Below are 57,671 nucleotides of genomic sequence, written 5' to 3' on the forward strand. Positions count from 1 at the left end.
AATCCTTTTGTTGTAATCGGTACTTATTTTGCTATTATGTCAGTTTTTATTATTGTTATTTATTATATTGAAAAAATATTAGCAGGTGTGAAGAGACGTAAAAAAATAACGGGTCCTGCTGCGGAAATTTAAAATGAAAAAGCTTTCTATTTCACCGTTTTTTCATCGTATAGAAGTAAAATCATTTATGTAAAAGCGAATGCTTTGCAAAATTAAGATGAGAGAACCTTAGGTGGTGGAAATCGTGAAACAACATACACAGCCTGAAACGGAACATAAGAAAAATTGGTTTATTAATGCGCTATTGAATTTTGGTATTTATAAAAAAGGAAATCGGCATCTATACGAACTGACACTTCAAGAGTTAGAAGCTCAATATGTAAAAGTAAAATCATTTATGTATAATCAGGAACCTCTTTCGCAATGATAAAAAAGCACTCAGTATATGAGTGCTTTTTTTGTGTTAGAAAGTCTTATTCTTTGACAGGCAAAACTGTACAGATTAAAATCACAGTATATTTTAAAGTTACAGTTTTAAATGACACATATTATAGGAAAGAAAACAGTCTCTACCTATAATATGCCACTATTTTTGACCGTATCATTTTTGGAGGGAAATAAAATGACAAATAAAAAGTATGAGCCGCTTTTACAGCCATTTACTTTTTCAAATGGCATCAAATTAGATAACCGCGTTATTCTTGCTCCTATGACAAATTTTTCATCAAATGAAGATGGGACAGTATCAAATGCAGAAGTAGACTACTACGTACGACGTTCAAAAGGTGTTAGCATGGTCATTACAGCATGTACATACGGAACGGCGAACGGAAAAGGATTTCACGGAGAGTTTGCTGCAGACAGCGATGAAATGATTCCTAGCCTGCGTCGATTAGCAACAGCTATTAAAGATCAAGGAGCAAAAGCAGTTCTTCAAATTTTTCACGGAGGCCGCATGTGTCCGCCTGAGCTTGTTCCAAATGGAGAGGTTGTTAGCGCAAGTGCTGTTGCTGCAGAACAAGAAGGAGCTCCGGTACCTCGAGAGTTAACAAATGAAGAAATTGAAGGCATTATTCACGATTTTGGTGAAATGACGCGCCGTGCCATTGAAGCAGGATTTGACGGAGTTGAAATTCACGGAGCAAATAACTATTTAATTCAGCAGTTCTTTTCTCCGCATTCTAATCGCCGCGAAGATAAATGGGGCGGCAGCGTAGAAAAACGCTTAACATTCCCACTTGCAATCGTAGACGAAGTAAAGCAAGCCGTTTCTAAGCATGCAAAAGAATCATTTTTAGTAGGCTATCGCTTCTCGCCAGAAGAGCCTGAAACGCCAGGAATTACAATGGCTGATACGTTGAAGTTAGTCGATGCACTAGCAGAAAAAGACCTTGATTACCTTCACGTATCGCTAATGGAATTCTGGTCAAAACCGCGCCGAGGCGTGGAAGATACTCGTTCACGTATTGAAATTATTCAAGAGCGAGTAGGAAGCCGCGTACCTGTGATGGGCGTAGGTTCTATTCATACAGCAGACGAAGCAGCCGCCGCTCTTGAAACGGGCATTCCACTGCTTGCGATTGGCCGCGAATTAATTATGGATCCAGACTGGGTTCAAAAAGTAAAAGAAGGCCGTGAAAATGAAATTGTGACAACATTGAGCAAAAAAGATCAGGAAAAGCTTGTGATTCCTGACCCGCTGTGGCAAGCCGTTATTAACACACCAGGCTGGTTCCCGGTTGAAGATTAAAAGAAAGGCAGAAAAGCGCAAAGACGATGGGACTGATCCCATGTCTTTGCGCTTTTTGCTTTTTCATGGAATAGCGCTTTTGAACCATTAATTTACAAATGGGCTTCTTTGTGTTTGAATAGTAATAGTTTTCTGAAAGTGAGGTGAGAGAATGAAAGCAGGGCCAATGGTGAAAATGATGATTTCAATGAGTATTTTTGGTTCAATTGGCTTTTTCTCCACACAAACTGGACTGCCTTCTTTTGACTTAGTATTCGTTCGCTGTATTTGTGCAACACTTTTTCTCGGAATGTGCTGGTTCGTAACGGGTGAATATAAAAGGGAAAAATGGAATGCCAAAGAAATAAAGCAGATTTTACTGTGTGGGATATTTCTTGTGTTTAACTGGGTGTTTCTATTTAAAGCATTTGAAATGATGTCCGTTACGGTTGCTATTTCTATTTATCATCTTGCACCCGTTTTAGTAGTGCTTCTGGGGAGCTTTATGTTTAAGGAGAAATTAACGGTTCTTGGCGTGATGTCTATCTTCATTTGTTTTGGAGGAACACTTCTAATTATTGGAGTGGAGCAACTTACGATTGACGGCTTCATGTCTTCAGGAATACTCTGGGCGCTTTTAGCCGCTTTGTTTTATGCATGCACGACGCTGCTTGGTAAAGGCATTATTCATACGAGTGCTTATGCTGTTACATTTCTTCAGACTTTTTTAGGAATTTTTCTATTATTGCCGTTTGTTCATTTTACTGATTTTCATTTCCTAACAACGGCCAACTGGACATCTATTTTAGTAACAGGCTTTGTACATACTGGTTTAGTGTATTATTTGTTTTTCGACAGCCTGCGCTATTTAAAAACTCAGGTGATTTCGGTTCTGGTGTTTTTAGATCCAGCCGTTGCCATTTTATTAGATACAGCATTCACGGGATTTCGCCCTACGCTTTTGCAGCTTGCAGGCATTGTTTTGATCTTTTTAGGAATGCTTTTTACTTTGAAGCCAAAGCCTTCATCTGAAAAAAATATTTCCAATAGCAGGATTAAAAAGATCACATAGAATTTCTATTTCATCTGCAGGTGTTCATTTATTAAAAAAGGGGAGCTAGTCATGAAAGTTAGTAAGCAAAACGCAGAACACTACGTGTGGGGAGGAAAATGCGATGGGTGGCACCTAGTGAAAAATAAAGACGTAAGTATTATTCATGAGCGCATGCCCCCTTATACGGAAGAGGTAAGGCATTATCACTTGAAAGCACATCAATTTTTCTTTGTACTAAAAGGAACAGCTGCTCTAGAAATAGACGGAGTTATTTACGATGTAAAAGCACACGAAGGAGTAGAAGTATTTCCTTCGATTCTTCATCAAATGATGAATCGTTCGAGTGAGGAGATTGAGTTTCTTGTGATTTCACAGCCTTTTGCACAAGGAGACCGCATAGCTGTTGATGGAGATAATAAGCATAGATAGGTCTATTTTTACTAGTCCTAACAGTAAGCGAAGAATACCATCCAGTACAATAGTACCTTTTCATTCAGCAAGTGAAATATTATGCCTAATAAAATAAAAATACTTTTATTGCAGAGCAGAAATGTGGTAAATTAATATGTATGCAATATAGGGAGAACAAAATTTACAAATTAACAATTGTGTAATATTAACATCACGATAAAAAATAAGAGATTACAAGTTAAAATGTAAATTTTGTAGATGACTAAAAAAAGAGATGAAGATGATATTGTTTGACAAATTGAATCATTTTCAGGTAATCTTTTGCAGGACGTAACCGTTACGATTTAATGTAGGGGACTTTCCTGAGGTTAGCTGAACATGAAATCTCTACTTTTTAGTGAAAGGAATTTGAAAATGAAAAAACTATTTTCAAAGCCGTTGTTTTACTTTTTTATAGCGGTTTTATTCATGTGGATCAAGTCTTACATGTCTTACAAAGTGGAGTTCAACTTAGATATAAGTGACTCAATGCAAAAAACGTTATTGTTTATTAATCCAATTAGTTCAACTTTGATCTTTTTAGGGTTAGCATTGTTTGCAAAAGGAAAAAGAGCCATCGTTTGGACGCTTATCCTTAGTACAATCATGACGGTCATTTTGTACAGCAATATTTTATATTATCGATTCTTCAATGACTTTGTGACATTGCCTACTTTAACGCAAACAAGCAATGTGGGTCATTTAGGAGGCAGTATCGCTGATTTAGTAAAAGCTCACGATATTTTTTACTTTGTAGATATCATTTTACTGATTGCGCTATTGTTTGTTAGAAAAATCGAATGGCCAAAAGCACGTCTTAAATTCCGCTATACGTTCATGGTGTTAGCGGCAGGAGCTGTCGCATTTGCAATTAACTTGCACTATGCTGAAAAAGATCGCCCTGAATTATTAACAAGAACATTTGATCGCAACTACCTAGTGAAATATTTAGGAGCATACAACTACACGGTGTATGATGCAGTTCAAACGTTTCAAAACTCAAAGCAACGAGCATTCGCAAGCAGTGATGACTTAACAACAGTGAAAAACTTCAGTACAAGTCACTATGCAGCTCCGAATATTGAGTATGCGGGTAAAGCAAAAGGAAAAAATATTATTAAAATTCATCTAGAATCATTTCAGTCATTCCTAATTAATTACAAGTTAAACGGACAAGAAGTAACGCCGTTTTTAAATTCATTAGCAAATGGAAATGAATTTATGTATTTTGATAACTTCTTCCATCAAACAGGACAAGGTAAAACAGCTGATGCAGAGCTTATGATGGATACGTCATTATATGGCTTGCCTCAAGGATCAGCATTTAGCTTAAAAGGCCGCAACACGTACCAAGCAGCACCAGCGATCTTAGATCAAGAGGGCGGCTATACAAGTGCTGTGTTACACGGAGATTATAAAACATTCTGGAACCGTAATGAAATTTACAAACAGTTCGGTGTGGATAAATTCTTTGATGCAAGTTATTACAATATGACTGGTGATAACAAAGTAAACTATGGATTAAAAGATAAGCCATTCTTCAAAGAATCTATGCCAATGCTGCAGTCATTGAAGCAGCCGTTCTATGCGCATATGATTACATTAACAAACCATTTCCCATTCGTTCTTGATAAAGGTGATGCTAGCATTGAACCGGCGAACACAGGAGATGGAACGGTAGACCGTTATTTCCAAACGGCTCGTTATTTGGATGAATCACTGCAAGAATTCTTTACAGAGCTAAAAGCTTCAGGTTTATATGACAACTCAGTTATTATGATTTACGGTGACCACTACGGTATTTCTGAAAATCATAACAAAGCAATGGAAAAAGTTCTTGGCGAGAAAATCACGCCATATAAAAACGCTCAGCTTCAACGCGTACCGTTCTTCCTTCACGTACCAGGTGTAAAAGGTGGAGTGAACCATACGTACGGCGGTGAAATTGACGTAGTGCCTACGCTTCTTCACCTAGTGGGAATTGATAGTAAAGAGTATGTTCAATTTGGTACAGATTTATTATCAAAAGACCATGATCAGGTAGTAGCATTTAGAAACGGTGATTATGTTTCTCCGAAATACACGTCAATTGACGGCAAGTATTACGATACAAACACAGGAGAAAGAATCACAGCAACAGATGAAGCGAAAGCTTATAAAAAGAAAGTTGGAAGAGAGCTAGAACTTTCTGATAAAGTGTTATACGGTGATTTATTACGATTTAATAAATTAGATGACTTTAAACCGGTCGATCCATCAAAATACATGTATGGAAAAGACCAAGAAACAGAAAAATAATGTAAGCTTTCACACCATACAATCCAAACAAGCAAGTAGAGGAGCTTTTTAAAAGCTTAGCTACTTGCTTGTTTTATGAGAACTTCATTGAAAAAGAAAGCTGGTGACAGAAACGTGGAGCGAACAAGACGCAAAAGAAGAAGAAGAGTTCGATGGGGCAGAGTGTTCTTTGCTTTGTTGTTCCTTTTTATTATCGTTGGGGGCATATACAGCTATTTCCAATATAAGCAAGGGCTATCGATAGCAAGCGATGGTAAATTTGCGGATGACGGCACGACATTTGAACAGTTTCAAGGCAGTCTCCCGAATAACGGAGAAGTAAATATGCTGCTGTTAGGAAGTGACTCGCGCGGGGAAAAGCATTCTCGTACAGACTCTATTTTAATTGCTCACTACGATTCTAAAAGCAAACACCCGAAAATTGTTTCTCTTATGAGGGATATGTACGTGGATATTCCAGGACACGGCAAGCAAAAGCTGAATGCTGCTTACGCGTTCGGAGGTCCTGAGCTGCTGCGTCAAACGATCAAACAAAATTTTGATATTGATATTAACTATTATGCAGTTGTGGACTTTGAAGGATTTTCAAAAATTGTAGATACGATTGCGCCTGATGGCATTGAAGTAACCGTGCCTCACGATATGTCTTCGGGAATTGGTATGACGCTTCACAAAGGTACCCAAGTTTTACACGGTGAACAGCTGCTTGGCTACGTACGTTTTCGTCATGATAACATGAGTGATTTTGGACGCGTTCAGCGTCAGCAAGAAGTCGTTTTAAAGCTCAAAGATGAAGTAGCAAGCCTAAACAGCGTGTTTAAAATACCGAAGCTTCTCGGCGTAATGGATCCTTACATCGATACAAATTTAGATACAAAAAGCATGATGCTTCTAGCTAAAGATGTGGTAACAGGAAACATGAAAGACGTTCAAAGCCTGCGACTGCCTTTAGACGGATCATTTGAAAACAAAACGTATAGCGGCGTTGGTATGGTGCTTGATATTGATTTAGATAAAAATAAAGAAGCGCTGCAAGAATTCTTAAATGACAAATAAAGAAAAGCCTCGAGACGTATGTCTCGAGGTTTTTTCTTTATACATAGACGATGATGCGTTTGAATGACGTAATTAAACTGGTCACTATACCAGAGCATACAACAATGAATAATGAATAAATAGCTGTATCGTTTTGAAGCAGTAAAATACCTGAAATAATAATAGATGCGTCAATCACTAAAATGATGATGCCAGGGTTTAACGATAACCATTTCGCAAGTATCAGAGAAAATAAGTCGACCCCGCCTTGACTTGCGTGCTGCCGGAGCATGATGCCAGTCCCAATTCCGTTAAAAACGCCTCCAAGGCAAGCGCTTAAGACAATGGGAAGGTGAAAAATTCCGTGAAGCGGAAACAGCAAATCAATCATAACGGCTGAGAGAACCATGCCATAGATAGCATTTAAAAAATAAGAGCGGTTAAAACCTAGAGCGAGAAGGTAAATGGGAAAGTTTAAGCAAAAAATCATCACGCCTACTTTATAGCCAAGTAAATAATTAATGATTAAGCTAATTCCCGTAATGCCTCCTGTTACAAGCTGAAGCGGAAGAATAAAAACGTTAATTCCAATACTAACAAACACACTGCCAATTCCAATTGCAATTAATTTTTTGTACATGCTGTCTCATCCTTGTCTATGAATCTCTTTATATGTATATGAAGACAAGCAGAGTTTCAGCACAAAGACTGCTTCAGAAACGATAATGCACGGATTAAATATATGCAAAGGAAGCTGTTTCGCAATGCAAATGTGTTGCATAAACATTCTTCACCATAGACAATAAGAATTAACGAAGAAGGTAAATGGAGGAGAAAAAATTGATCGTTCGAAAAGCTAGAGAAGAAGAAACATCATCTATTGAAACAATAACGCTTGCTGCTTATGAGCAATATGCAGCTGTAAAATCGGAAGCACACTGGAAAAGATATCGAAAGGGAATTGTACATACCCTGAGTGAAGAAAAGAAATTTGAATGCATGGTAGCTGAAATCGATGGAGAAATGGCAGGAAGCGTTTTGTTTTATCCGCCGAATACGGATGTATATGGAGGGTTATTAAAACCATTTCCATGGGCTGAAATTCGTCTGCTGGCAGTTGCTCCATCTCATCGCCGAAAAGGAGTCGCCAATGCGCTTCTTGAAGCGTGTGAAAAAAAATCTCGGGAGCTAGGGTGTTCTTATTTAGGTTTACATACAGATCATTCAATGGAACATGCCATTAAGCTGTACACTAAAAGAGGTTACGTCCGCTTTCCTGATAACGATTTTTATCCGGTAAAAGATTTGCACGTTATGGCATTTAGAAAATCAGTTTAATAAAAAAGCCTTTGAAATCATTGATTTCAAAGGCTTTTTTGAGATTCTGAATTTAAAATGACAAAAGCGAGAAAAAGAATAGCAGAAGCTAGCCAAATTGCTTTTGTTCCGAGGGTGAAAGTAGAAATAGAGCCTAACAATGCACCACTTAAAAAAGAGAGGATAATGGCCGTAAAACGAAGGCACTGATAAGCAGCATTTTCGTCGCGTTTGAATATAGCATAGTATGCTGCTTGAGAAGCAGTACGAAGGTTTCCTGTTGTCATGGTTGTATTATATGACCATTTTATCAAAGTTCTAAATGAAGAAACTTGAAGAGCAGCAACAAATGAAATTGTTACTGTAACCAACATATTAGGAACACTAGGTGGTAAAAACCCAACAATAATGAGTACGACAATTTCTAAAAGCAATACAATACGAGAAGTATCAGGGAGTACAGATACAAATCGCGGCTGCTTAAATGTTTCGGTTACAGCAACGCCTAGGATAAAGGCTACAATAGGGGGAATATGAAGAAAAGCTTCTGTCCATTGACCTTGTGCTGCCTTTACACCTAATAAAACGATATTTCCACTTTGTGCATTTGCAAATACTCCGTTTCTGCTTATATACGTATAAGCATCAAGAAAACCTCCCACAATAGCTAACAAAATTCCAAGGATAACTGAATTTGCCGTTGCAGCTTTTTTGAATCGTTTCGTTAATTGTAAAAAGTAAGATGATTTGTTTGTGAGCATGTCTTCCTTTTGCCTCCTGAAAATCTAAGGTGCATTATCTAGTATAAGCAAAAAATCGGCTTTTCTTCAATTGCTGTGACTCCATGTAAAAAAGATAGGGAAGATCCCTATCTTTTTTGTCATTTATATAACGTGACGATTCCAGTGGCGGTGAGCTGAAACAGCTTCAATAAATTCATCTGTAAAGCGTGTAGAATCTCCAGTTACGACACCGGGACTACTATCTAAGCCAGCAGCTTTTAGCCACTTAACACCTTCATCTGTGGAGCCAATTGGTTTAAAATGCTCGAATGCTTCTTGAGCAAACGTCAGTGCTTCTTTACGAAACTTCTCATCAGCTGACGAACTTCCGACAACATAAACCGCATCGAATAAGACAGAATCACTTGTTAAGAACGTGTGCTGTACTTCAAGTTCTGACCCGTCTGTTCCTTTTACGTTTTGGAGGGTTGTGCTTACAATTTCAGGCTGAATGCCCTGTTGTTTTAAACTGTTTAACACTTGTGGTAGATCACCGCTAAAGTCATTAGCTACAATGACAGCTACTTTACGCGTATTCGGCTTTTTAATCGTCTGTTCCTGACTAAGAGCCGGAGACGACTTGGTCACTGGCGCGTCTTCTCCTGATGGAGGCGTTGCACCAATCGCTTGTGCCACTTGTTTAGCTAGCACTGTACTGACGTTGGCAAACATATCAACAACCTGTTGCTGAACAGACTTGCTTTTCACTTTTCCAAGCTCAAAGCTGAAAGCACTGATAATATGCTCTTTTTCAGGGGCGCTCATGCTATTCCAAAATAGCGTTGCCTGTGAAAAGTGGTCTTTAAAACTTTCGCTTCGGCTTCGAACTTTTCTTCCTTCCACTTTTTCCTGATAGTGAGAATAACCGCCCTCTGACTCTGGTACAGGAGCCGGCGTATTGGCTGCAAGAGAGTTTCTGTGATAGCTGACAGGCCCTTTGTTAATCGTTTGACGTCCGTAACCGTCGCGTTGATTGTTATGAAACGGGCACACTGGACGGTTGATTGGAAGTTCGTGAAAATTCGGGCCGCCAAGACGAATAAGCTGGGTATCCGTGTATGAAAACAATCTTCCTTGTAAGAGAGGATCATTGGAAAAATCAATTCCCGGTACTACATGCCCCGGATGGAATGCGACTTGTTCCGTTTCGGCAAATACGTTGTCTACATTTCGATTTAAGGTCATTTTTCCAACCAATTTGACGGGAATGTCTTCTTCTGGCCAAAGCTTAGTTGGATCGAGAATGTCAAAGTCGAATTTAAATTCATCTTCCTCAGCTATGATTTGAAGCCCTAGCTCATATTCAGGATAGTCTCCGTTTTCAATTGACTCCCATAAATCGCGGCGATGAAAATCAGGGTCTTTCCCAGAAATGGTTTGAGCTTCGTCCCAAACAAGGGAATGCGTTCCGAGCACAGGCTTCCAGTGGAATTTGACAAAATGAGCTTTTCCTTCTGCATTAACTAAGCGAAAAGTATGTACGCCGAAGCCTTCCATCATACGTAAGCTGCGAGGAATTGCGCGGTCTGACATTGACCACATGACCATGTGAGCGGACTCTTGGTTATTGGCGACAAAATCCCAAAACGTATCATGTGCTGAAGCCGCCTGCGGCATTTCGTTGTGTGGCTCAGGCTTAACAGCGTGAATTAAATCAGGGAATTTAATCGCATCTTGGATAAAGAACACGGGAATGTTATTTCCAACTAAGTCATAGTTTCCTTCTTCTGTATAAAATTTCGTTGCAAAACCACGTGCGTCGCGAACCGTTTCAGCTGAACCTTTAGAACCTGCTACAGTAGAGAAACGGACAAATACAGGTGTTTTTACAGATGGATTCTGTAAAAAATTAGCTTTTGTATATTCGCTGAGCGAGTCATACAGCTCAAATTCTCCGTGAGCAGCGAAGCCGCGTGCATGAACGATGCGTTCAGGAATGCGCTCGTGGTCAAAATGCGTCATTTTTTCACGGAAATGAAAGTCTTCCATAAGGGTTGGACCACGTTCGCCTGCTTTTAAAGAAAATTCATCTTCGGAAAGCTTTAACCCTTGATTGGTTGTGAGTGCTTGGTTTCGATCGTCTGTTTTAAACTGCTCGAGCTGTTCTTGCTTGCTTTTTTCATTTACAGGGTGCTTTTTTGTCATATTTGTTTTCCTCCTTGACCTTCAATGGATAATCATTACAAAATGTGTACCCTGTCAAAAGTTGACGCAAACAGAAATGTTGGAATTTTTTCGTAGGAAATCCGTTATTTTCTTGTTATGATTATGAATAAGTATTCATAAATACAAAAATAAAAGGAGAGGGGATACATAGATGAAAACACGGGTAACAGATTTATTAGGAATTCAATATCCAATTGTACAAGGAGGTCTTGCGTATCTAGCGTACGCAGAACTTGCGGCTGCTGTCTCAAATGCAGGCGGGCTTGGACAAATTACAGCTATGACGCTCCGAACACCTGAGAAACTTCGAGCTGAAATTAAGAAAGTACGTTCTTTAACTGAGCTTCCTTTTGGCGTTAATTTTGCTGTTGGAGGTCAAACAGAAGGTTCTTATAAAGAACTTCTCGACGCAGCAGTAGAAGAAGGTGTTCCGGTTATTTCCATAACAGGAGCAAATCCCGCACCTATTTTTGAAAGATTAAAAGGAACGGGAATTAAAACGCTCGTACTTGTAGCCAACGTACGTCAAGCTCAAAAAGCTGAGAAGCTAGGAGCAGATGCTGTCATGGCAGTAGGGCAAGAAGCCGGAGGACATATCGGACGTGAGGATCTAGGCACAATGGTATTAATTCCTCGAGTAGCTGCGGCTGTGTCAATTCCGGTCTTGGCAAGCGGAGGGATTGGAAACGGACAAGGATTATTGGCAGCGTTATCATTAGGCGCTGAAGGGATAGAAATGGGAACACGTTTTATCGCGACAAAAGAATGTGTAGATGCCCATGATGCGTATAAACAAGCTATTATAGAAGCAAAAGAAACGGATACTGTGGTTATTAAACGTTCGTTCGGGGCACCTGGACGCGTATTGAAGTCCCACTACACTCTTGACATTATTAAGCGTGAGAAGCAAGGAGAGAGATACGAAGAGTTAAAAGACGTCATTAGCGGAGGGGCAAACTGCCGGTATATTTATGAAAATAAAATCGATGAAGGCTATGGATGGGCAGGCCAAGTCGTTGGACTGATTGACAGTATCCCAACGGTGCAAGAGCTGTTTGACAGTATGATAGAAGAAGTGCACGCCGGTTCTAAACGACTGTTGAGTATAGTAGAAAAGAAGTAGAGATACAAGCCGTCATACTGCAGCAATTGTTTGCATATTTATAATCTATATCTCTAAATGAGGTGAGAGAATGAAAAGAATGCGAGCATTTGCTATTGTGACGTTTCTAGTAGTAGGTTCAGGATATGCAGTTTTTATTAAAAAAGAAGAAGTGTCAAAAACAGAACAAGCACAAGCATACGAAGAGGCAAAACCTGTTATTAAACAAATGGACAAACTGGATATTTGGCATAAAATCAGCGGCGGTTTAACTGAAGCGGGCTATGAATCAAGGGGTGTGAATTCTTCCCTTTACTCAAAAGACAGAGTAGAGCTGGATGTGTATATGGAGCCTTCCGTTTCAGCTGATGCCAAAACGCAAGAAACGATTAAACAAATCGTATATAAAATACTCGAAGAAAATAATTTTCAGCAAAAAGCCTTTCATGTAACAATTAAATTCCTGCCCGAAAAACAAGCAAAATAGACTTGTCTCGGCCAGGAATTTTTTTTATTAAAATGCTTTTTCATTGGCGGCTCGAATACTCTCTGGGAGAGAAATTTCAGCATTTTTGGGCTGATACGCAATTTTTCCGTTCAGCACATCATTTGCTTTTTGTAGGTCTAATAAATTTTCCCATCTTGCGATAACAAAAGCAGCTACCGCATAGCCAATAATATTGACCGTTGTCCGGTAATTACCCATAAAGCGATCAGGAGCGAGCATCAGAGCAACGGCTGCTACCGTAATGGATCCGGTTGCTGCTGCGGTAGCAGAAAGAGCAACAAAGGCTGATCCTGGAATGCCAGCCATTCCTTTAGACGTAAGAAGCAGGACCCCAAGCATTAAAAGCTGATCTGTCAGGCTCAAGTCCACGCCCGTTGCTTGTGCTAAAAAGACAAGAGCAAGAGACAGGTAGATAGAAGCACCGTCTAGATTAAACGAATAGCCGGTAGGCACAACAAGGCCAACGACTGCTTTGTTGCATCCTGCTTGTTCGAATTTATCCATGAGCTGCGGCATAACGGCTTCAGTGGAACCCGTAGCAAATGCCAGCATAATTTCTTCTCGTATATATAGAATGACTTTCCACAAACTTAATTTTAAATAGATTTGTAAAATAACAGCTAAAACAAGAACAAATGCTAGACAAGCAATTGTCATAGCAATAAATAGTTTTCCAAATGCAGCAAGTGTTCCAAGACCGTACTGACTGACTGCAAATGCCATGGCGCTAAACGTGGCAAGAGCCGTTAACTTCATGATGTATCCCATAATTTTAAATAACACATCATTTACTTTTTCTAATACGTGTAGAAGGGTCTCCGCTGTTTTTCCACCTATATGGACAAGAGCGATTCCGAACAAACACGAAATTAAAAGCACTTGAAGCATGGAGTTGTTTGAAAAAGCACCAACTGCACTGTCTGGAATCATATTAAGAAAAAAATCACCTTCGCTCGGAAGTTCGGAGCCGTTTGTCTTTGCGTCCACTTCAGTTGTGCTTAAGCTTGAAGGATCAACATTCATACCGGTGCCGGGGTTCATTACGTTTGCTACTAATAGACCGATAAGTAGAGAGAATGTTGTGACAATTTCGAAGTAAAGAATGGTTTTTCCACCGATACGCCCAACTGTTTTAATGTTTCCAACCTTGGCAATTCCGACAACGACTACCCCAAAGATAAGAGGAGCAATCAGCATTTTGATGAGCTTAATAAAACCGTCCCCAATTGGTTTCACAGCATTTCCAAAGCTTGGCCATAGATATCCTACGGCTACGCCAAGTACAATTGCCATCATAATTTGAAAGAAAAGACCTTTATAAAAAGGTTTTTGCTTACTTTTTGCCGCTGTTTGTGTCATGTGTTCTCCCTTCGTCGTACAATTTTTTTGATGTTACAATAGATGTTATGTTTTTTTACATTTTAACGTAAGGTTATTTGGGGTGTCATTGGTCTCTTTGACTAAAATTCAATAAAAATATTAGTTGAAGTGTATAAGAAGGGAAGGGAGTGGTTTAAAACATTATTATTTTTAATGTAGATCTTTAAAAAAACTAATAAAAAGCACATACAAAGGCATGTGCTTTTTATTTATTAAATTAGTTTAATTCCGCTAATTAAAATGATGGTCGCCATAATGGCTTGAAGCGGTCTTGAAGGCACTTTCGTTGATAAACGGCTTCCGAGTAACACACCCGGAATAGATCCAGTTAATAGGTTAGCAGTCAACATATAATCAACGCTTCCAAAGCTTGCATTTAAAATACCAGCCACCGTAACGAGAAGAAACGCATGTGCAATATCAGTACCAACCAGCTCAGATGTTTTTAACTTAAATAAGTACAGCATTGCAATGGCAAATAATGAGCCAGAACCAATCGATGTTAGTCCGACAATGAACCCAAAGACTACGCCAATTCCGATTGTTAATCCTTTTTTCTGATTTAAGTCCATTTCCTGAAACCGATTTGGGCGAATGAATTTATCAAAAAAGACGCGAAAGATAATTGAGATGGCAACCAGCGTCATGACGTACCCGAGAGCGTGCTTAATAATCGTTTCTTGATGCTCGTGAAAAGATGGGAATGCATGAAGTGTGACAATAGCCAGCACAGCGCTCGGAATACTTCCGAAAGCTAAATATTTTGCTAATTTAAAGTTAATGGTTCGCTGTTTGTAGTGCTGAGCGACTCCGAATAATTTTGTGATAGAATTGTAGACAAGATCTGTTCCTACGGCAATGGAAGGGTTAATGCCGAGTACAATCAGTAAAGGTGTTAATAAAGCGGCACCTCCAACCCCCGTTAAGCCTACAAGGGTTCCAACGAATAATCCCATTAGGGTAATTGATAGTTCCATATTTCGTCCTCCTACTCTCAAAACCAAGTACATTGATCTGATTATAGAGCATTGTAACTCATATGTAAATAAAATTCTGAATATTTTTAGTGGAGTTGAAAAGGTTTTCTTAGCCTTCACTATTTTAGGGAACGGACGATAAAGTCATAGGAAGTTATAAAAAAGTAAATAGAATACGTTTATTTATCTATGATTACGCTCTAATTTGTGTTACAAATGTAAATGCAATAAAAGAGTTTATTTTTATATCATTTGAAAGACCGGTGAATGCATGAGTTTTGTCACGAAAGATTTGTTAATTAATTTTTTATTTATTTTATTGGCGCTGTTTTTAGTGCAGATGTTTTATTTGATCAAGTATGCTAAAAAAGTTCATTGGTGGAAAGATCACTATATCGCGGTATTTCCGATTTTAGCTATTATCTTCTGCCTTTTGTTTCCGGTTAACGGAGCTTATGTCCCGGATGACTATCGAATGGATTTACGAAGAATTCCTTATATTTTAGGAACGTTATATGGAGGCTGGCCGCTAGGAAGCTTACTTTTTGTCTTTATTTTACTGCTGCGCTTGCTAATTGGCGGGTACGATGTAGGGTTTTTATCAACATTAATTGCTCTTCCGATTTTATCCATTCCTTTATTTTTCATAACAAAATACTTTTTACATTTCTCATTAAAAAATAGAATTATCGTGAGCACCTGTCTCAGCGTAGTCGGTTCTTTATTAGCTATGCTTGTATCTATTTTTGTCTTGCACGTAACAAGCATTCCTATTAGCGTGTGGGTTCAGTTTGCTGTTTTAGATGTGGCAGGCATGTTTGTGATCACCATACTGTGGGAAGCGATACGGGCAAATTTACTAGTGCTGCAGCGCCTGATGAAAGCAGAAAAGCTAGAAATTGTCAGTCATTTAGCCGCCAGCATCTCTCATGAGGTGCGAAATCCTCTAACTGCAAGCAGAGGGTTTATGCAAATGCTCCAAGAAGATGAAAAAGAACCCGCTAAAAAACGCTACATTTCCATTGCGATTAATGAACTAGACCGTGCGAAAGAAATCATTGATGATTACTTGCTGTTTGCCAATTCTGCTCCGGAACGAAATGAAAAAATGAATATTTCAGAAGAGATTCATCACGTCACCCATATTATGACGCCTCTTGCCAATATGAACGGGGTCGCTATTGATTTTACATTCGACGAAGAATTGAAGTTCTTTGTAATGGGAGAAAGAAGAAAGCTTCAGCAGTGTCTAATCAACTTATTTAAAAATAGTATTGAAGCCATGCAAAACGGAGGCACGTTAACTATTAAAGTAGGAAAAGAAGGCGGAGCTGTTATCGTTGATATTATTGATACGGGCTGCGGTATGACGCAAGAACAAATCAACCGGTTAGGCGAACCGTATTTTACGACAAAAGAAAAAGGTACGGGGCTTGGAACGATGGTATCTTTCAGTATTATTCATTATATGAAGGGAAAAGTAAGTGTGTCTAGCGTAAAAGGAAAAGAAACGTGCTTTTCACTTCAATTTCCTCTTTGTGAGTAAAGAGCAGCTTTAGGGCTGCTTTTTTTATATGCAAAAATTTTAAAAATAGATAAAAGTAAACTGATTATTAAAAAAGTATTGAATTTAAGAAATGAAAGCGTTACAATCTATTTAAAGTTATCCGAAACGTTTTGGAGGAATTTTGATTGACAACGATTAAAGATATAGCGCGAGTTGCCGGCGTATCTGTAACAACGGTGTCTCGGGCTTTAAATGGTTATTCAGATGTAAATGAAAAAACAAGGCAAAAGATTGCAGCCGTAGCAAGAGAGCTGGACTATAGCCCCAATACGTTAGCTCGAGGATTGGTTATGCAAAAGTCAAAGACAATTGGACTACTAGTTTCAGGCATCAGCAGAGAGAGCGTAAAAGATAATTTCACGTTTGAAGTATTGTGCGGTGTAAATGAGCGTGCATCTACTTTGGGGTATGACTTGATTTTATTTAATACAAACACGATGATGCAGCGAGAAAAAACGTATACTCAGCTTTGTCGAGAGCGAAGAGTGGACGGGGCAATTATTCAGGGCATCAAAAAAGAAGATCCTTATTTAAAAGAAGTAGTAGAAAGCGATATTCCTTGTGTTTTAGTTGATATTCCCGTCCATTCTAGTTCAGTAGGCTATGTCACCACCGATAATGCCTTGGGAGCTAAAAAAGCGGTTGAACATTTAGCGAGTCTTGGCCATCAGCATATTGGGATGATTAACGGACATGAAGACGCATTTGTCAGCCAAGAACGTCTCAATGGATACAGACAAGCCCTCAAAGAATGCGGTTTGTCGTTTCGGTCTGAATGGGTTGTAAGCGGAAAGTTTGAAGAAAAGAAAGCAGAGAAAGCTGCCAGTGAGCTTTTAAATAAGTATGAAGAGCTCACCGCTATTTTTTGTGCAAGTGATTTAATGGCACTGGGAGCATTAAAAGCATGCAAAGAACTTGGCCTTGATGTACCAAAAGACGTTTCGATTGTCGGATATGATAATATTGTTCTTGCTTCTTACTCGTCTCCAAATTTGACGACTGTAGGGCAGGAAGTATATCAGATTGGCTATGAAGCTGCAGATTTACTAATTGAGATGCTAGAAGGAAAAGAAACAAATATGAAGCGTTATCTTGATACACAGCTGATTATTCGAGAATCAACAGCTAAAAACCACGGCTAGTGGTTTTTATATAATGTAAAAACCGAAACGTTTCGGTTTTGTGTTTCATTTTTCCAAAACGTTTCGGTGAAATTTAGGGGGATGGAAATGGATTACCGTGTGATTAAAGAAAATGACTTATTTTTACTAACAGATCAAGCAGGAAATATCACTGAAAACCATCAGTATGGTTTAGGGCTATATATGAAAGATACGCGTTTTTTGAGCAAATTTCATTTGAAAATTAACGGTACAGATCCTGTGTTATTGTCCTCAAGTGCCGACGAAAACCTGTTAGCCACAATTCTTCTTACTAATCCGCATATGGAAAAAGAAGGAGAACTATCGCTGTGGCGAGAGTCTGTAGAAATAGAAAGAAAGCGCTTTATATATGAGGGTATTTTCTATGAAAAAATAAAATTGAAAAGTTATTTTCCTAAAAAAATTGCTTTTACATTAAGTATCCAAGCAGATGTCGATTTTAACGATATGTTTATCGTAAGAGGTTTTCAAACTGGAAATGTCGGAAAACGAACAGGGCAAATAAAAGGGGAAAGCAGTTTAATATATACATACGAAGGATCAGATGATATCAAGCGTTCGACACGGATTTCTTGGGATAAAAAAGCCTTACACGTGTATGAACAAGGAGAGGTTATGTTTTCTTTCGAACTGAACCATCAGGAAGAAGAAGAAATTACATTAATGGTTCAGCCGCAAATGGGCGAAGACATCAATGAAAATATTTTATCAGCTGGTGAAGCATTTAGTTTACTAACGCAGTCATATAAAAAGTGGGAAAAATCTTCTACAAAAGTGACAACCGATCATCCGACAATGCAGCGCCTTATTACAAGAGGACTTAACGACCTGCGCGTACTGCTAACGGATGTAGGATTCGGTGCTTTTCCTGTAGCTGGATTGCCTTGGTTTGGTGTGCCATTTGGAAGGGATAGTCTAATTGCAGCGCTTCAAATGCTGGCTTTTAATCCGGAAGTAGCAAAAGGAACGTTACGTACTATGGCAGCATATCAAGGAACGGCAAATGATCCATGGCGTGATGAACAGCCGGGTAAAATTATGCATGAAATACGTTACGGAGAACTAGCCAACACAAATCAAATACCTTTTACTCCATACTACGGAACAGTTGACGCGACACCATTATTTTTAATTTTGTTAACGGAATATGTGAAGTGGACGGGAGACTTCGAGTTTGTAAAAGAAATGCAAATGACTGTCGATGGAGCTTTGACATGGATCAATGAATATGGAGATCGAGACGGTGATTTATTTCTTGAATACCATCAAGAATCAAGTAAAGGAATTGCTAACCAAGGATGGAAAGACTCAGGGGATTCTGTTGTCCATCGCAGCGGTGAATATGCAAAAACTCCTATTGCTTTAGTGGAAGTACAAGGCTACGTATATCAAGCGAAAATGGGTATTGCTTCTTTATATGATCAGTTAAACAAAACAAATGAAGCAAATAATTTACGTGAAGAAGCTGAGCTGCTACGTAAAAAGTTCAATGAAGCCTTTTGGATGGAAGACGTGTCATTCTATGCCATTGCACTTGATGAACATAAACATCAAGTAGGAACGATTACGTCAAATCCAGGTCATGTACTTTTAACCGAGATGATGGATGAGGAGAAGCTGAACAAAGTAGCGGAAAGGCTAGTATCAGAATCTATGTTTTCGGGATATGGAATTCGTACAATGGCAGAAGGAGAAGCGGGTTATAATCCAATGAGTTATCATGACGGGAGCATTTGGCCGCACGATAATAGTTTAATTGTTCTCGGTTTGAGTAAAGCGAACAAGCAAACAGAAGTCAATAAAGTGATAAAAGGGCTGGTTGATGCAGTTGAGCATTTTGAATACGACCGCCTTCCAGAGCTATTCTGCGGCTATTCAAGTAACCTTGGCAAGCCTGTCAAATATCCCGTTGCCTGCTCACCTCAAGCTTGGGCAGCCGGCACGCCTTTAGCTTTCGTACAGGCGATGCTGAGACTGTTTCCTGATAGTACAGCAGGTACTATACAGATAAATCCTTTGCTCATAGACGATATGAATGAAATCTCTGTAGAAAACCTTGTGATTGGCAGTGGGAAACTTTCATTAACGGTTAAAAAAGAAGAAAGCGAAACTATTATTTACGTGAAAGAAAATACGACAAAATACGAGCTTCTATCTCAATGTAAAGTAAGAAATTATGTAGGTTAATGTTACTTCGACCGCGGCTTATTAAGCGTCAATTAATAAGCCGCAGGTCAATGAAATGAAAGGAGACAGCTAATGAAGAAGTGGATACTCGCTTTAAGTTTGGTTCTGGCAGTGGCTGGAGCAGCTTTAACTGGATGTTCAAATGTACAAGAAGTTTCTGGGGAAAATGGTCAAGTCGAAATTGTATTAGCCGGCTGGGGAGGCAACCCAACAGAGACGAAGCTGCTTAATCAAACTATTCAAGACTTTGAAAAACTCCATCCATCAATTCATGTGAAGCATGAAGTAATCACTGATCAATACATGGATATTTTAAAAACGCGTTTAATAGGTGGAAATGGTCCAGATGTTTTTTATCTTGATGCACTTGAAGCGCCGGGTCTTATTAATACAGGGGTTTTAGAACCTTTAAATTCTTATGTAAAATCTGATTTTGATGTTCAGGATTTTGAGAAACCATTATTGAAAGCGTTTCAAAAAAATGGAGAGACTTATGGTTTTCCAAAAGATTACTCCACATTAGGCTTATTTTACAACAAAAAGCTATTTAAAGAAGCAGGAGTAGAAGTACCAAAAACATGGGATGAGTTTAAAGAAGTTTCAAAAGTATTTAAAAAGAAAGGGATTCAAGCGTTTGGTGTCACGCCGGAATTAGCGCGTATCTTCTACATGGCGCAGGCAAACGGAGGAGACGTTGTAAAGAACAATAAGGCAAACTTTGCTACGAAAGAAGTCGTGGATTCTCTTCAGCCGCTCATCGATCAGCATTTAAAAGATAAAACGTCTGTACAGCCCTCTGATGTAGGCGCAAATTCAGGTACGGATATGTTTGCACAACAAAAAGTAGCTATGGTGATTGAAGGGAATTGGATGATTCCATTTTTACAGGAGTCCTTCCCAAAACTTGATTACGGTACAGCGGAAGTTCCGACAATAAACGGTCACAAAAATACGATGGCATTTACGGTCGCGTATGTAATGAATGCTGACTCAAAAAAGAAAAAAGCATCTTGGGAGCTCATTCAGTACTTAACCGGGAAAGAAGGAATGGAAACTTGGACAAGCAAGGGTTATGCATTGCCAACAAGAAAATCCGTAGCGGATAAGCTTGGTTTTGCTGAAGACGAAAAACGAGGTCCATTAGTAAAAGGAGCTGCTTATGCAACTGTCTGGCAAGATGGTCCGTATTTGCCTATTATCATGAATAACTTTAATAACCAGTTTTTAAGCGCCTTTTTGGGACAAAGTGATTTAGAAACAGCTTTGAAAAAAGCACAAAAGCAGGCAAATCAAGAGATTAGTATTTATGAATAAGGCTCGGCGGGGGAGTGGAGGAAATGAAAGACGGAAAAATACGAACGTACAAACCTCGTGATGTAGGGCAAGGATATGCTTTTATGACACCTACACTGTTTGTACTATTGCTGTTTGTTATTGCACCTATTTTTTATGCCATCTTTTTGTCTTTACATAAAGTTCAATTGCTGGGAGGAACTGAGTTTCATTTTCGAGGGCTTGAGAACTACATGAAGGTTCTTGAAGATGAGAAAGCTAAAATTGCTCTTTGGAATACGGTGAAGTATGTAGTAATTGTTGTACCGGTACAAACCGCATTGGCACTTATACTGGCTGCCACATTAAATGCAGGGCTAAAAGCAGAAAAAGTTTTTCGCATTATTTATTTTTTACCTACACTTACATCATCGGCTGTATTAACGCTTATTTTTATGTGGATGTACAATCAGAATGGGATTGTGAACGAGTTTCTAAAGTTTGTTGGTCTTCCAACTTACAATTGGCTTGGAGATCCTCAGGTCGCTTTGATTGCCATTATGATTATGAACATCTGGGCAACAGCTCCATTTTTTATGGTTATTTATTTGGCAGCTTTGCAAGACGTACCAGATTCGCTTTATGAAGCAGCTCAGTTAGATGGGGCTAATGTATTTCAACGATTTTGGCATATTACAGTTCCGAATCTGCGACCGGTTACATCATTCGTAGTGATCATGGGACTGATTGGTACGTTTCAGTTATTTGATCAATCGTTTATTTTCTCAGGAGGTTCAGGAGGTCCTAATAACTCGACTCTGACTGTTGTTCTGCTTATTTATCAATATGCATTTAAAAATTTAGGTACCATGGGGTATGCTGCAGCACTAGCCTTTATGCTGGCGCTCGTGATTTTGGTGGCAACGGTTATTCAGAGAAAGTTTTCAAAAGAAGAAAGTATGTACTAAGGGGGGGAAGAAAAAGATGAAGAAAAAAACAGGAGTCCTCATTTTATATACGATTTTCAGCATATACGCGCTGATTACTCTGATTCCATTTATCTGGGCGCTGTCAGCTTCTTTTAAAACGCTAGAAGAAATTGTGTCAGGTACGGTGAACTTTATTCCGAAACACTTTACGCTAGACAACTATAAACAAATTTTTGTGGAACAAAAGCTGTTCCCTCGCTGGATGTTTAATAGCTTATTCATTGCCGTAGTAGGAACAGCTCTGAATTTGCTATTTAACTCAATGGCTGGTTATGCCCTTGCACGCCTCAGTTTCCCGGGAAAGAAAAGTTTATTTATTATTATTTTAGCGGTGCTTATGATTCCTGGACAAGTAACGATGATTCCTAATTTTTTAATTTTAAAAGAGTTAGGCTGGTTAAATACCTATCAGGGAATGATTGTACCGGGAATGGTAAATGCGACTTTTATATTTATGATGCGTCAATTTTTTATTAATTTCCCAAAAGAGCTTGAAGAAGCAGCGGAGTTGGATGGGTTATCGAAGTTTGGAACATTCTTCAAAATAGTCCTTCCACTTGCAAAACCTGCCTTAGCAGCACAAACGATTTTTGTATTTATGGGGTTTTGGAATGATTTTATGAAGCCTTTAATTGTGATGTCTGATGAAAATATGTTCACGTTGACTTTAGGTCTTAACACATTTAAAGGTCAGTATATCAGTTATTGGAACTATATTATGGCAGCTTCCATGGTTTTTACACTTCCAATTTTGCTCATTTATGCGTTTTTTAACAAATATTTCATTAAAGGAATTTCGTTTACTGGAGGAAAATAAAAAAGAGGCTGGGATAAAAGTATTTTAGTTGGAATTACAAACGAACGATTAATTAAAAAATCATAATCGTTCGTTTTTTGTTGTTATGGTGAGCGTGAATTTCATATGTTTAGTTGCTTCTAGCTGTTGATTGAAGTTCACTCACATACTGATCAATCATCGTTTGCAGTTCCTCTAGGTTCGTTTTACTGTTGTTAACAGGCAGCTGCTTTAATGAATGCAGGGCACTATCCACAACAAACTTGCGTGGATTCGATTGTTTAAACATCTCTTCTTCAATAAAACTAATAAGCTCTGTGCATTTTTGACGTTCGAATTCATCCGTAAATTGTTTGTGAGCTTGCTTTTTTAAATCGATAAGTGCTGCGGAAATGTCCTGTTCTATTTGATTTTTAGTATTTGGGCAAGATGGAAGCCATTCTTTGATCGTTTGCGGATCGAGCAAAATGTCTCCTGAACTTGCTACTTCGTCTACAAGAGGAAGCAGACGCTTAACGCTGTAAGTTATAATCTCATGGGGATCAGTCTTTGTACCATTGACCATAAAATTATAGTGAAAGTTGCGGTGAAGCATGCCAAGAAACATAATTGCACAATCTAGCAGATAAGGTTTCTTTTCTTGTCCAAATAAATCAATAAACCGTTTGTAGAACCAGTTTACTTCAATGAACTGGGTTTTTTTTATGTATGCTTTTAAATCAGGATCATTAGAAACAAATACTTCTTCAAGTAACGTAAAAAATTTATGTTTGTGATGGTTTTTCATCTGCGCATCGATCTGTTTAATAAATACATCTACATCGGTCAGACTTTTACCAACCAGCAGCTGATTGCGCTCTTGTTCAATTGTTGTATGAAGCCAGGTAAAAACAGCGATTAACAATTCATTTTTTGAAGAAAAATAGTTGTAGAATGTTCCTTTTGAAATGCCGCTATAATCAATGATGTCTTGAATGGATGTAGCTTGAAATCCCTTTTCAACGAAGAGATGGTGTGCATTTTTTACAACTTGCTGTTTTCGATTATTCATTATTATCACCTAAATGTAAAATTAGACTCATGGTCCAACTTCATGATACATGATTTAAAGCGTTTACACAAATGTTCTTTTCAGAAAACTGAACGATATCACGACAATTTATTGGTATAAAAGGATTATAGGACTAAAAAAGTTGAGAAAATAAAGAACGTGAACGTAAGATTTTTCACTTGCATAAATTGGACTCACAGTATAATATACTCTATGTAGAACACGTGTCTAAAAAAATGAACCTAAAGTATAAGGAGGTACAATAATGAGTCGATCGATAAATCAAATGGAAAAGCCGCCTTATGGCATAATTGCTATTTTGTTAATTGGCGCTTTTATCTCATTATTGAATGAAACGTTATTAAATGTGGCGCTGCCGTCTATTATGAAAGACTTAGATGTGACAACGTCAACTGTCCAGTGGCTTTCTACTGGTTATATGTTAGTGAATGGTATTATGATTCCAACTACCGCTTTTTTAATTCAGCGCTATTCTGTCAGAGGCTTATTTTTAACGGCGATGACTTTATTTACAGCAGGAACAATACTTGCAGGTGCTTCGCCCGTATTTTCTGTGTTGTTAACCGCTCGTATTATTCAAGCGTCAGGCGCAGCTATTATGATGCCGCTTTTAATGAACGTATTGCTCACAAGTTTTCCATTAGAAAAACGCGGAGCTGCGATGGGGATTTTCGGTTTAGTTATGATTTTTGCTCCGGCAATTGGTCCTACATTATCAGGATGGCTAATTGAACACTATGAGTGGAGAATGCTGTTCCACCTTGTTACGCCAATCGCAGCCATTGTATTAATAGGCGCTTTCTTCCTATTAAAAGACAAAAAAGAAAAAGTGGAAATCAATTTGGATTTTTTATCCCTTTTGCTATCTACAATTGGATTTGGCGGACTTCTATACGGGTTTAGCTCAGCAGGGGATAAAGGCTGGGATTCTGTGGAAGTATACGGTACCATTATCGTAGGAGCTGTGGCTCTGATTTTATTTATTACACGTCAGTTCAAGCTTAAAACACCGATGCTTGAATTCCGCATTTTTAAATATCCAATGTTTGCTTTATCATCAACGATTTCGATGGTGATCACAATGGCATTATTCTCAGCCATGCTGCTAATGCCAATTTATGTTCAAACGGTACGGGGCATTTCTCCTCTTCATTCAGGATTACTAATGCTTCCAGGTGCGCTGCTAATGGGTGTGATGTCACCGATTACCGGAAAATTATTTGATAAATTCGGAGCGCGTGCATTGGCTGTAACGGGTCTAACGATTACAGCCGTTACGACGTATTTCTTCAGTAACTTAGAGCTTGATACGACCTATACAACGCTCATTACGCTTTACACGCTTCGTATGTTCGGAATGTCTATGGTGATGATGCCGGTTATGACAAACGGATTAAATCAGCTTCCGCAGCGTTTTAATCCGCATGGTACTGCGATGAACAATACGCTTCAACAAGTATCGGGAGCCATTGGTTCGGCTCTTTTAGTAACGGTGATGTCAAACCGTACAGCTACTCATGCAAAAGAGCTCGCTCAAGATGCAATGAGCGGAGCAGGAGCAGCTAATGCAACCGCAGCCGGGGCAGCTCAAATGAAAGAACAGATTGGGATGCAGGCAATGGTACAAGGGATTAACGATGCGTTTGCTGTCTCAGTAGTCCTAGTGGTGGTTGCCTTAATTCTTTCATTCTTCATGAAACGCGCAACGCCGGCAAGTGAAGATGAAGTGATAAAGGAAACAGCAGCACGTGAGCAGTTTGCTAAATAAAAAAATCCCCGCTGAGACAGCGGGGATTTTTTTTAGCTTGTATATCTAAAGCTTAAGCCCATTTTCTTTAATAATTTCCTGTAACCGATGGACGTTTGATCAGCCATAATATGCGCTTCCATCTGCAGGTCTAAAGGCAAGTCTTCAGGTTTTTGGTTTTCAACCATTTCACGGTCTTCGTCAAAGACGCGAAGGTTAAAGTCATACACACCTTCAACGGGAGAATCTTTGTCAAAGTTTCGAGCGATTGGCGCGAATAAACGTGTTTCGCGGGCTGAAATAGGAGAGACTGCATTCATAATCCACAGCTCTGCGCCTTCTGGGAAGTATACTTTTAGCGTAGCTGTAAACGGGGGATAAACATCAAAGACGCGAAGCCATTTAAAATCAGGTGGATTTAAATGCTGCTGTTCTTTGGAATAATTGCTCACGGTGCTCGTATATTCTACATGAAGCCCATAGTCTGTATCGCTTACTTTATATTTAGGCACAAAGGCGTTGTTTCGATCACCAAATGTGTCTGTGTGAACCCAAGCAAAATGAGCTACGTCTAAAAAGCCTTCCATTTGACGACCGGCTGAACCCATGATATCAAAGCTCGGACAAACAATTTGCTGAAAATCAGGGTCCTCCCACGCATCGAAATAAGGCAGGTTATCTTGTTCTCCTGTCAGGGACGTCCACACTAATCCATATCGTTCAATAACTGGATAGACGGCCATACAGAGACGGGGAGAAATGTTGGCGTCAGGGTGAGCTGGAATTGACGTGCATGCGCCGTCCGTTGCGTAGCGGAAGCCGTGGTAAGGACAGACAATTTCATCATCTTCCACCCAGCCCATGCTAAGCGGGGTGCCTCGGTGAACGCATAAATCACGTGCCGCTACAACTTTGTGTGTGGTGCGGTATAAAACTAGATTTACATCTAGTAATTTTACGGACGTTGGTTTTTCTGTTACATCACTGCAGCGTGCGACGGGGTACCAATACTTAGCAAGCGTCGTCCAATCTTCCAGGCTGAACGTGCAGTCTCTTGGGTAGGGAGTTGCCGTTTTTGATTTTGTCATGGTTGGTTGTTGTTCCATCTATTTTCTTCCCTTCTTTTGTAAGCTATTTTACTAAGGGTAATATAAAAAAAGAAAATTCACACAATTTATGTAAGAAGTTCTAACATGAAATATGGAACTTTGTAGAAAGTGCGAATTTCAGAAGACGCAAATTAGAGAATATACCAATAAAAAAATTTAAAAAGCGCTTCCTAAATAAATTTAAACGTGATATAATTTTCCAAGACGCTGGTGTAGCTCAGTAGGTAGAGCACTTGCATGGTAAGCAAGAGGTCGCAGGTTCGATCCCTGTCGCTAGCATACTCAAAAACCTTCTTTCTTGTTGAAAGAAGGTTTTTTTATTTGGATTGGCTTTAAATTTATTCTCCGAATTATTCTTCCCCGCCTTGTGAAAACTTTAACAGTTTGATAGCCTTATTAGGAGGCTGTTAGAAAACATGTATATCTTTTCCACTATGTCTTATGAATCATATTTAGAAATATTCTTAAAAGAATGTTTATTACCTCTAAGTATTGGGTACACGAAACTAGGGGTTAAATTTCAACAGGGAGTGTGAACGATAATTTGATTACGTTTAAGAATGTGTCAAAGCAATATCCAGACGGTACGACCGCCGTGAAAAATATTAATCTAGAAATAAAAGAAGGAGAGTTTTTCGTTTTAATTGGTCCGAGTGGATGTGGAAAAACAACCACCTTAAAAATGATTAACCGTCTTCATGATATTACCGAAGGAGAACTATACATAAAAGATAAGCTCGTATCGGACCACAACATACATGAGCTACGCTGGAACATTGGTTATGTGCTACAGCAGATTGCTCTTTTTCCTCATATGACCATTGCTGAGAATATAGCCATTGTACCGGAGATGAAGCATTGGAAGAAAAACAAAATCAAAACGCGTATTGATGAACTGCTTACCTTGGTAGGACTAGACCCAAAGCAATATCGAAACCGAAAGCCGTCTGAGCTCTCAGGTGGCCAGCAGCAACGTGTAGGTGTAGCACGTGCCCTCGCAGCTGATCCTCCCGTTATTTTAATGGACGAACCCTTTAGTGCCCTCGATCCGTTAAGCCGCGAACAGCTTCAACAAGATGTTATTAGCTTAAAAGAAAAAATCAAAAAAACATTTGTGTTTGTTACGCATGATATGAGCGAAGCCATGACGCTTGGAGATCGTATCTGCCTGATGAAAGATGGGGAAATTGTTCAAGTTGGCACCCCGGAGGAATTCATTCAAAAGCCTAAAAATGAGTTTGTGAAAACATTTATTGGAAATCAAGGAAATACTTTATTTGAGACATTGGATATGTTTGTCAAAGAAAGTGAACAGCCAGACGTAGAACCTACCGAAGAGCTAGCTTCAACCGCCACTGTTCAGCAGGCAATGGACGCCCTTTACGACCATGAAGCAATAGCTGTGAAAAAAGGGAGCAAACGCATTGGCGTTGTAACGCGCAAAACTCTATTAGCGTTTCTTTCTGATAAAACGAAAGAAGGAGGAACGCTGTAATGAATGCACTAAGCGCATTATTAGATCAACGAGGAGATGCCCTGTTTCAAGCTCTTCTTGAACACATTCAAATTTCACTACTGGCTCTTGTGATCGCCGTATTAATTTCAGTGCCGCTTGGACTGTACTTAACGAGGCATGACCGCATTGCTGAACCGATCATTGGCGTAACAGCCGTACTGCAAACCATTCCTTCACTCGCTTTATTAGGATTACTGATTCCTCTTGTCGGAATTGGAACCTTTCCCGCGGTTATTGCACTGTTTTTATATTCGCTTCTTCCTATTGTACGAAATACATATACCGGAATTAAAGAAGTGGACCCATCTTTAATTGAAGCATCCAAAGCCATGGGGATGAACTCGTGGAGACGATTAATCAAAGTAGAACTTCCTCTAGCGCTTCCTGTCATTATGGCCGGAATTCGCACAGCGATGGTACTCATTATTGGTACAGCGACAATCGTGGCTCTTATCGGAGCAGGCGGACTCGGAAGCTTAATTTTGCTTGGTATTGACCGAAGCGATAATAGTTTGATTTTATTAGGAGCCGTTCCAGCAGCATTATTAGCGCTTATTTTTGATGGAATTCTGCGAACGATTGAACACTCTGCTAAAAAAGGGTCCAAAAAACGCTCGTTCATCATGATCATCGTATTAGTACTTATTCTTGTTTCTCCGTTTGCAGCGATGAGCGCAACAAAACCAGACCTTGTTATCGGAGGGAAAATTGGTGCAGAACAAGATATTTTAATCAATATGTACAAAGAATTAATTGAAGATCAAACCGATATGAAAGTAAACCTTCGTTCGTCGCTTGGGAAAACGGTATTTGTATTTGAGGCTCTGCGTAACAAGGAAATTGATTTGTACCCTGAATATACGGGGACAGCCATTGTGACGCATCTAAAGGAACAGCCGGACAGCAAAGATGAAACACAGGTGTACAAGCAGGCAAAAGAAGGATTTAAAAAGAAATTCGGGCTTGTCTATTTAGATCCAATGAAGTTTAATAATACGTACACATTGACCGTGACAAAAGAATTTGCCAAAGAAAATAATCTAACGACCATTTCAGATTTGGCAAATGCAACAGATAAAGTAAAAGCAGGATTTACGCTTGAGTTTAAAGATCGTGAAGACGGCTACGTAGGCATTCAAAAAGAATATGGCCTTACTTTCCCGAATATTAAAACGATGGAGCCGAAGCTTCGCTATCGCGCTGTTGAAAAAGGCGATATTAACATGCTTGATGCTTACGCAACGGATCCCGAAATCAAACAGTTTGGTTTAAAAGTCTTAAAAGACGACCAGCAGTTCTTCCCTCCGTATCAAGGAGCGCCTGTACTTCGTGAAGATACGCTAAAAGAGCACCCTGAACTGAAAAGAATCTTAAATCAACTGGGTGGTAAAATCAGTGACGACGAAATGCGTGAAATGAACTATCAAGTAAATGCAAAAGGAAAAACGGCTGAAGAAGTCGCTCATCAATTCTTACTGAAAAAAGGATTAATTAAAAAATAAAAATGAAGACAAAACGATCCGTACAAAAGTATTTTAGCTAAAAGAAGATCCGAACGATAAATCGTTCGGATCTTTTTATTGGCATGGTGGACGTGGCTTTCATATATGTAGGTGCTTCTAGCAATTGATTGGAGCGCAAGAGGCAATTCATACTCGATCATTTACCCCATTTGTTCTTCTTTATATTGGCGTGATTTCGTTATGTTTCAATCTCTTTTTGCTGTGAGAGAAGCATTAATGAAAATACGATTTTATGAACAAGCTAAAGGTACCAAATTTGTTTTTTGATGGAGAGGGGGCGCCGTTATGAATTCATTTTTTGCGTGTCATCCTGTACAACATTCTTTTCAGCTTTTTTCAGTTGAACACCTTGTAACTTTAGCCATTATCGTGATCATAGGAACAGTTATTTTTTTGTGTCGAAAGCAGCTGCGAAAAAAGAGGTTTGTGTTCATTTTGCTTTCACTCGTTCTAATTGCTTCAGAAACGGCCTACCAGGCTTGGGAAATCGGATGTCATCAGTGGTCCGTTGAAACTTCTTTGCCTCTTCATCTGAGTGATATAGTCGTGCTGCTGGCTGCTGTTATGCTGATAACCAAAAGCAGATTTCTTTTTTATTTTGTGTACTTCGCAGGAATCAGCAGCTCTGTTCAAGCGATGATTACCCCAGACCTTGGCGGCTATGCGTATGCCCAGTTTCGCTATGTGCAGTTCTATGTATCGCATGGCGGTTTGGTACTTGCTTGCTGTATGCTAATTGCTGCCTGCAGATATGAGCCGACGTTTCGTTCTTTATGGGTAAGCGTAGTATTTGTTAATCTGTACGGAGGTTTTATCTATTTCATGAATCGTTTACTGGGTGCGAATTATTTATACATGATGAAAAAGCCAGAGCACGCTTCCTTGCTGGATGTTCTTGGACCTCATCCTTGGTATTTAGTATGGATTGAAGGAATTATGATTCTTAGTTTTCTTGTCCTTTATCTTCCGTTTTGGGTACATAAAAAAATTAAAGGTGATAAAAGCAAAGTCAATTTTATTGAAGCAGAATGATAATACTGGTAATTTATAAGTGTAAACGAACTCGGATTTCCTGAAGTAAAAGGAAAGAATGAGTGAACAAGCCGTGAGAGGCAAGCGTAAAAAATAGAAAAGAAAAAAGCAAGCACAGACATCAGAAGGAGAGTATCAAAATGAAAACACTGGTTATTTTAGCGCATCCAAATCTAGCATCTTCTCGTATTAATAAAGCGTGGGCAGAGCGAGTAAAAAAAGAGGAGGATGTGTACGTTCATGATTTATACGCAAACTATCCCGATTTCAAAATTGATGTAGAAAAAGAGCAGGAGTTAGCTGTTCAATTCGATCGTATTGTTTTCCAATTTCCATTTTACTGGTACAGCTCACCAGCACTCTTAAAAGAGTGGCAAGATGTTGTTTTAACATACGGATGGGCTTATGGAAGCAAAGGTACTAAACTTCAGGGAAAAGAGTTTGTCGTAGCTACTTCGACAGGAGGCCCTGCAGAAGCTTATCAAGAAGGGGGATACAACCGTTACCCAATGAATCATCTGCTTCTTCCTTTCCAAGCTATGGCAAATTTAACAGGTATGAAGTTCCAAACTCCATTTTTATTTCAAGGAGCAGGCGGTGACCTGAGTGACAAAGTTATTCAAGATAGCGCAGAAAACTACGCTCAATTACTAAGATAATAAAAAAAGCCGCGTCAAAGCGGCTTTTTAATTTGCGTTTGTTCGTGAGAAAGAAGTAAGCAGCTTTTGAGGAGCAATATCTAATCCTTCAATCAGTAGTCCTGTCATAGCCGTTAGACTCCCGACTTCAAAAGATTCCCCAGCTCTCCAAAATGCTGATTCACCTTGTTTGATATAAATTTTTAGTCCGTTATCGCCAGCTACCCAGCCTTCCCCGTGAACGACTAAAAGAAGCTGTGGAATCGTAGCTTCTTGACGGGGGGTATAATCATTTTCTTGAAAAGATAAAAAGCTGATTTTGACATCTCCAGTATGAGAAAGCAATGGGTTTACTTTATAGGTAGAATGAAGAAAGGAACGCTCTTCTTCAGATTGAAAACCATATAATTTCATCATTTCATCTCCTTGACTAAAAAATATAAAAAAGAAGTCCTTCTCTTTTCATATACGCATACAGGAGAAAAAATAGAACTCCAAAGAAACGGCTGTTTTCTAGAAAACAACTCTATTTTATCTCCATTTTTTGTCGAAGCTGAAAATTTTTTGAAGGATAGGGAGGAAAAACAGAAGTTTTTTTGAATAGTATAAAAAAAGGTGTCCTCTAATGGACACCTTTTCCTAATTTAAAAATGACTGTAACGCTTGTTTGTTTTCTTCAAGGTCGATGCTTAAAACAGCACCAATACCGGATATTCGTTCATTTGAATAGGAACCTTCAACCGGTAAACGAAGAGATTTTAAATCTGGCTGATTTCCAACTAAAAAATCTTTTCCTATCACAATAAATGTTTTTGGCGGAATATTTGTATCCACATATGGATCAATGACACCCCATAGCTTAGGAGCTTTCGCCAGTGTCTTTACTTGAAGAGCTTCATCCATTAATTTACCAATCACTTCTTGTTGACGCTTCACGCGCCCGAAATCACTTTGGCTATCATGGCGGAATCGCACGTATCCTAGTAATTTATCTCCGTGAAGAGTTTGTTTTCCAGGTTTTAGCGTCATGCCAATTCCTGATGACATTTCGTGTGGCACGGTAACCGTAATTCCCTCAGGGGCAATCGTATCCGCAACTTTAGAAAAACCTTTAAAATCAACAACGGCATAATAGTTTACATCTATGCCGAAATTTTCTTTAATTGTCTTACGCATTAGTTCGGGCCCGCCAAATGCATAGGCTGAATTTAATTTGTTTTTGCCATGTCCAGGAATATCCACATATGAATCACGCATCAAAGAAACAATTTTAGGCTGATTGCTGTCTTTGTCATAATGAGCAATCATAATTGTATCGGCACGCGAATGTTCTTCACCTCGAGAGTCAATTCCAAGAAGCAGCACATTCATGCTATCTAAATTGGCACTTGCACCATTAAAATCAAACTGTCCATCTTTCCCAAAAGCTCCGTCTGCTTCTGCTAACCCTTGTTGGTATTGATAATACACATATGCACCAGCGGCGATTACAAGAATGAGAAAGAAAAGAAGTAGCTTTCTAAAGCGTTTCTTTTTTCTTTGCTTTTTTCTTTTATGTTGTTTACGTTCTGTACGTTCTTCCAAATGTCTCACCATCGCATTCAAAAATATTAATACTTTTTTGTTTGAAGCCAATTATGCAAAAAATTATAAAACGACATAATAAAATTAACACTAAGGAATTAGATTAGCAAGTACGTTCACTAGTAAATCTGCGAAGACAGCTAAAATAAGAGAAGGGTATAAATAGAAGAAAGAGGAAATAAAGGTTATTTTTTTCGAGGATATTTGTTATAATCTATCATAGTTAGGGAAAAAGTTCTGTCTTTTAAGAGTGGAATATGAGAAAAGTCTCTGTTTGTTGAGAATCAAATATAGGTCTAAGTGTAGAAAAAAGGAGTGAAGCGAATGAGTATATATGTGTCATCTTCGAACCTTGTGCTGATTCCAGAAGCGGCGTTAAGTCATTGGAAACCTTATGGCGCGGGGGAATTGACCGGAGCTATTATTTCAGGTAAGGATAGTGCTGAAATAATTAAAGAGCTTAATCAATCGTCTATTCTGCCTTTTACAAGTTTTTTCTATCGAAAGCATTTTGTTATTCTGTTTGATAAAGAACAAGTGAAAAATCATTTTGAACAGCTGCTTTTATTATATAAATCTCAGGGCTATATTTTTTATTCTTCTACTTTATACGATGATCATTGGTCCCAGGTCCTTGAAGGAACCAAGCAGCTGCTAACGGTAAATGGACAAGTGGTGCCGGTGCTTGAGCTTGAACAAAACGGTGAATTTGACGTTGTGCGTGATGAAAGTGGTCTGCACATTGTGATAGATGATGACGAAGACGAAGAGAAGCAGCTAGAAAAAAAAGTTCATGAGCTCCCGCTTGAAGAAGGTAACTATTTTATTGGCGATCCGGGATTTGTTGAAAACCGAGACATGCTGGTAAAAGAATATTTTCCTAAAGGTACGTACGAATTTATTTATAGATACGGAGAAAATGGCTGGCTGATGAAAGTAAGTATTCAGCGAAAAGCGATTAAAGAGCAGCTTACTACTCTTCACGCGGCTTTGTCTTAACCTCTATTCATTGTACAATATTGCTAAATAACTATGTTATAATAGTAATATTGCACAATGAAAGGGGTTTTTTTAATGGAAGCACGTTTGCAAAAAGTCGTATCATGGCTGAAGGAAAAGAATGTAGAAACGGCCTTTATTTCGTCAACTGAAAACGTATTTTATTTAACTGGATTTCACACGGATCCGCATGAGCGTCTGCTTGGTTTATTTTTATTTAATGAAGCGGAGCCGATGCTTGTTTGTCCATCAATGGAAGTGGGTCAAGCAAAAGAAGCCGGCTGGAAATTTGATGTGATCGGATATGAAGACCATCAAAATCCTTGGGAACTTATTAAAGAAGCTTTACATAAACGAAACGTAATGGATGTGAAAAAAGTTGCTGTAGAGAAAGAGCAGCTGCTGTATGCGAGAGCTGAAGAACTGCTTAATTTATATCCAAATGCTGAGCTAGTCGGAGCAGAAGAGAAATTAAATCAGCTGCGTTTAATTAAAGATGAGCGTGAAGTTGAGATTCTGCAAAAAGCAGCTGCATTAGCTGATTTTGGCGTAGAAGTAGGCGTAGCTGCCTTAAAAGAAGGCGTTACGGAAATGGATGTTCTGGCTAAAATTGAATACGAGCTAAAGCGAAAAGGAATTCGTGAGATGTCGTTTTCAACGATGGTGTTATTTGGTGAAAAAACGGGAGAAGCGCACGGGAACCCAGGTCTTCGCACGTTAAAGCCAGGAGATATGGTTCTCTTCGATTTAGGTGTAGTGCTAGATGGATACTGTTCAGATATTACGCGTACAGTCGCGTACAAGTCGATTAATGATAAGCAAAAAGAAATCTATGAAACGGTACAGCGCGCCGAGCAGGCAGCTCTTGAAGCTTCCAAGCCTGGCACTCGCATTGGCGACTTGGACATGGTAGCACGCAATATTATTACAGAAGCAGGGTATGGAGAGTGTTTCTTGCATCGTCTTGGTCATGGTCTTGGTATCAGCGTGCATGAGTTTCCTTCAATGAGCCGCAACAATGATGATGTGCTTCAAGAAGGCATGGTGTATACGATTGAACCGGGTATCTATATTCCAGGACTCGGAGGCGTGCGTATTGAAGATGATGTAATCATCACAAAAGATGGATACGAAACGTTAACGAAGTACCCAAAAGAATTACAAATTATTTCATAATAATGTCATAAAAAATAGAGGCTGCCATGGTGCAGGCTCTATTTTTTTATGGGAAAAGAAAAAATTGGTTAAGGTTTCTTGTTTGCTTCTTGAGACAATTTCATAGTATGTTACGAAACGATAACATTTCTATCACATTTTCTAAAAACTATATCGTAAGCGAGTGCGGTAGTATATGCTGTACAGTAGGGGACTTTTTAAGGTCGCAAGCAAGGAGGTTTTTTTATGAGTAATTTTACAAAAGATGAAGAATTAATTATACATAAAGCAATAGATGTATTTGGTCAAAAGGACCGAATTGAAGATTATTCAGATGAACGAAAAAAGCATGGTATTCACGTTGTGGCATGTGAAAATCATCCGCGTCAAGACGTAACCGCGTATGCAACGCTCGGTGGACATCAATGTCCGACAGGTTATACAGTTGGAGGAATCCCGCTTCGAATTGAAATCGTTGGGGCTTGTCATGAGGAGTTCGGTATTTATTCTGCTATTTTAGCAAACTGTATTTTCCATATGATGAAATCTCATGTCTCCATTTTCCCAGGAGCTATTTATAAAGACGTTATTGCAGTCCTTGATGACAGCTTTCATATGCAGCACATTTTGCTGATTCCGCCGTTTTTATGGGATAATTTTTCAACGATTGAACTATCTGATAAAAAAGTAACGTTCCTGCAGGCCGTTCCGATTTCAGAAAATGAACGTGCTTTTGCACTTGAGTACGGAGTAGATTCGTTGCTAAGCCGCTTTGATGCTGAGCAGGTTAATGTCTTCAATTTAGAAAGAAGATCTGTTGTATAAACAAAAAGAGCGCCGACTGAGACGCTCTTTTTTGTTATTGATTAGTAGGTCAATTCTTTTTGAGGTATAGCTTTTTTATGACTCGTTTGGTAGCTGTGAAGCACCATGCCTGCTACGATAACTCCCATTCCAACCCAAGAAAGAATCGATGGCAAAGGACTTGATAGAAGGAAGACCTCTCCTAGCAGGGCAAATAAAACTTCCATCGATTGTGTAGCTTCAACTGCACCTAACTTGTGAGAATCTTTTTTCACAAGGTCAGTTGCCGCAAAAAATAAAATCGTTGCACACACTCCTGAAAGTAAAGCAACTAAACTGCTTTGATACATCTGAGTTGGTTTTGGTAGTCCATCGGTCAAGTAGGCATAGACAGAAAGAATAATCCAAAACGGCAGGCTTGAAAGCGTCATTCCAAGCACGCGCTGAAACGTATTAAGCGCCGACAGCTCCATCATCTTACGGTTGCCAAGCGGATACGCAAAAGACGCAATTAAAATGGGAATCGTACAAAGCAAGGCAGTAGCCGCCGACAGTTCAGTCGCATGCTCAAGTTGCATGAGCACAACTCCTATTAAAATAATAAACGAAAAACCTAGCTGCTTGAAAGGAATGGCTCCTCGCTTTTTTCCTTCCTTGTAAAACAAAGGAGCTAGGAGAGACCCCGATAAAATCGTGATTTGCCAAGTTCCTGCAATAAGCCAGCCGGGACCGTAGGCGGAAGCAAAACAAAGAGGAGCGTAAAATAAGCCAAATCCGACCGTGCTCCATAGCAGCCATTTTTGCGGCTGGGCTTTTATTTCTGCCACCACAGGTTTGATGCCACCCCAAAAATAAACAAGCATAAGCAAAAGAGGTACCATAAAAAAATAGCGCAGAGATGCGCTCCATGCCCAGCTGCCTCCAGATAAATCCATCGCTCGATTTAAAACGAATGTAAAAGCAAAAAAGAATGATGCAGCAACGCCTAATAAAAGAGGCTTCACTTTGCTTCCTCCTCACTTGTCAGCGCTTCACCTAGTGTCAGCCAGTTTGTTTCGACAAGCTGTGATGTCAGTGCGGAATCTTTTTGACGGCAAGCATTTATGATTTCTTTGTGCTGATCAACGGAAGCAAGGCTAGCAAGAGAAGAAAAGCGAGCGATTTCCAGACGTTGAATTTTGGCGCTTGTTTGTTTTACAACACGTTCTAGCTCTAAATTATTCGCCCGGTTTAAAAAAACGGAATGAAATGCTTCATCCGCTTCGATCGCTTTCAGTACATTTTTTGTTTTGATTGCATGTTCTAGAGATTGATTATGTTTGATTAATTCGCCCATATCTTCTTCTTGTAACGAAGTACAAGCCAGCTTAGCAGCAAGTGCATGAAGAGCTGCGACGACAATAAAGGATTGTTTTGCCTCCTCAAGGTTTAATGGAGCCACTTTTGTAGAAGAACCAGGTGTCGTTTGTACAAGGCCTTCATCTTCGAGCCTTTTTAATGCTTCTCGAACAGGAGTGCGGCTAACTCCAAATTGCTCAGCCAGTTCTTTATCCTGAAGCTTTTGTTCCGGCTGAAATTCAAGCATAACGATATTGTGTTTAAGTGTTTGATAGACTTCCTCCCGTAGGGAAAGTCGTTTGAGAGGTTGAATGTTATTTTTCATAAAACCAATATATCGCATATCACATTAAATAACAATGTGAAATCTAAAAAACTTCGTCTAAAAAGCAGACAGCTGCTTTTTAGATGAAGAGCTTAATTACTGCTGCGCAAAGATTTAGATAAGATGCGCGCAATTGCTTTGCTGTGCTCAACCTGCGTTTTTTTGGACTCTTTTCGTTCAAGAGCTACTTTTTGAAGGCTTTTTTCTTCTTCAGTTTGAGCAATAACTTGAGGAACGGGAGCAGGCTTCCCATTTTCTAATGCGACGAAGGTAAGAAAAGAAGTAGCAGCAATACGTTTAATGCCCGTTAACAAATTTTCGGCAATGACTTTAACAAAAATAATCATGGAACTTTTTCCTGTGACAACAACGAATGCCTCATATGAAATAAAATCTTCTTCTGTGACGGGCTCGATAAAGTCAACATGATCAATGGAAGCTGTAACACACGACTTTCTGGAATGTTTAGCTGCTGAAAGAGAAGCCGTCATGTCCATGTCAGCGACAATTTTGCCGCCAAAAAGGGTGTGGTGATTGTTTAGGTCATTTGGAAAAATGTGCTGTGATTTGACTACTCGTGAGACGCTGCAAAGTACTGCTTTTTCACTCATTGAAAACACTCCTTCAAACTGTTTATATGGTTTAATGTATGTTGACTACTTGTTCTTATGTATACAAGTTATAGAAAGCCCTTTCGTAAAAAGCTCTTCAAAAGCTTCTATATGGTAAAATAGAACAAATATGAAAGAGAGGATGAGAGCATGAACTTAACGCAATTTTCTAGAAGAAAATATACGGATTCCCCTACACCTTTAGAAAAGCTATCGGTTTTATCTCAGCAGTTAAACGGACCTTCAATTTATATGAAGCGCGATGATATGCTTGGACTGACAGGGGGCGGAAATAAGACGCGTAAGCTTGAATATCTAGTAGCTGATGCAAAAGCACAAGGGGCAGACGTGCTTGTAACGTGCGGTGCGATACAATCCAATCACTGTCGTTTGACGCTTGCTGCTGCCGTAAAAGAGCAAATGAAATGCGTGCTCGTATTAGAAGAAGGGGAAAATAAAGCAAGTGATCAGCCGACGGGAAACTATTTTCTTTATCATTTATTAGGCGCTCATGACATGCGGTTTGTCGCTGAAGGTTCGGATTTGACAGCGGAAATGGAAAAAGTAGCGCGCGAGCTAAGTGAAAAAGGTCATAAGCCGTACCTAATCCCCGTAGGAGGTTCAAATGTTATCGGTGCAACAGGCTACGCTGCCTGCGCACAGGAGCTGCTTATGAAAAGCTATGAGCAACAAATAAAGCTTAGCCACGTAGTTTGCACAAGCGGAAGCGGAGGCATGCACGCAGGGCTAGTGGCAGGCTTTCAAGGCCTTCAAAGCGGGGTGTCTGTTATTGGAATGAATGTGAGTCGTGCTAAAGAAGAGCAAGAAATGAAAGTTGCCAAGCTGACGAGTGAACTTTATGATCATTTACATAGCAAAACGCCTTTTAAAAAAGAAGATATTGTTTGTATGGATGAATATGTCGGTCCAGGCTATGCTGTTCCAACAGAAGAGATGGTGGAAGCAGTCAAACTTGTGGCCGGTACGGAAGGAATTTTATTGGATCCTGTGTATACGGGAAAAGCGATGGCCGGCCTGATTGATTTAATTCGAAAAGGTTATTTTAAAAAAGATGAGAATGTGGTGTTCATTCACTCCGGGGGTTCACCAGCTCTTTATGCATATACATCGGTTTTTTCATAAAAAGGCAAGGGAGTCGACTCCCTTGCCTTTTTAGTTTATATAGGAATAGTAAGTGAAAACGTCACTCCGGCGTCTGTGTTTTCAGCCGTAATGGCTGCATCGTGCATCGTAACAATACGCTTTACGATACTTAGGCCAATACCGAATTCACCGTTTGCTCCTTTTTTAAACGGTTCAAACAAGTGTTGAAGCACGCTTTGATCAATCGGCGGACCATCGTTGCTGATGGTACATTGAACGTTCGTTTGGTGTTTAGTAAGTGAAAGTGAAACCTTCGTATCAGCATAGCGCAGCTGATTGTCGAGTACATTTTCAAGGACTTTTGTCCACAGCTCTTTGTCTCCTTTAATCGTTGCATTTACGTCGTCAAATTCCCACTGTATTTCAGGGCGCCTCCACCGCAAGCGATCCACTACTTCATGAAGAAGTGCAGTAAAATCAAAGTCGTCTTGTGCAAGCTGGTGAGTGGACATATAGTCAAGCTTGGTTAAGTAAAGTAAATCACGGATTTTTTTCTCAAGATTTTTGGATTCATCTTCAATGACTTTTACCGTTTGGGATAAATCACCTTTTGGATAAATGCCGTCTTGAATCGACTGAGCGTAGCTTTGAATAACCATTACCGGTGTTTTTAAATCATGTGAAATATTTTGAAGCAACGTTTGCTGTGCTTCATCTTTAGATACGAGCCTTTTGCGCATTTGCTCGATGGACGCGCCTAGCTTGCCGATTTCATCGGAACGGTTGACTGTAACAGGTTCATGCCAATTTTGTTCGGCGATTTTTTTTACATCTTTTTCAAGCGATACAAGCGGCTTGCTTAAGTATCTTGATAGCCAAATAGATGGAAGCCAGCTGAATAGAAATACAATTGAAATGACAAGAAGCAGCTGTTTAAAAAGAGTAGAAGTGAGCGCGTTGCGATACGTATCCCACGAAAATGAAAGTAAAAAAGCAGGCTGTCCGTTTACGCTTACTTTTCGAATCACATAAAAAAGCGTCCGGTTGCCGAGATCTTTTTCATAGCGAGCGACGATTTTCCGCTGACTGATTGCATCTTCCTGTGCTTTTCTCAAAAAGTCTTGAGGCAACACCCGTGATGAAAAATAAGAGATATCCGCATGTTCAGGCAATAAAATATGATCCACGGTTCGATTGCCAAGCGTTGGTTCACTGTCTTCATTGCTAAAGTAGTATTCACCTGAGCGGCTTGGCAGGCCGTATTCTTTTAAAATATGCTGTTCATTTTCAATAGTGGTATAAATTTCATTCGTGAAGAACTGCCTAAGCGTCGTTGGGAATAAAATAGCGAGCAAAATTGAAATGAGCAGTAAAATACCCGAGATGACGAGCCAAATTTGAAATGCAAGCGACTTGTTTTTCATGCTTTCATCATCCGGTATCCGTATCCGTAAATCGTTTCAATTCGTGCTTGCGGCATTTTTTTACGCACGCGCCTCACTAAATCATCCACCACTCGGTCTGTGCCGAAATAATCTTCTCCCCAAATGAGATTCAACAGCTGCTCCCGTGAAAAAGCCTGTCCAAGGTCTTTTGAGATAGTGACAAGAAAATCAAATTCTTTAGACGTCAAATCAATCGGCTTTCCATTTTCACTGACTGTACGCGTATGTAAATCGATTTCATAAGGAGTCAGCGTAATGGTATCGGTTTTCTTTTGAGTGGAACCATATACGAGGTTTAGCAGTTTGTTTGCTCGAATAACTAGTTCACGAGGCAAAAAAGGCTTTGATAAATAGTCGTCGCTGCCCATTTCAAGTCCAAGAACCCGGTCAATATCGGCATCGCGTGCTGAAATGAAAATAACAGGCACATGTGGCGTTTGCTGCTTGATTTCGCGAATGAGCTGATACCCGTCAATATCAGGCAGCATAATATCTAAAATCCACAGGTGCGGAGGAGTTGCAATCATTTCTTTTGCGTCCGTGCCGTTAAAAAATGAGCGAACGTCCCAGCCTTCTTTTTGAAGGTAAAGGGTTAAAACTTCGTTTAAATTTTGTTCATCCTCTACTAAATATAGTGTAAAGCTCAAATTTGACACCTTCCTCTGAATATATGAAAATTAAGGTAAATAAAGCATATTGCGCCATCTATGCGCGTTTCTTTAAAGGTTTATGTACCCGCTATTATACTACGTGTTTGCTGTTATAAAGAAATTTTTCACAATTTCACATATTGTTTTGATACTTATCCCAAACTTTTATTTTATAGTATAGATAACATAAAATTTGCTACGTTAAAAGGAGTGATTTTCATGGATCCACGTGATTATGAAAGAGAGGAAGAACGAAAAGAAGAATATGAAAACCGCCAGCGGCGCTATGATCAGTATCAGCCTGCGTCATCATCACAGCCTCCAAAAAGACGCTTATTTCCAGTGATCGCATCTTCCATCGCGGGAGCAGTGCTAGGGGGAGGAATTGTGCTATACGGCGCTCCGCAGCTAGGGTTAATGGATTCAGCGGATACGCATACAGTGAATCAAACAACGCAGACTCAAACGGCAGCAACAACGAGCACAACGCCTCGAACAGTAAGCACCACCGTGAATCAGTCAGATCTTGTTTCAGTTGTAAATAAAGTATCAGCCGCTGTTGTAGGCGTGAACAACATCCAGCAGCAAACAAATCCATTTTCTGGAGATACCCAAACGCAAGAAGCAGGAACGGGTTCCGGTGTTATTTTCAAAAAAGAAAATGGAAAAGCATACGTTGTAACAAATAACCACGTTATTGACGGCGCAAGCGAAGTAGAAGTGTCACTTTCAAACGGGCAAAAAGAAAAAGCTAAAATTGTGGGAGCTGATGCGCTAACGGATTTAGCGGTGCTTGAAATGTCCGACAAAAATGTTGAACAAGTGGCGAAGTTCGGAAAATCATCAGATTTAGTGGCGGGTGAAACGGTTCTTGCAATCGGAAACCCTCTTGGTGAACAATTTTCTCGTACGGTCACACAAGGTATCGTGAGCGCAGCAAAACGCTCTGTCCCTATTTCAGAGAATTGGAACGTAGATGCAATTCAAACGGATGCGGCGATTAATCCAGGAAACAGCGGCGGTGCCCTGATCAATTCTTCCGGTGAAGTAGTTGGTATCAACAGTATGAAAATTTCAGAAGACAATGTAGAAGGAATCGGCTTTGCTCTTCCAAGTGATGAAGTGCAGCCAACAATTGAACAGCTGATGAAAAACGGAAAAATAACGCGTCCATATATGGGGGTAGGTCTTCAAGATGTAGGTCAGCTTTCAGCTGCAACAAAACAAGATCAGCTAGGCCTAACAAGCGATACGTCTGAAGGAGTTGTCGTAACGACGGTTGAACCATTCTCTTCTGCTTCTGATGCTGGTTTACAATCAAAAGACGTGATTGTTGCCATCGATGGAAATGAAGTCAAAACATCCAGTGATTTACGTCAATATCTATACACAAAACGCAAAGTAGGAGACACGGTAAAATTAGACGTGTACCGAAATGGAAAAAAACAAACTATTTCTCTGAAGCTTTCAGAGCAGCAGGATAACAATGGATGAGTTCAGCACCGTTAAAGCTGCTGCTAGCAGTATTAACAGCGTTCGGATTTTTAACAGGCTGCGGAGGGAAGCATTCAAACACGATGTTTCCTTCTGTAGAAATTAGTCAGCTATCTTCTGCTAAAGAAGTGGCAGCGTATGAAGGAGGAAAGGTGACAGGAGCTGAATTCAATCGTTTTTTAGCAGTTGAAGGGTTCTTAAATCCCGATGCTCCGCTAAATGATACAGGCTACCGCAAAGAGTTATTGCGGCAGCTTGTCATGCAAAAAATCTTAATTTCGCATCTAAAGACAAGTGACAGGGTACAGAAAAAAGTCGAGGATATGTGGAAACAAATCAAACGTTCATATGACGAAGATACAAGAAAACAAGGCTATGAAGTCTTGCACATTCGTTCTAGCGATGTAACTAAACAGCTAATAAATCAGTTTAAATTAGAAGAATATTTCCGTAAACAAATTACGTCTGATGAACTAGACGCTTACTATACACGTATTGAGAATGATGTAACGCGCGTATCTTTTTCGCAGCTAACTTTTACAACTTTACATGATGCCGAGACCGTTGCGGCTGAGCTGCAAAAAGGAACATCGCTTCAAGACGTTCAAAAAAAATATGCTGATGTCCAGACCATCAGCAAAATAGAGAATGATGATAATCTAAAGCTTTCGAATCTATCTCCCTCTTTTATAGATGTTTTAAAAAAACAGCACATCGGAGAGTGTAGTAAGCCCATTAAAATGGGTAAAGTCTATTATATTCTTATTTTAAAACAAAAAGATAAAAAAACGGAATCAGAAGTCAAAGAAGAAATGATGAAAGAACTTGTTTTGAATCATATCAACCGGTATATCCAGGATCAACTACCAAGGTTTCACGTGACTTTCAACCTTAGGTAGTTCCCTTTTATATAGATTGATTGTTTTCAAAAAACAAGCAGGTAAAAGAGCTTTCTATTAATAGAGAGCTCTTTTACATTTTTAAGTAGACAGAAATGTCGGTACCTGATAGAATGAAATTGTAAAACTTTCATTATTCGGAAAATTTATACCCTCCAGCTTTGGAGGGTTATTTTTTATGCTTTTGGACGAATAAAAGAGGCTAGGACAGAATTAGTTTAGTGGAAAGAAGATCCGAACGATGAATCGTTCGGATCTTTTCGTTAGTACGGTGAACGTATGTTTCAATCACTTTTCATCTTTTAAATGACTCAATAATGCAGAAGACATCTCCACGTGAGAAAGGGCGATGTGTGAAATCGTTTTGGCATAAGGTGTAATTTCGTTAATAAATTGCTCGAGTACGTGCAGGTGAGGAAGCTGAAGCTTTGTAATGAAGCAAGCCTGTCCGGCGATGCGTTCACAGAATAAAGCATAGGGATACTGAGAAATAAATCTTTTAAAACGCTCGTGCTCTCCGTTTTTCATGGTTACTTCAATAAAACACGAGACGGGCAACTGCAGCTTTTCATAATCAATATCGATTGTATATCCTTTTATAATACCAAAGCTCTCTAGCTGTCTTACTCGCTCTGCCACTGAAGGAGGAGACAGGCTAATTTGTTTTCCTAGCTCTCTTAAGGAAAGACGGCTGTTTTGCTGCAGTGCCTGCAAAATCGATAAATCAATTTCATCAATTTTCAATTGAAAACCTTCTTTCATATTAATGTTTCATTTGATTAGTAATAGCAGATAATATGTTTTATTTGTTATCTGAAATCTCCATTTTTTTTACTATAATAATTAAAAAGGAGTGAGTGAAAAATGGCAAGAGTTTTGTTAACAAACGAAGAGGGAACAAATTTTGAAAAAGCACTGAATTTAATTCCAGATGTAAAAAGGTTGTATGATGAGCTATACGACAAGCTTTGGAACAGTGATATAGTAAAAAGAGAGACTAAGGAAAAAATCAGGCTTTATCTAGCAGGTGTTAACGGCTGTGAGACGTGTATGAGCATGTCATATGTAGGCGATAAGACGCTTAATCAAAAAGTGTTAAGAGAAAAAGAGCTGGAAGAAAAAGATCGACTGCTGTTTCGATTTATAGATGTATACCGAGTGCGTCCAAGGGATTTGACGGATGCTGATATGGATCAATTAAAGAAATTTTACAGTGATACGCAGCTATTAGAGCTTTTGGCTGTTATTAATTTGTTTGATCAATTTCACAAACTGATTGTCAGTTTAGATTTATATGATTTTTGCAGTTTGCAGCGCAAGTGATGTCTTCCCTAAAAATATCTTGACAGACAAAATCCACAGGAGTAAGATAGCTTTCGTGAAGTGAAACGTATCATGAATCGAGTCGATTATTCTAAAAAATAGATCATAGACATTTGAATAAAAATCGCTTAATCCATTACGGAGCGGAGGACCCATTATTTACGCACATATTGTGCTCCGGGGTGAATCCTTAAAAAGGTAGGGTTACTCTTAAAACCCGAACCCGACAGCTAACTTCGCAAGCGTTTTGAGGGGGAAGAGTGTGAAAAAACACAGGAGCCTTCCTGTGTTTTTTTGCGCTTTTTTTAAGAAAAACATGTAATTTTTTAGAAAAAGTATAAGCTAAGAGAACACACAGCAGTTGAAGAAAGGAATAAATACATTATGAAAAAACAGTTTGCTGTATTGGGATTAGGTCGTTTTGGAGGCAGTTTGGTTGAAGAGTTTGCTAATTTGGATGTGGATGTGCTCGCTATTGACCGCAATCAGGAGGTAGTAAAGAAATATAGCAACTCAGCTACATATGTCGTGCAAGCGAACGCAATTGATGAAGCTAGCTTAAAAGGGCTAGGCATTCGTAACGTTGATCATGCTCTTATTTCGTTTGGAGACGATATTGAAGCAAGCGTGCTTGCAACGATGCTTTTAAAAGATATGGGCGTTAAGCAAGTATGGGTAAAAGCGGTGAATATGTATCATCAAAAAGTGCTGGAGAAAATAGGAGCGGACAAAGTCATTCATCCTGAGCGCGATATTGCGAAGCGGATTGCTCATCACGTGGTGTCAGAAAAGATCATTGATTACATTGAACTGTCAAAGGATTATAGTATTGTCGAAATTGTCGCTTCTAAAAAGCTTCATAATAAAACGCTGTTTGATTTGAACATTCGTGCCAAGTACGGCTGCAATATTATCGGCTTTCAGCGAAAAGACGGGGAAATGGTGATTTCGCCTACCGCGCATGAAATAATTGAACAAGGAGATATGCTGATTGTTATCGGACATAATCGCGATTTGAACCGTTTTGAAGAAGAAGGAGTTTAACTCATGAAAAAACAAATCATTAAACTCACTCCTCCGCAGCTGCTTGTCTCCATTTTTGGCGGAGGAATTATTATTGGTGCTCTTCTATTGATGATGCCTTTTTCTACTACTGAGCCAATCCGGTGGGTAGACGCCCTTTTTACATCTACTTCCGCTATGACAGTGACCGGCTTAGCCGTCGTAGATACAGGTACGCGTTTTACCGTCATCGGTCAAACGATTATTATGCTGTTAATTCAAATAGGCGGTCTCGGCATTATGTCATTTGCCGTGCTGATTTTTATGATGCTAGGTAAAAAAATTGGATTTAAAGAGCGTATGCTCGTTCAGCAGGCATTAAATCAGACGAGCGTCGGTGGAGTTGTGCTGCTAGTTAAAAGGTTGTTCATCTTTTCATTTTTAATTGAGTTTGTTGCACTGCTCTTTTTAGCGATACGCTGGGTTCCGGAATTCGGATGGTCTAAGGGGCTGTTCTTTAGCTTGTTTCATTCGATTTCGGCTTTTAATAACGCAGGGTTCGGACTACTGTCTGATAACTTAGTTCAGTATGTAGGAGATCCTATTATTAACATCACGATTTCTTTTCTCTTTATTATTGGTGGGTTAGGGTTTACCGTCCTTGCTGATATGTGGGTGAAAAAATCGTATAAAAAACTAACGCTGCATTCAAAAATTATGATTATCAGCACGTTCGCCATTAACGTGATTGCCATGCTTTTTATTTTTTTCTTAGAGTACGGCAATTCGCATACGCTCGGAAATTTATCATTAGGAGACAAAGTATGGGCTTCTTATTTTCAAGCGGTAACAACAAGAACCGCTGGCTTTAATACAATTGATTTAGCTCATTTGCATGACGCAACGGTGTTTTTAATGGTTTTATTGATGTTCATTGGTGCAGGGAGTGCGTCAACAGGAGGGGGTATCAAACTCACGACGTTTGTGGTGATTGTCTTTTCTGTATGGGCATTTTTACGAAGCAGGGAAGATATTGTGCTGCTAAAGAGACGACTTCTTCCTCTTCATGTGTTTAAGGCACTAGCCATTACGATGATTTCAATTATGTTTGTGTTTGGGGCCATCTTCCTATTAAATATTTCGGAAAACCTGCCGTTTGTAAAAATTATGTTTGAAGTTGTTTCTGCGTTTGGAACAGTAGGTTTATCGATGGGAGCGACTCCTGCACTTTCGTACTTTGGACGCGTGATTATTATCTTTATCATGTTTTTAGGAAAAGTGGGGCCATTAACGCTTGCGTTTTCATTATCTAAGCAAAAGCGTGAAGCCGTTCGCTATCCAAACGAAGATATAATGCTAGGATAGAAAAATCGCCTTCGATGAGGCGATTTTTTTATATTATTTATACGTTCAAGACATATAAGAGGTTACGCACAAAACAGTTGCGATGAATAAAAAGAAGGCAAAAACAAGAACAATGGGCAATTTGGAATGTCGGCGCATTAAAGCCCCTCCTTTTTTATAGTAAAAAAATCTCCTACTATATATAACGAAAGAAACAAAAATATGATTCACTTTTTTTGGCGAAATTTGAAGGTTTTTCTCATTGGAAAAATCCGCACCCCTGTCCTAAACATTTTGCCAAGCTGTTGCATACACTAAAAGCAGATAACAGGAAGTGAGGGATGGTACGTGGGAAAACAAAATTTTGCGTTAATCGTTGTGTTATTTGTTTTACTTGTTATTGTAGGTGCGTCTGGCTTTCGCTTTTAAACGTTAACTTTATTTGCGCATAGCCCCCGTCAAAAAGGGCATACTAGGCGGAAGTAAAAACCAAAAATTTCTTCAATATTGCCGAACAATGAGTTCCTCTACTCATTCATCTAATCGGTATGTAGCCATGCGAAAGCATGGTTTTTTTTGAAATAGGAGAGGATGAATGATGTTCATCCTCTCTAGAAATTAGTAGTAGCAAGAACACCCTACGATTACTAATAGGATAAATAAAACAACGATAAATGAAAAACCAAAACCGCCTTTTGCGCCCATATGTGTAACCTCCTTTAATAAAAGTCTCTATATCCTATGTACTAATTGGGTTAAGTGATTGAGAAATTTGCCTATTTTTTAATGGTAACGTTTTTTGTGAAGAATGGAGAACACTTACTTTTTTCATTTACGCAGAAATCCTTTATGATAAAGAGGAAAAGGAGGGCAAACAGGTGGGAATACATGCACAATACGTCATGAATCAGCTAGAAGAGGGAAAGTGGAAAGAGATCAAGCGCGAAATTCAACAAGAAATGAAGAAAAAACCTCAAGCATCTGATTTGTACTGTTACTTAGCCGTTTGTTTAGCAAAGCAAATTGAAGAATCAATTATCTTTGAAAAAATGGTATTGAACTTAGAAATGGACCGGGCTCTTCATCAGGCATTAACATTAAATCCATCTTCAAGCTTGGCGCACTTCGTTCGAGGAATAAAATATCGGGAAACTCCGCTTATGTTTGGAGGGAATTACGAAAAATCGCTGTTTTATTTGCAGAAGGCGCAAGATCTTGGTTTTGAAGGGATTATGCTGCCGCTCGAACTCGCCAAAACCTATATTCAATTAAAAGAAATGGAAAAAGCGAAAGAACAAATCGCCTATGCTCGGGAAATCAATCCTACGCACGCGGACATTAAAAAAGTCGAAAACATGCTCCAAACAGGACGATAAATCTAAAGTCCTGTTTTATTTTTGATTTTCAGAAAACGTATGCTGATTTTCATAAAGGATTGCTTTTTATATAACAATAAGAATATTTATAAAAAATTTAAGAAGTGCATGTAAGTCGAACGACTTCTTAACTGCTAGATTTTCTACATTATTAGAGCGTTCAGTCTACATAGTTCCAAAAATAGTAAGAAACTATCAGCCTATGGATAAATTGTTAGAAAATATAGATAATTGTAAATGAATAGAGAGAAAAGTTAAACATGCGATTAACTAAAAAAGCAAAGGTATGATTTACTTTGCTTTTTATTTATACGCATATGTAAAAAATATCATAATAAACCAATTTATTCTTCGTGAAATCCATCGTCTCAGGCGATGCGAAATAATGTATTTGAAGGAGGAGACCCAGATGAAGGTTATGAAGATGTTGGCTATTACGTTATTTAGTTTATGTTTAGTTGTCACACCAGCTGCTGCTGAAGTTCCGGGTGTCGACCATTCAATGAAACGGGGTGCTACACAAGGAATTGTAGCGGCATCTCACCCGCTGGCTGCTGAAGCGGGGAGGAAAGTGTTAGCTGAAGGCGGAAACGCTGTAGATGCGGCAGCGGCCATTCAACTATCTCTAAACGTTGTGGAACCGATGATGTCTGGTATCGGCGGCGGCGGTTTTATGATGATTTATGAAAAAAAGAAAGATAAAATTACGATGCTAGACAGCCGTGAAATGGCACCGGCTGATGTCACGCCTAAGCTGTTTTTAGATTCAAAAGGAAAAGTCATTCCTTTCAGTAAACGTCACATAACAGGAAAAGCAGTTGGAGTTCCTGGCACGTTAAAAGGAGTAGAAACAGCCCTTGAAGATTATGGAACCATGGACTTATCAGATGTTATTAAACCTGCTATTACTCAAGCGGAACAAGGAATTAAAGTGAATTGGTCGATGGCTCAGTATATCGATGAAAATGCGGACAAGCTTGAAAGATACCAAACGGCCGGTAATGTATTTGTACCGAATGGCAAGCCGTTAAAAGAAGGAGATAAGCTTGTTCAGCCTGATCTTGCGAAAACATTAAAGCTTATTCAAAAAGAAGGGTCAGACGCTCTTTATAAAGGAGAAATTGGAAAAGCGCTTGTTAAAGAAGTTCAAAAACGCGATGGAAGCATGACCATGGATGATTTAAAAAATTATGTTGTAAAAGAACGCGAGCCGGTCAAAACAACTTACCGAGGCTACGATGTGGTTAGTGCGGCTCCTCCTAGCTCCGGCGGATTAACCGTGCAGCAAATTTTAAAGCTAATGGAAGGTTATGATGTAGAAAAAATGGGTTCCAATACGCCACAGTATTTGCAGCATTTAACGGAAGCGATGCACTTAGCTTTTGCGGACCGCGCGGCGTATATGGCAGATGAAGACTTTTACGAAGTGCCGAAAAAAGGCCTGTTAGATGAAGATTATATTAAAGAACGTCGTAAATTAATTAATCCAAATAAAGCAACGCCTAATGTTAAAGAAGGAGACCCTTGGAAATATGAAGGAAAAGAAAATCCAAATAAAGCAACGGTAACGGAAGAAAATCCAATCGGCCAAACGACTCATTTCTCTGTTGTAGACAAATGGGGAAACATGGTTTCTTACACGACTACCATTGAACAAGTTTTTGGTTCAGGAATTATGGTTCCTGACTACGGATTTATGCTCAACAATGAAATGACGGATTTTGATGCCACTCCGGGAGGCGTGAACCAGGTTGAGCCTAAAAAACGCCCTCGAAGCAGCATGTCTCCAACGATGCTGTTAAAAGACGGAAAGCCGTTCATGGCAATTGGTTCACCGGGAGGCCCAACCATTATTGCGTCTGTAGCAGAAACGATTATGAATGTTATTGACCATAAGATGCCGATTCAAAAAGCGATTTTAACGCCTCGTATTTATTCAAGCGGCTATCCAACCGTAAGATGGGAACCTGGCTTTAGCCAAGATACACTCCTTGAAATGATGGCTAAAGGACATGCGTTTGAAGAAAAGCCAGAGCATATTGGAAATGTCCAAGCGGTTATCTATGACTATGAAACGGGGAAAATGTACGGAGGTGCTGATAATACGCGCCAAGGCACTGTATTAGGAGTAGACGCAATTAAATATGTATCCAAACAGCCAAAACCAATTAAAGAAGAGAAAAAAGGAGAGTTTACGGTCGAAGTCAACCGTGCCGTGTATCCATTTACTGATAAGCAAGTAAAACTGATTGATGGAAAGCCTTACGTTCAGTCCGACCGCCTGCTGCTAGGATTAGGCGTCATTGATTCGAGTGATTTAAAGCTGTATAAGCCAAATCACCACTCCTATTTATCGGTTATCAAAGTAGCCAAATCACTTGGCTACAAAGTGAAATGGGATGAAGAAAAGAAAGTAGTCTCATTAGAAAAAGATCCTGGTGAAAACGATACCGGCGATGATGAAGACGGAGACGTTATTACAAATTAAATGGAATAAAAGTAGCTTAGTTGAAGGAAGATCCGAATGCGTTTGATTCTTGATAGAGAATCTAAAGCGTTCGGATTTTTTTATTGCGATGGTAAACGTAGGTTTCATTTATATATTGGCTCACTCCTTTTTAAGAAAGCAAATAAAATTGGCGATTTTAAACCAAACGACAAAAAAATTTGCGTAGTTTGCCAAAAAGTTGTAGAAATCGACAGTTTTTTTGGCATGTGTAAGAAAAACTGTGATAAAAAGACTGATAGAATGCTACAAACAAAGTTGGCATCATTTTTGCATAAGAAATAGATGAGGGGCTGTATCAATGAAAAAATACATAGTTAAATAAACGCCTATGTTTACTTCACACAGACTAACATGCAACGGAGGTATAGAAAATGAAAAAAGAAATTTCAATTATCGGTGTACCAATGGATTACGGGCAAACAAGAAGGGGCGTAGACATGGGGCCGAGCGCAATCCGCTATGCGGGCATGAATACACGCTTAGAAGCTCTTGGCTATACCGTACATGATGAAGGCGATATTAAAGTAGAGATTAAAGAACGGGCAGACGTGGATAAAAATACGAATCTAAAAAACTTAGCGGCCGTAGCGAGTGGCAATGAACAACTTGCTGCAAGAGTTGAAGAAGTGAAAGAGCAAGACCGCTTTCCGTTAATATTAGGCGGAGATCACAGTATTGCAATTGGAACGCTTGCAGGAGTGGCGAAAGGTTCAGAAAATTTAGGCGTTATTTGGTATGATGCTCATGGTGATTTAAACACCGCTGAAACATCTCCATCGGGCAACATTCACGGCATGCCGTTAGCGGTGAGCCTGGGTATAGGACATCCTGTACTTTTAAATATTGGAGGGTATACACCAAAAATTAAACCTGAAAATCTAGTTATTATCGGTGCACGCTCGTTGGATGATGGTGAAAAAGAGTTAATTAAAGAAAAAGGAATTAAAGTGTATACCATGCATGAAATTGATCGTTTAGGTATGACGCAAGTGATGAAAGAAACGATTGATTATTTAAGCGGTACAGACGGTGTGCACCTGTCGCTAGACTTAGACGGCTTAGATCCAGATGATGCACCAGGCGTAGGTACACCTGTAAAAGGCGGCATCAGCTACCGAGAAAGTCATTTAGCAATGGAAATGTTAGCGGAAGCAGACATGGTCACATCCGCTGAATTTGTAGAAGTGAACCCTATTTTAGATCAGCATAACAAAACTGCAGAAGTAGCGGTTGCGTTAATGAGTTCATTGTTTGGCGATAAGCTTTTATAAGAAAAAGCTACTTACAGGTATCGTGTGGAGAAAATCTGTTATGATCCAAGAAACGGTCATACAGGACTAAGCGGCTGCCATCCTCGCTACCGGGGTGGCGCCATTTGAAAATCATCCGGCATCAATTGACTTCAGTCAGAAAGAGCTGCGTAATAAGCGGCTATAAAAACAAAATAAACCTAAAAAAATGAAAGCGATTTCATTTTTTGTGCAACAAAGGGAGGAAATGGGATGAATATTCCACAGGGACAGCCAGGAGAATTAAAAAGAACGATGAAAACAAGGCATCTTTTTATGATATCACTAGGGGGATGTATTGGTACCGGTTTTTTTCTTGGTTCAGGTTATACCATCAATGAAGCAGGTCCGATGGGAGCAATGATTTCCTACTTAGTAGGAGGGATCATTATGTATCTAACGATGCTGTGTCTTGGAGAATTATCCGTTGCTATGCCAGTTGCAGGATCGTTTCAAACGTACTCCACTAAATTTATCGGCCCTGCAACCGGTTTTGCGATTGGATGGCTGTACTGGCTAGGATGGGCAGTAACGGTGGCACTTGAGTTTTTAGCTGCCGGACAATTAATGCAAAGATGGTTCCCAGACTCGCCCGTTTGGTTATGGTGCGCCATTTTTGGAGCGTTAATTTTTTCACTAAATGCACTTTCAGCCAAAGCATTTGGTGAAACAGAATTTTGGTTTTCAAGCGTTAAAATTTTCGCCATCATTATGTTCATTGTGGTAGGCGGAGCGGCAATGTTTGGACTTATTGATATGAAAAGCGGACAGGAAGCACCGCTTCTATCAAACTTCTTTGCCGAAGGGCTGTTTCCAAACGGTGTAACGGCTTTACTGATTACAATGATTACGGTGAACTTTTCGTTTCAAGGAACAGAATTGATTGGAATTGCGGCGGGAGAAAGTGAAAATCCGGAAAAAACAATTCCAAAAGCGATCAAACAAACGGTTTGGCGTACGCTTTTCTTTTTCGTCTTATCCGTGTTTGTCTTAGCAAGCATGATTCCTCGTGAAAAAGCAGGCGTTGTAGAAAGCCCGTTTGTTGTTGTGTTAGACAGTGTAGGTGTACCTTACGCGGCGGATATTATGAACTTTATCATTTTAACAGCTCTTCTTTCAGTCGCAAACTCTGGGTTTTACGCGGCTACACGTATGCTTTATTCTCTTTCAAGAGAAGGAATGGCAAGTCCTGCGCTTGGAAAAGTCAACAAAAGAGGTGTACCGTTTAATGCACTATTAATTACGCTTGTGATTTCATGTTTTTCGCTGCTTTCAAGCGTAGTGGCAGCTAAAACCGTTTTTGTATGGCTGATTTCACTCGCTGGACTTGGCGCTCAAATTGGCTGGATTGCGATTACAGCTTCACTGCTTGCGTTCCGTCGTGCCTACGTGGCTAAAGGTGGAAAAGTAGAAGATCTGAAATTTAGAACACCTCTTTATCCGGTTCTGCCTATCGTAGCGCTTATTACGAACTGTATTGTTATGATCAGTCTTGCGTTTGATCCTGAGCAGCGAATGGCGCTATACTGCGGAGGTATCTTCTTTATAGGCTGCTATGTTTATTATTATTTGAAAATTCGAAAACAAAATCAGTCAAAACAGGAGCAAGAAGTTCAGCTTGCGGAAAATAAACGAATGATTATTTAACATAAAAACCCGGAAAATCATGATTTTCCGGGTTTTTTATGTACTTGTCTTTAGCTATCTAGTGTTGTCTCTTCATTTTTACGACGGCGAAGTCTCCATAGCGTGATAAGGGCAAGCAGTGTAAGAACGATACCGCTGCCGAGCAGGATATGACTCACTGTTTTATCCTGCTTTTTTTGGCCTTGTTCAAAATATTTCTTGTACATCGCCACCGCAGCTTTATTTTGCTTGTATTTTTTCGGAACGCTCATTTCTTTTCCTAGTTTCCAGCCGTCTTTATAAGCTTTTTGCTGTAAAGATTTCACATCTTTATTCGAATAAAAACCTGCTTTGTACCATTTTTCTAGTTGAGGCTTGTCCTGAAGACTTTTAGGCGCTCTATAGGTCTGATAAGTGAAAGCTGAGTCGTATCCATCTGCTTTTACGTCTTTTTGTTTTTGTTTCTGTCCTTTTTCATATCCTTGTTCAAAGGCTGTTTGCAATTCGCCCTCTGCTTCTGCAGGTACTTCGAGTGGAAGGTCGTGATAGCCTTGTACGTAGCCTTGCTTTTCAAACTGCTTTTTTTGCTGATTCAGTACTTCGGCTTGAGCGGTTTCAAAGCCTTCTGTAAAAGCCTGACGTGTGACATCCTCATCATCATACATGCTGGGAACACTCATCGAATCATTTTCAAGACCTTGTTCATAGCCTTCTTTTTTTGCTTTAACAGATAGGTCCATTAAAGAAATAGCTTTTTTGTAGCCTTTAACATAACCTTTATTCCAGTCGGATGACTTAGAAGGGAAGGGGTCGATTTCTGATTGAATAGTAGCATGTTTGTAATCAAGGACGCCTTGCTGATAGCCTTCCTCTTCGCCGGCAGCCATTTCATTTTCTTGTTCAGTCTTGAGTTCTTCCTCTTTTTGCTGCTGTCCTTTTTTATATCCTACCGTATACCCCATCATAAACCACGTGAATTCTTCAGAAGATTTGTCCAGTCCTGTTGTTTGATCGAACTGCTCGAATTTTTTCTGTGCGTATCCATCTTCTTCTCCGAGCGAATAGCCTTCTTGATAGAGAGAGTCAAAAATAGCTTTTACATCTTCAGTTGTATCCACGTCCGTTGACTGGTCCACAACATCGGAAGAGGAATCCGGGGAATCAGGAGTAGCATAAGAAGAGATGGGGTCACTTGCAAGAATAAGTAAGCAAGCTGTACTAATAACGGCTAATTTTTTTTTCATCATTTCTTCACCTTTTAGTTCAAAGTTAATATTTATTTTGTAGTTTAAGCGTACAGCTTTCCATGAAGAAAGGCGTGTAAAAGTTTCTCCAATTATGAAAATTATAACATTTAAATGGAAAGGAGAATAGGTGGTAAAAAGGAGAAATATGTGTTTTTTACGGAGTTTTATTTTTGCTGCTTTTTTGCTTTTTTACTTTAAATGAGCGGTAAAATACTTCAACTACAAAACAGAACAAAAGGAAAAAAAGGACAAATAGTTCAGCAAACTCCATAACACGAAACGGACTGTAGGCATTTTGCAAGGCCATGGAAAAACTAAACCCTTGCATCATATCCACGCTGATAGAAAATCCCATTAAGCATCCTAACAGTAAAGCTGATATCCAAACGATTTTCATATGTCTCACTCTCCGTTTTTATTTTTTTCTTAAAAACATTCTACTGATAGTTTTTGTTATTTTTTTGGTCTTACGCTTTGATTGCTCTATTAAAAATTGTATACAAAGCATTTATTTGGAAAAAGCTAAAAAAAAGAAAAGAAAGGTGTTTTTAATCGTGCCTTCTTTATTTAAAAATAAAAAAAGCAAAGACAATAAAAAGGAAACAGAAGGTTCGCTACCAGAGGAACAAGAACTGCTGATGCAGTCGCTTGAAGGTAATATAGCTAACATAAAAAAGCGAACGGGGAACAGCTCGGATATGGTGATCCGCTATATAAAAATTGGGGAAAGGGCAGCCATTCAAGCCGCTGTTATCTATATAGACGGAATTGTAGACAATCAGTCTATCCAAGAGCTTTTAGTAGACACCATGATGAAAGATGACGTGTTTTCTGAACCAATAACACCTCAAAATGCTTTTACGTTATTAAAAGAAGATGTAGTAGGAATTGGAGACATTGCGATTTTACATACGTGGAGTGAAGCGTTTCCCGCCTTGATGTCAGGAGACACGCTTATCTTGATAGATGGAAACAACCATGCGATGAGTGCAGGTACGAAGGGCGGGGAGTGGCGTTCAATTCAAGAACCGACTACACAGCTTGTCGTTCGGGGTTCTAAGGAAGGGTTCACGGAATCGATTGCTAAAAACATGCCCATGGTCAGGCGAATTATCAAATCGCCTGACTTATGGGTAGAAACGATGAAGATTGGGAAAGTAACGCAGACAGACGTTTCAATGATGTACATTAATGGGATTGCCAATGACAAAATCGTAAAAGAAGTAAAGCAGCGTCTTAACCAAATTAATATCGATAGCATTTTAGAATCAGGCTATGTAGAGCAGCTTATTGAAGACCAAACGTACACTACTTTTCCTACAATGTATCACACGGAGCGTCCCGATATCGTTGCAGGAAATCTCTTAGAAGGGCGTATTGCGATTTTTGTAGACGGAACGCCATTCGTGCTGATTGCACCTGCTGTCTTCATTCAGTTTTTTCAGTCTCCTGAAGATTATTATTCGCGCTTTGATATTGCCACGTCGATTCGTTTTTTACGCATTCTTATTTTTTTTATTTCACTGATTGCACCGGCTACGTATGTAGCGATCACAACTTTTCATCAAGAAATGGTTCCGACGAAGCTGCTCATCGCCATTGCTGCACAGCGGGAAGATGTTCCGTTTCCTTCCTTGGTTGAAGCGCTCATCATGGAAGTCACATTTGAAATTTTGCGAGAAGCTGGTATTCGACTTCCAAGGGCGATCGGTTCTGCAGTTTCAATTGTAGGAGCGCTCGTGATTGGGCAAGCATCGGTTCAAGCGGGGATTGTATCCCCAGCGATGGTTATTGTTGTAGCGATGACGGCGATTGCAAGCTTTGCGACGCCTTCATTTGCCATTGCGATTTCTGCTCGGCTCATTCGCTTTGTTTTTATGATTGCAGCGGCTACTTTCGGGTTTTATGGCATTATCCTGTGCTTTTTAATGATGATTGTTCATCTCTGCAGTCTTCGTTCATTCGGTGTTCCATACATGACGCCTCTTGCTCCATTTATTCCGAGCAATTCAGGTGATACCATTGTTCGCATGCCGTGGTGGACGCTTAGACAAAGACCAAGGCTCATTAGTAGTGGAAATACGGTGAGAGAAGGAGACAACCAGCAGCCAATGCCTCCTAAAAGCCGGGGAATGGCA

55 protein-coding genes, 1 tRNA gene and 1 riboswitch (2 of these 57 running past the window's edge) are annotated in these 57,671 nt (G+C 39.4%); of the genes, 38 read left to right on the forward strand and 18 right to left on the reverse strand.

Features of this window, described 5'->3' with window-relative positions:
* The 7 genes from ACH0CI_RS04800 to ACH0CI_RS04830 form a co-directional block, all read left to right on the forward strand.
* Nucleotides 1-132: the 3' end of a DUF4405 domain-containing protein gene (locus tag ACH0CI_RS04800; RefSeq protein ID WP_335706783.1), read on the forward strand. Its footprint begins 744 nt before the window's first position; only the last 132 of its 876 coding nucleotides appear in the window; its start codon lies beyond the left edge, outside the window; its stop codon occupies nt 130-132.
* Between the two features lie 109 nt (nt 133-241).
* The gene (locus tag ACH0CI_RS04805) at nt 242-427 is read left to right on the forward strand and encodes a Fur-regulated basic protein FbpA (protein WP_033580328.1); all 186 of its coding nucleotides are present in this window, start codon (nt 242-244) and stop codon (nt 425-427) included.
* A gap of 195 nt (nt 428-622) precedes the next feature.
* Complete coding sequence (locus ACH0CI_RS04810) at nt 623-1,750, forward strand: NADH-dependent flavin oxidoreductase (RefSeq protein ID WP_033579898.1); 1,128 nt, start codon at nt 623-625, stop codon at nt 1,748-1,750.
* A 151-nt stretch (nt 1,751-1,901) separates the two neighbouring features.
* A complete protein-coding gene (locus tag ACH0CI_RS04815) occupies nt 1,902-2,801 on the forward strand; it encodes a DMT family transporter (RefSeq protein ID WP_335706734.1) in 900 nt (299 codons plus the stop codon).
* A gap of 51 nt (nt 2,802-2,852) precedes the next feature.
* The gene (locus tag ACH0CI_RS04820) at nt 2,853-3,212 is read left to right on the forward strand and encodes a cupin domain-containing protein (RefSeq protein WP_047749975.1); all 360 of its coding nucleotides are present in this window, start codon (nt 2,853-2,855) and stop codon (nt 3,210-3,212) included.
* A gap of 396 nt (nt 3,213-3,608) precedes the next feature.
* Nucleotides 3,609-5,531, forward strand: coding sequence for a lipoteichoic acid synthase (gene ltaS / locus ACH0CI_RS04825; protein WP_028415048.1), 1,923 nt, complete (start codon nt 3,609-3,611; stop codon nt 5,529-5,531).
* Between the two features lie 87 nt (nt 5,532-5,618).
* Nucleotides 5,619-6,587 carry an LCP family protein gene (locus ACH0CI_RS04830; RefSeq protein ID WP_028415047.1) on the forward strand — a complete coding sequence of 323 codons (969 nt, stop codon included), beginning with the start codon at nt 5,619-5,621 and terminating at the stop codon, nt 6,585-6,587.
* Between the two features lie 37 nt (nt 6,588-6,624).
* Here the strand turns inward: ACH0CI_RS04830 and ACH0CI_RS04835 are convergent, their stop codons facing one another.
* The gene (locus ACH0CI_RS04835; protein ID WP_406900941.1) at nt 6,625-7,206 is read right to left on the reverse strand and encodes a YitT family protein; all 582 of its coding nucleotides are present in this window, start codon (nt 7,204-7,206) and stop codon (nt 6,625-6,627) included.
* Between the two features lie 200 nt (nt 7,207-7,406).
* On the opposite strand from ACH0CI_RS04835, the gene ACH0CI_RS04840 reads away from it, so the two are divergent.
* Nucleotides 7,407-7,904 carry a GNAT family N-acetyltransferase gene (locus ACH0CI_RS04840; RefSeq protein ID WP_406900942.1) on the forward strand — a complete coding sequence of 166 codons (498 nt, stop codon included), beginning with the start codon at nt 7,407-7,409 and terminating at the stop codon, nt 7,902-7,904.
* A gap of 26 nt (nt 7,905-7,930) precedes the next feature.
* Here ACH0CI_RS04840 and ACH0CI_RS04845 read toward each other — a convergent pair whose 3' ends face one another.
* Together ACH0CI_RS04845 and ACH0CI_RS04850 are read right to left on the reverse strand one after the other, a co-directional pair.
* Nucleotides 7,931-8,644: a YoaK family protein gene (locus tag ACH0CI_RS04845; RefSeq protein WP_033579901.1), complete on the reverse strand. Its 714-nt coding sequence runs from the start codon at nt 8,642-8,644 to the stop codon at nt 7,931-7,933.
* A 123-nt stretch (nt 8,645-8,767) separates the two neighbouring features.
* Nucleotides 8,768-10,810 (reverse strand): catalase, encoded by a 2,043-nt coding sequence (locus ACH0CI_RS04850; RefSeq protein WP_406900943.1) that lies wholly within the window; start codon nt 10,808-10,810, stop codon nt 8,768-8,770.
* A gap of 172 nt (nt 10,811-10,982) precedes the next feature.
* Between ACH0CI_RS04850 and ACH0CI_RS04855 the strand changes: the two genes are divergently transcribed.
* Together ACH0CI_RS04855 and ACH0CI_RS04860 are read left to right on the forward strand one after the other, a co-directional pair.
* Complete coding sequence (locus ACH0CI_RS04855; RefSeq protein WP_335706739.1) at nt 10,983-11,954, forward strand: NAD(P)H-dependent flavin oxidoreductase; 972 nt, start codon at nt 10,983-10,985, stop codon at nt 11,952-11,954.
* 70 nt (nt 11,955-12,024) lie between these two features.
* Nucleotides 12,025-12,420 (forward strand): hypothetical protein, encoded by a 396-nt coding sequence (locus ACH0CI_RS04860; RefSeq protein WP_406900944.1) that lies wholly within the window; start codon nt 12,025-12,027, stop codon nt 12,418-12,420.
* 27 nt (nt 12,421-12,447) lie between these two features.
* Here the strand turns inward: ACH0CI_RS04860 and ACH0CI_RS04865 are convergent, their stop codons facing one another.
* Nucleotides 12,448-13,800, reverse strand: a complete 1,353-nt coding sequence (locus ACH0CI_RS04865) for a cation:dicarboxylate symporter family transporter (RefSeq protein ID WP_406900945.1) — start codon at nt 13,798-13,800, stop codon at nt 12,448-12,450.
* A 233-nt stretch (nt 13,801-14,033) separates the two neighbouring features.
* Nucleotides 14,034-14,798 carry a sulfite exporter TauE/SafE family protein gene (locus ACH0CI_RS04870; RefSeq protein WP_335706742.1) on the reverse strand — a complete coding sequence of 255 codons (765 nt, stop codon included), beginning with the start codon at nt 14,796-14,798 and terminating at the stop codon, nt 14,034-14,036.
* 271 nt (nt 14,799-15,069) lie between these two features.
* Here ACH0CI_RS04870 and ACH0CI_RS04875 point away from each other — a divergent pair, with 271 nt between their 5' ends.
* The 6 genes from ACH0CI_RS04875 to ACH0CI_RS04900 all read left to right on the forward strand — a co-directional run bounded on the left by ACH0CI_RS04875 (nt 15,070) and on the right by ACH0CI_RS04900 (nt 22,793).
* The gene (locus ACH0CI_RS04875; RefSeq protein WP_335706743.1) at nt 15,070-16,344 is read left to right on the forward strand and encodes an ATP-binding protein; all 1,275 of its coding nucleotides are present in this window, start codon (nt 15,070-15,072) and stop codon (nt 16,342-16,344) included.
* A gap of 146 nt (nt 16,345-16,490) precedes the next feature.
* A complete protein-coding gene (locus tag ACH0CI_RS04880) occupies nt 16,491-17,507 on the forward strand; it encodes a LacI family DNA-binding transcriptional regulator (RefSeq protein ID WP_028415038.1) in 1,017 nt (338 codons plus the stop codon).
* An 87-nt stretch (nt 17,508-17,594) separates the two neighbouring features.
* Nucleotides 17,595-19,715 carry an amylo-alpha-1,6-glucosidase gene (locus tag ACH0CI_RS04885; protein WP_335706745.1) on the forward strand — a complete coding sequence of 707 codons (2,121 nt, stop codon included), beginning with the start codon at nt 17,595-17,597 and terminating at the stop codon, nt 19,713-19,715.
* A 72-nt stretch (nt 19,716-19,787) separates the two neighbouring features.
* On the forward strand, nt 19,788-21,029 hold the full coding sequence (locus ACH0CI_RS04890) for an ABC transporter substrate-binding protein (protein ID WP_028415036.1): 1,242 nt from the start codon (nt 19,788-19,790) through the stop codon (nt 21,027-21,029).
* Nucleotides 21,030-21,052: 23 nt separating this feature from the next.
* Nucleotides 21,053-21,955 carry a carbohydrate ABC transporter permease gene (locus tag ACH0CI_RS04895; RefSeq protein WP_034270586.1) on the forward strand — a complete coding sequence of 301 codons (903 nt, stop codon included), beginning with the start codon at nt 21,053-21,055 and terminating at the stop codon, nt 21,953-21,955.
* 16 nt (nt 21,956-21,971) lie between these two features.
* Nucleotides 21,972-22,793 (forward strand): carbohydrate ABC transporter permease, encoded by an 822-nt coding sequence (locus ACH0CI_RS04900; protein ID WP_335706746.1) that lies wholly within the window; start codon nt 21,972-21,974, stop codon nt 22,791-22,793.
* Between the two features lie 109 nt (nt 22,794-22,902).
* Here the strand turns inward: ACH0CI_RS04900 and ACH0CI_RS04905 are convergent, their stop codons facing one another.
* Complete coding sequence (locus ACH0CI_RS04905) at nt 22,903-23,823, reverse strand: TetR/AcrR family transcriptional regulator (protein WP_325075037.1); 921 nt, start codon at nt 23,821-23,823, stop codon at nt 22,903-22,905.
* 265 nt (nt 23,824-24,088) lie between these two features.
* Here ACH0CI_RS04905 and ACH0CI_RS04910 point away from each other — a divergent pair, with 265 nt between their 5' ends.
* On the forward strand, nt 24,089-25,612 hold the full coding sequence (locus ACH0CI_RS04910) for a DHA2 family efflux MFS transporter permease subunit (protein WP_335706747.1): 1,524 nt from the start codon (nt 24,089-24,091) through the stop codon (nt 25,610-25,612).
* A gap of 32 nt (nt 25,613-25,644) precedes the next feature.
* Here ACH0CI_RS04910 and ACH0CI_RS04915 read toward each other — a convergent pair whose 3' ends face one another.
* Nucleotides 25,645-26,697, reverse strand: a complete 1,053-nt coding sequence (locus ACH0CI_RS04915; RefSeq protein WP_028415032.1) for an aromatic ring-hydroxylating dioxygenase subunit alpha — start codon at nt 26,695-26,697, stop codon at nt 25,645-25,647.
* Between the two features lie 209 nt (nt 26,698-26,906).
* On the opposite strand from ACH0CI_RS04915, the gene ACH0CI_RS04920 reads away from it, so the two are divergent.
* The 5 genes from ACH0CI_RS04920 (at nt 26,907) to ACH0CI_RS04940 (ending at nt 31,430) form a co-directional block, all read left to right on the forward strand.
* Nucleotides 26,907-26,979 (forward strand) — tRNA-Thr (locus ACH0CI_RS04920).
* A 265-nt stretch (nt 26,980-27,244) separates the two neighbouring features.
* Nucleotides 27,245-28,195, forward strand: a complete 951-nt coding sequence (locus ACH0CI_RS04925; protein ID WP_028410979.1) for an ABC transporter ATP-binding protein — start codon at nt 27,245-27,247, stop codon at nt 28,193-28,195.
* On the forward strand, nt 28,195-29,718 hold the full coding sequence (locus ACH0CI_RS04930; protein WP_406900946.1) for an ABC transporter permease/substrate-binding protein: 1,524 nt from the start codon (nt 28,195-28,197) through the stop codon (nt 29,716-29,718). Before ACH0CI_RS04925 ends, ACH0CI_RS04930 begins: the two co-directional genes overlap by 1 nt.
* Nucleotides 29,719-30,024: 306 nt before the next feature.
* The gene (locus ACH0CI_RS04935) at nt 30,025-30,771 is read left to right on the forward strand and encodes a YwaF family protein (protein WP_406900948.1); all 747 of its coding nucleotides are present in this window, start codon (nt 30,025-30,027) and stop codon (nt 30,769-30,771) included.
* Nucleotides 30,772-30,911: 140 nt separating this feature from the next.
* The gene (locus ACH0CI_RS04940; protein ID WP_028415029.1) at nt 30,912-31,430 is read left to right on the forward strand and encodes an NAD(P)H-dependent oxidoreductase; all 519 of its coding nucleotides are present in this window, start codon (nt 30,912-30,914) and stop codon (nt 31,428-31,430) included.
* 27 nt (nt 31,431-31,457) lie between these two features.
* Here ACH0CI_RS04940 and ACH0CI_RS04945 read toward each other — a convergent pair whose 3' ends face one another.
* Nucleotides 31,458-31,823 carry a hypothetical protein gene (locus ACH0CI_RS04945; RefSeq protein ID WP_028415028.1) on the reverse strand — a complete coding sequence of 122 codons (366 nt, stop codon included), beginning with the start codon at nt 31,821-31,823 and terminating at the stop codon, nt 31,458-31,460.
* Between the two features lie 225 nt (nt 31,824-32,048).
* Entirely contained in the window at nt 32,049-33,005 is a 957-nt protein-coding gene (locus ACH0CI_RS04950; protein ID WP_371388465.1) for an LCP family protein, read from the reverse strand.
* A 312-nt stretch (nt 33,006-33,317) separates the two neighbouring features.
* On the opposite strand from ACH0CI_RS04950, the gene ACH0CI_RS04955 reads away from it, so the two are divergent.
* The 3 genes from ACH0CI_RS04955 to ACH0CI_RS04965 all read left to right on the forward strand — a co-directional run bounded on the left by ACH0CI_RS04955 (nt 33,318) and on the right by ACH0CI_RS04965 (nt 35,972).
* On the forward strand, nt 33,318-33,992 hold the full coding sequence (locus ACH0CI_RS04955; protein ID WP_071271495.1) for a hypothetical protein: 675 nt from the start codon (nt 33,318-33,320) through the stop codon (nt 33,990-33,992).
* Between the two features lie 75 nt (nt 33,993-34,067).
* Nucleotides 34,068-35,168 carry a M24 family metallopeptidase gene (locus ACH0CI_RS04960; RefSeq protein WP_406900949.1) on the forward strand — a complete coding sequence of 367 codons (1,101 nt, stop codon included), beginning with the start codon at nt 34,068-34,070 and terminating at the stop codon, nt 35,166-35,168.
* 225 nt (nt 35,169-35,393) lie between these two features.
* Nucleotides 35,394-35,972, forward strand: coding sequence for a suppressor of fused domain protein (locus tag ACH0CI_RS04965; RefSeq protein WP_013084584.1), 579 nt, complete (start codon nt 35,394-35,396; stop codon nt 35,970-35,972).
* Nucleotides 35,973-36,013: 41 nt separating this feature from the next.
* On the opposite strand, the gene ACH0CI_RS04970 is transcribed toward ACH0CI_RS04965, so the two are convergent.
* The 3 genes from ACH0CI_RS04970 to ACH0CI_RS04980 form a co-directional block, all read right to left on the reverse strand.
* Nucleotides 36,014-36,955, reverse strand: coding sequence for a DMT family transporter (locus tag ACH0CI_RS04970; protein WP_335706750.1), 942 nt, complete (start codon nt 36,953-36,955; stop codon nt 36,014-36,016).
* Nucleotides 36,952-37,632: a GntR family transcriptional regulator gene (locus ACH0CI_RS04975; protein ID WP_335706751.1), complete on the reverse strand. Its 681-nt coding sequence runs from the start codon at nt 37,630-37,632 to the stop codon at nt 36,952-36,954. Before ACH0CI_RS04975 ends, ACH0CI_RS04970 begins: the two co-directional genes overlap by 4 nt.
* A gap of 74 nt (nt 37,633-37,706) precedes the next feature.
* Entirely contained in the window at nt 37,707-38,225 is a 519-nt protein-coding gene (locus ACH0CI_RS04980) for an acyl-CoA thioesterase (RefSeq protein ID WP_028415022.1), read from the reverse strand.
* A gap of 150 nt (nt 38,226-38,375) precedes the next feature.
* On the opposite strand from ACH0CI_RS04980, the gene cuyA reads away from it, so the two are divergent.
* On the forward strand, nt 38,376-39,368 hold the full coding sequence (gene cuyA / locus ACH0CI_RS04985) for a D-cysteate sulfo-lyase (RefSeq protein ID WP_406900950.1): 993 nt from the start codon (nt 38,376-38,378) through the stop codon (nt 39,366-39,368).
* Nucleotides 39,369-39,403: 35 nt separating this feature from the next.
* On the opposite strand, the gene ACH0CI_RS04990 is transcribed toward cuyA, so the two are convergent.
* Together ACH0CI_RS04990 and ACH0CI_RS04995 are read right to left on the reverse strand one after the other, a co-directional pair.
* The gene (locus ACH0CI_RS04990) at nt 39,404-40,753 is read right to left on the reverse strand and encodes a sensor histidine kinase (RefSeq protein WP_028415020.1); all 1,350 of its coding nucleotides are present in this window, start codon (nt 40,751-40,753) and stop codon (nt 39,404-39,406) included.
* Nucleotides 40,750-41,421, reverse strand: coding sequence for a response regulator transcription factor (locus ACH0CI_RS04995; RefSeq protein WP_335706752.1), 672 nt, complete (start codon nt 41,419-41,421; stop codon nt 40,750-40,752). Before ACH0CI_RS04995 ends, ACH0CI_RS04990 begins: the two co-directional genes overlap by 4 nt.
* Nucleotides 41,422-41,643: 222 nt before the next feature.
* On the opposite strand from ACH0CI_RS04995, the gene ACH0CI_RS05000 reads away from it, so the two are divergent.
* Both ACH0CI_RS05000 and ACH0CI_RS05005 read left to right on the forward strand, forming a co-directional pair.
* Nucleotides 41,644-42,918 carry a S1C family serine protease gene (locus ACH0CI_RS05000; protein ID WP_335706753.1) on the forward strand — a complete coding sequence of 425 codons (1,275 nt, stop codon included), beginning with the start codon at nt 41,644-41,646 and terminating at the stop codon, nt 42,916-42,918.
* Nucleotides 42,915-43,817, forward strand: coding sequence for a peptidyl-prolyl cis-trans isomerase (locus ACH0CI_RS05005; RefSeq protein ID WP_335706754.1), 903 nt, complete (start codon nt 42,915-42,917; stop codon nt 43,815-43,817). Before ACH0CI_RS05000 ends, ACH0CI_RS05005 begins: the two co-directional genes overlap by 4 nt.
* Before the next feature lie 288 nt (nt 43,818-44,105).
* Here the strand turns inward: ACH0CI_RS05005 and ACH0CI_RS05010 are convergent, their stop codons facing one another.
* Nucleotides 44,106-44,561 (reverse strand): Lrp/AsnC family transcriptional regulator, encoded by a 456-nt coding sequence (locus ACH0CI_RS05010; protein ID WP_406900951.1) that lies wholly within the window; start codon nt 44,559-44,561, stop codon nt 44,106-44,108.
* Nucleotides 44,562-44,681: 120 nt separating this feature from the next.
* On the opposite strand from ACH0CI_RS05010, the gene ACH0CI_RS05015 reads away from it, so the two are divergent.
* The 4 genes from ACH0CI_RS05015 to ACH0CI_RS05030 all read left to right on the forward strand — a co-directional run bounded on the left by ACH0CI_RS05015 (nt 44,682) and on the right by ACH0CI_RS05030 (nt 47,915).
* Nucleotides 44,682-45,140 (forward strand): carboxymuconolactone decarboxylase family protein, encoded by a 459-nt coding sequence (locus ACH0CI_RS05015; protein WP_028415015.1) that lies wholly within the window; start codon nt 44,682-44,684, stop codon nt 45,138-45,140.
* Between the two features lie 115 nt (nt 45,141-45,255).
* A riboswitch (cyclic di-AMP (ydaO/yuaA leader) is annotated at nt 45,256-45,400 on the forward strand.
* 124 nt (nt 45,401-45,524) lie between these two features.
* Nucleotides 45,525-46,184, forward strand: a complete 660-nt coding sequence (locus ACH0CI_RS05020) for a potassium channel family protein (RefSeq protein ID WP_028415014.1) — start codon at nt 45,525-45,527, stop codon at nt 46,182-46,184.
* Between the two features lie 3 nt (nt 46,185-46,187).
* Nucleotides 46,188-47,507 (forward strand): TrkH family potassium uptake protein, encoded by a 1,320-nt coding sequence (locus tag ACH0CI_RS05025; RefSeq protein WP_335706756.1) that lies wholly within the window; start codon nt 46,188-46,190, stop codon nt 47,505-47,507.
* Between the two features lie 327 nt (nt 47,508-47,834).
* The gene (locus ACH0CI_RS05030; RefSeq protein WP_016765202.1) at nt 47,835-47,915 is read left to right on the forward strand and encodes a YjcZ family sporulation protein; all 81 of its coding nucleotides are present in this window, start codon (nt 47,835-47,837) and stop codon (nt 47,913-47,915) included.
* Nucleotides 47,916-48,104: 189 nt separating this feature from the next.
* On the opposite strand, the gene ACH0CI_RS05035 is transcribed toward ACH0CI_RS05030, so the two are convergent.
* Complete coding sequence (locus ACH0CI_RS05035) at nt 48,105-48,191, reverse strand: YjcZ family sporulation protein (RefSeq protein ID WP_016765201.1); 87 nt, start codon at nt 48,189-48,191, stop codon at nt 48,105-48,107.
* Nucleotides 48,192-48,364: 173 nt separating this feature from the next.
* Here ACH0CI_RS05035 and ACH0CI_RS05040 point away from each other — a divergent pair, with 173 nt between their 5' ends.
* The 5 genes from ACH0CI_RS05040 (at nt 48,365) to ACH0CI_RS05060 (ending at nt 54,307) form a co-directional block, all read left to right on the forward strand.
* Nucleotides 48,365-48,862, forward strand: a complete 498-nt coding sequence (locus ACH0CI_RS05040) for a tetratricopeptide repeat protein (protein ID WP_028415012.1) — start codon at nt 48,365-48,367, stop codon at nt 48,860-48,862.
* A gap of 409 nt (nt 48,863-49,271) precedes the next feature.
* Nucleotides 49,272-51,350: a gamma-glutamyltransferase gene (gene ggt, locus ACH0CI_RS05045; RefSeq protein WP_154989833.1), complete on the forward strand. Its 2,079-nt coding sequence runs from the start codon at nt 49,272-49,274 to the stop codon at nt 51,348-51,350.
* Between the two features lie 36 nt (nt 51,351-51,386).
* Entirely contained in the window at nt 51,387-51,653 is a 267-nt protein-coding gene (locus ACH0CI_RS05050; protein ID WP_406900953.1) for a hypothetical protein, read from the forward strand.
* 89 nt (nt 51,654-51,742) lie between these two features.
* On the forward strand, nt 51,743-52,642 hold the full coding sequence (gene rocF, locus ACH0CI_RS05055) for an arginase (RefSeq protein ID WP_034270538.1): 900 nt from the start codon (nt 51,743-51,745) through the stop codon (nt 52,640-52,642).
* 231 nt (nt 52,643-52,873) lie between these two features.
* Nucleotides 52,874-54,307: an amino acid permease gene (locus ACH0CI_RS05060; RefSeq protein WP_043978423.1), complete on the forward strand. Its 1,434-nt coding sequence runs from the start codon at nt 52,874-52,876 to the stop codon at nt 54,305-54,307.
* Between the two features lie 50 nt (nt 54,308-54,357).
* On the opposite strand, the gene ACH0CI_RS05065 is transcribed toward ACH0CI_RS05060, so the two are convergent.
* Together ACH0CI_RS05065 and ACH0CI_RS05070 are read right to left on the reverse strand one after the other, a co-directional pair.
* A complete protein-coding gene (locus ACH0CI_RS05065; RefSeq protein ID WP_406900955.1) occupies nt 54,358-55,530 on the reverse strand; it encodes a hypothetical protein in 1,173 nt (390 codons plus the stop codon).
* Between the two features lie 157 nt (nt 55,531-55,687).
* The gene (locus tag ACH0CI_RS05070; protein WP_406900956.1) at nt 55,688-55,930 is read right to left on the reverse strand and encodes a YczF family membrane protein; all 243 of its coding nucleotides are present in this window, start codon (nt 55,928-55,930) and stop codon (nt 55,688-55,690) included.
* A gap of 157 nt (nt 55,931-56,087) precedes the next feature.
* Here ACH0CI_RS05070 and ACH0CI_RS05075 point away from each other — a divergent pair, with 157 nt between their 5' ends.
* A protein-coding gene (locus tag ACH0CI_RS05075) for a spore germination protein (protein WP_335706760.1) crosses the window boundary here: on the forward strand, nt 56,088-57,671 show its 5' portion. The gene runs 39 nt beyond the window's last position; 1,584 of the gene's 1,623 nt are visible here — the first part of the coding sequence; it begins with the start codon at nt 56,088-56,090; the stop codon falls past the right edge of the window.

Source organism: Priestia sp. 179-F W1.4 NHS (assembly GCF_045369295.1).
Classification (GTDB): Bacteria; Bacillota; Bacilli; order Bacillales; family Bacillaceae_H; genus Priestia; species Priestia zanthoxyli.

Bases quoted from the DNA above. Each gene is read 5' to 3' on its own strand.
- ACH0CI_RS04810 (WP_033579898.1), top strand. From the start codon at position 623: ATGACAAATAAAAAGTATGAGCCGCTTTTACAGCCATTTACTTTTTCA.
- ACH0CI_RS04815 (WP_335706734.1), top strand. From the start codon at position 1,902: ATGAAAGCAGGGCCAATGGTGAAAATGATGATTTCAATGAGTATTTTT.
- ACH0CI_RS04820 (WP_047749975.1), top strand. From the start codon at position 2,853: ATGAAAGTTAGTAAGCAAAACGCAGAACACTACGTGTGGGGAGGAAAA.
- ltaS (WP_028415048.1), top strand. From the start codon at position 3,609: ATGAAAAAACTATTTTCAAAGCCGTTGTTTTACTTTTTTATAGCGGTT.
- ACH0CI_RS04835 (WP_406900941.1), bottom strand. From the start codon at position 7,206: ATGTACAAAAAATTAATTGCAATTGGAATTGGCAGTGTGTTTGTTAGT.
- ACH0CI_RS04845 (WP_033579901.1), bottom strand. From the start codon at position 8,644: ATGCTCACAAACAAATCATCTTACTTTTTACAATTAACGAAACGATTC.
- ACH0CI_RS04850 (WP_406900943.1), bottom strand. From the start codon at position 10,810: ATGACAAAAAAGCACCCTGTAAATGAAAAAAGCAAGCAAGAACAGCTC.
- ACH0CI_RS04855 (WP_335706739.1), top strand. From the start codon at position 10,983: ATGAAAACACGGGTAACAGATTTATTAGGAATTCAATATCCAATTGTA.
- ACH0CI_RS04860 (WP_406900944.1), top strand. From the start codon at position 12,025: ATGAAAAGAATGCGAGCATTTGCTATTGTGACGTTTCTAGTAGTAGGT.
- ACH0CI_RS04865 (WP_406900945.1), bottom strand. From the start codon at position 13,800: ATGACACAAACAGCGGCAAAAAGTAAGCAAAAACCTTTTTATAAAGGT.
- ACH0CI_RS04870 (WP_335706742.1), bottom strand. From the start codon at position 14,798: ATGGAACTATCAATTACCCTAATGGGATTATTCGTTGGAACCCTTGTA.
- ACH0CI_RS04875 (WP_335706743.1), top strand. From the start codon at position 15,070: ATGAGTTTTGTCACGAAAGATTTGTTAATTAATTTTTTATTTATTTTA.
- ACH0CI_RS04885 (WP_335706745.1), top strand. From the start codon at position 17,595: ATGGATTACCGTGTGATTAAAGAAAATGACTTATTTTTACTAACAGAT.
- ACH0CI_RS04890 (WP_028415036.1), top strand. From the start codon at position 19,788: ATGAAGAAGTGGATACTCGCTTTAAGTTTGGTTCTGGCAGTGGCTGGA.
- ACH0CI_RS04895 (WP_034270586.1), top strand. From the start codon at position 21,053: ATGAAAGACGGAAAAATACGAACGTACAAACCTCGTGATGTAGGGCAA.
- ACH0CI_RS04900 (WP_335706746.1), top strand. From the start codon at position 21,972: ATGAAGAAAAAAACAGGAGTCCTCATTTTATATACGATTTTCAGCATA.
- ACH0CI_RS04905 (WP_325075037.1), bottom strand. From the start codon at position 23,823: ATGAATAATCGAAAACAGCAAGTTGTAAAAAATGCACACCATCTCTTC.
- ACH0CI_RS04910 (WP_335706747.1), top strand. From the start codon at position 24,089: ATGAGTCGATCGATAAATCAAATGGAAAAGCCGCCTTATGGCATAATT.
- ACH0CI_RS04915 (WP_028415032.1), bottom strand. From the start codon at position 26,697: ATGGAACAACAACCAACCATGACAAAATCAAAAACGGCAACTCCCTAC.
- ACH0CI_RS04930 (WP_406900946.1), top strand. From the start codon at position 28,195: ATGAATGCACTAAGCGCATTATTAGATCAACGAGGAGATGCCCTGTTT.
- ACH0CI_RS04935 (WP_406900948.1), top strand. From the start codon at position 30,025: ATGAATTCATTTTTTGCGTGTCATCCTGTACAACATTCTTTTCAGCTT.
- ACH0CI_RS04940 (WP_028415029.1), top strand. From the start codon at position 30,912: ATGAAAACACTGGTTATTTTAGCGCATCCAAATCTAGCATCTTCTCGT.
- ACH0CI_RS04945 (WP_028415028.1), bottom strand. From the start codon at position 31,823: ATGAAATTATATGGTTTTCAATCTGAAGAAGAGCGTTCCTTTCTTCAT.
- ACH0CI_RS04950 (WP_371388465.1), bottom strand. From the start codon at position 33,005: ATGGTGAGACATTTGGAAGAACGTACAGAACGTAAACAACATAAAAGA.
- ACH0CI_RS04955 (WP_071271495.1), top strand. From the start codon at position 33,318: ATGAGTATATATGTGTCATCTTCGAACCTTGTGCTGATTCCAGAAGCG.
- ACH0CI_RS04960 (WP_406900949.1), top strand. From the start codon at position 34,068: ATGGAAGCACGTTTGCAAAAAGTCGTATCATGGCTGAAGGAAAAGAAT.
- ACH0CI_RS04965 (WP_013084584.1), top strand. From the start codon at position 35,394: ATGAGTAATTTTACAAAAGATGAAGAATTAATTATACATAAAGCAATA.
- ACH0CI_RS04975 (WP_335706751.1), bottom strand. From the start codon at position 37,632: ATGCGATATATTGGTTTTATGAAAAATAACATTCAACCTCTCAAACGA.
- ACH0CI_RS04980 (WP_028415022.1), bottom strand. From the start codon at position 38,225: ATGAGTGAAAAAGCAGTACTTTGCAGCGTCTCACGAGTAGTCAAATCA.
- cuyA (WP_406900950.1), top strand. From the start codon at position 38,376: ATGAACTTAACGCAATTTTCTAGAAGAAAATATACGGATTCCCCTACA.
- ACH0CI_RS04990 (WP_028415020.1), bottom strand. From the start codon at position 40,753: ATGAAAAACAAGTCGCTTGCATTTCAAATTTGGCTCGTCATCTCGGGT.
- ACH0CI_RS05000 (WP_335706753.1), top strand. From the start codon at position 41,644: ATGGATCCACGTGATTATGAAAGAGAGGAAGAACGAAAAGAAGAATAT.
- ACH0CI_RS05005 (WP_335706754.1), top strand. From the start codon at position 42,915: ATGAGTTCAGCACCGTTAAAGCTGCTGCTAGCAGTATTAACAGCGTTC.
- ACH0CI_RS05015 (WP_028415015.1), top strand. From the start codon at position 44,682: ATGGCAAGAGTTTTGTTAACAAACGAAGAGGGAACAAATTTTGAAAAA.
- ACH0CI_RS05020 (WP_028415014.1), top strand. From the start codon at position 45,525: ATGAAAAAACAGTTTGCTGTATTGGGATTAGGTCGTTTTGGAGGCAGT.
- ACH0CI_RS05025 (WP_335706756.1), top strand. From the start codon at position 46,188: ATGAAAAAACAAATCATTAAACTCACTCCTCCGCAGCTGCTTGTCTCC.
- ACH0CI_RS05035 (WP_016765201.1), bottom strand. From the start codon at position 48,191: ATGGGCGCAAAAGGCGGTTTTGGTTTTTCATTTATCGTTGTTTTATTT.
- ggt (WP_154989833.1), top strand. From the start codon at position 49,272: ATGAAGGTTATGAAGATGTTGGCTATTACGTTATTTAGTTTATGTTTA.
- ACH0CI_RS05050 (WP_406900953.1), top strand. From the start codon at position 51,387: ATGCGTTTGATTCTTGATAGAGAATCTAAAGCGTTCGGATTTTTTTAT.
- rocF (WP_034270538.1), top strand. From the start codon at position 51,743: ATGAAAAAAGAAATTTCAATTATCGGTGTACCAATGGATTACGGGCAA.
- ACH0CI_RS05060 (WP_043978423.1), top strand. From the start codon at position 52,874: ATGAATATTCCACAGGGACAGCCAGGAGAATTAAAAAGAACGATGAAA.
- ACH0CI_RS05065 (WP_406900955.1), bottom strand. From the start codon at position 55,530: ATGAAAAAAAAATTAGCCGTTATTAGTACAGCTTGCTTACTTATTCTT.
- ACH0CI_RS05070 (WP_406900956.1), bottom strand. From the start codon at position 55,930: ATGAAAATCGTTTGGATATCAGCTTTACTGTTAGGATGCTTAATGGGA.